Annotated in this window: 49 protein-coding genes and 1 pseudogene (1 of these 50 running past the window's edge); 24 read left to right on the top strand and 26 right to left on the bottom strand. The window is 60.3% G+C overall.

The genetic code is table 11. The annotated features are described in order from the left end of the window. Positions 1–3 precede the first annotated feature (3 nt). The 4 genes and pseudogenes from AC3ISG_RS20840 to AC3ISG_RS20825 form a co-directional block, all read right to left on the bottom strand. Entirely contained in the window at positions 4–795 is a 792-nt protein-coding gene (locus AC3ISG_RS20840; RefSeq protein WP_272632605.1) for a substrate-binding domain-containing protein, read from the bottom strand. A gap of 173 nt (positions 796–968) precedes the next feature. Beyond that, positions 969–1,682 (bottom strand): methyl-accepting chemotaxis protein, encoded by a 714-nt coding sequence (locus AC3ISG_RS20835; protein ID WP_489299566.1) that lies wholly within the window; start codon positions 1,680–1,682, stop codon positions 969–971. Between the two features lie 141 nt (positions 1,683–1,823). Next, positions 1,824–2,858, bottom strand: a pseudogene (locus AC3ISG_RS20830) (methyl-accepting chemotaxis protein); the annotation flags it as partial. 268 nt (positions 2,859–3,126) lie between these two features. Further along, positions 3,127–3,552: a hypothetical protein gene (locus AC3ISG_RS20825; protein ID WP_122536662.1), complete on the bottom strand. Its 426-nt coding sequence runs from the start codon at positions 3,550–3,552 to the stop codon at positions 3,127–3,129. A 406-nt stretch (positions 3,553–3,958) separates the two neighbouring features. Here AC3ISG_RS20825 and AC3ISG_RS20820 point away from each other — a divergent pair, with 406 nt between their 5' ends. Then, positions 3,959–5,134: an acyltransferase family protein gene (locus tag AC3ISG_RS20820; RefSeq protein WP_272632602.1), complete on the top strand. Its 1,176-nt coding sequence runs from the start codon at positions 3,959–3,961 to the stop codon at positions 5,132–5,134. A 23-nt stretch (positions 5,135–5,157) separates the two neighbouring features. On the opposite strand, the gene AC3ISG_RS20815 is transcribed toward AC3ISG_RS20820, so the two are convergent. Together AC3ISG_RS20815 and AC3ISG_RS20810 are read right to left on the bottom strand one after the other, a co-directional pair. Then, positions 5,158–6,396, bottom strand: coding sequence for a TIGR03862 family flavoprotein (locus tag AC3ISG_RS20815; protein ID WP_489297857.1), 1,239 nt, complete (start codon positions 6,394–6,396; stop codon positions 5,158–5,160). 226 nt (positions 6,397–6,622) lie between these two features. After that, positions 6,623–7,540, bottom strand: coding sequence for a histone deacetylase family protein (locus AC3ISG_RS20810; protein ID WP_489297856.1), 918 nt, complete (start codon positions 7,538–7,540; stop codon positions 6,623–6,625). 128 nt (positions 7,541–7,668) lie between these two features. Here AC3ISG_RS20810 and AC3ISG_RS20805 point away from each other — a divergent pair, with 128 nt between their 5' ends. The 3 genes from AC3ISG_RS20805 (at position 7,669) to AC3ISG_RS20795 (ending at position 9,826) form a co-directional block, all read left to right on the top strand. Next, on the top strand, positions 7,669–8,232 hold the full coding sequence (locus AC3ISG_RS20805) for a GNAT family N-acetyltransferase (protein WP_122536666.1): 564 nt from the start codon (positions 7,669–7,671) through the stop codon (positions 8,230–8,232). Positions 8,233–8,360: 128 nt separating this feature from the next. Next, entirely contained in the window at positions 8,361–9,230 is an 870-nt protein-coding gene (tesB, locus tag AC3ISG_RS20800) for an acyl-CoA thioesterase II (protein WP_122536667.1), read from the top strand. Beyond that, on the top strand, positions 9,227–9,826 hold the full coding sequence (locus tag AC3ISG_RS20795; protein ID WP_489297855.1) for an HAD family hydrolase: 600 nt from the start codon (positions 9,227–9,229) through the stop codon (positions 9,824–9,826). Before tesB ends, AC3ISG_RS20795 begins: the two co-directional genes overlap by 4 nt. Before the next feature lie 257 nt (positions 9,827–10,083). Here AC3ISG_RS20795 and AC3ISG_RS20790 read toward each other — a convergent pair whose 3' ends face one another. The 5 genes from AC3ISG_RS20790 to AC3ISG_RS20770 form a co-directional block, all read right to left on the bottom strand. Continuing rightward, a complete protein-coding gene (locus tag AC3ISG_RS20790) occupies positions 10,084–11,073 on the bottom strand; it encodes an alpha/beta hydrolase (RefSeq protein ID WP_489297854.1) in 990 nt (329 codons plus the stop codon). Positions 11,074–11,077: 4 nt separating this feature from the next. Further along, positions 11,078–11,971 (bottom strand): KPN_02809 family neutral zinc metallopeptidase, encoded by an 894-nt coding sequence (gene ypfJ, locus AC3ISG_RS20785; RefSeq protein WP_122536670.1) that lies wholly within the window; start codon positions 11,969–11,971, stop codon positions 11,078–11,080. Between the two features lie 219 nt (positions 11,972–12,190). Continuing rightward, the gene (locus AC3ISG_RS20780) at positions 12,191–13,483 is read right to left on the bottom strand and encodes an MFS transporter (protein ID WP_122622817.1); all 1,293 of its coding nucleotides are present in this window, start codon (positions 13,481–13,483) and stop codon (positions 12,191–12,193) included. A 377-nt stretch (positions 13,484–13,860) separates the two neighbouring features. Beyond that, positions 13,861–14,946, bottom strand: a complete 1,086-nt coding sequence (gene trmA, locus AC3ISG_RS20775; protein ID WP_489297853.1) for a tRNA (uridine(54)-C5)-methyltransferase TrmA — start codon at positions 14,944–14,946, stop codon at positions 13,861–13,863. After that, positions 14,943–16,235 carry an NCS2 family permease gene (locus AC3ISG_RS20770; RefSeq protein ID WP_122622819.1) on the bottom strand — a complete coding sequence of 431 codons (1,293 nt, stop codon included), beginning with the start codon at positions 16,233–16,235 and terminating at the stop codon, positions 14,943–14,945. The genes trmA and AC3ISG_RS20770 overlap by 4 nt, the downstream gene beginning before the upstream one ends. 307 nt (positions 16,236–16,542) lie before the next feature. Here AC3ISG_RS20770 and AC3ISG_RS20765 point away from each other — a divergent pair, with 307 nt between their 5' ends. The 8 genes from AC3ISG_RS20765 (at position 16,543) to AC3ISG_RS20730 (ending at position 25,580) form a co-directional block, all read left to right on the top strand. Then, positions 16,543–17,067 (top strand): (2Fe-2S)-binding protein, encoded by a 525-nt coding sequence (locus tag AC3ISG_RS20765; RefSeq protein WP_489297852.1) that lies wholly within the window; start codon positions 16,543–16,545, stop codon positions 17,065–17,067. After that, on the top strand, positions 17,064–18,050 hold the full coding sequence (locus AC3ISG_RS20760; protein WP_122622823.1) for an FAD binding domain-containing protein: 987 nt from the start codon (positions 17,064–17,066) through the stop codon (positions 18,048–18,050). Before AC3ISG_RS20765 ends, AC3ISG_RS20760 begins: the two co-directional genes overlap by 4 nt. After that, complete coding sequence (locus AC3ISG_RS20755; protein WP_489297851.1) at positions 18,050–20,266, top strand: xanthine dehydrogenase family protein molybdopterin-binding subunit; 2,217 nt, start codon at positions 18,050–18,052, stop codon at positions 20,264–20,266. The genes AC3ISG_RS20760 and AC3ISG_RS20755 overlap by 1 nt, the downstream gene beginning before the upstream one ends. Before the next feature lie 389 nt (positions 20,267–20,655). Next, on the top strand, positions 20,656–21,558 hold the full coding sequence (gene choX / locus AC3ISG_RS20750; RefSeq protein WP_489299565.1) for a choline ABC transporter substrate-binding protein: 903 nt from the start codon (positions 20,656–20,658) through the stop codon (positions 21,556–21,558). A gap of 39 nt (positions 21,559–21,597) precedes the next feature. Further along, entirely contained in the window at positions 21,598–22,533 is a 936-nt protein-coding gene (locus tag AC3ISG_RS20745) for an alpha/beta hydrolase (protein WP_489297850.1), read from the top strand. A gap of 338 nt (positions 22,534–22,871) precedes the next feature. Further along, the gene (locus AC3ISG_RS20740) at positions 22,872–24,311 is read left to right on the top strand and encodes a cytochrome ubiquinol oxidase subunit I (protein ID WP_489297849.1); all 1,440 of its coding nucleotides are present in this window, start codon (positions 22,872–22,874) and stop codon (positions 24,309–24,311) included. 3 nt (positions 24,312–24,314) lie between these two features. Further along, positions 24,315–25,322 (top strand): cytochrome d ubiquinol oxidase subunit II, encoded by a 1,008-nt coding sequence (cydB, locus tag AC3ISG_RS20735; RefSeq protein WP_122536680.1) that lies wholly within the window; start codon positions 24,315–24,317, stop codon positions 25,320–25,322. 57 nt (positions 25,323–25,379) lie between these two features. Further along, complete coding sequence (locus AC3ISG_RS20730; protein ID WP_122536681.1) at positions 25,380–25,580, top strand: DUF2474 domain-containing protein; 201 nt, start codon at positions 25,380–25,382, stop codon at positions 25,578–25,580. Positions 25,581–25,661: 81 nt separating this feature from the next. Here the strand turns inward: AC3ISG_RS20730 and AC3ISG_RS20725 are convergent, their stop codons facing one another. Both AC3ISG_RS20725 and AC3ISG_RS20720 read right to left on the bottom strand, forming a co-directional pair. After that, positions 25,662–26,786, bottom strand: a complete 1,125-nt coding sequence (locus tag AC3ISG_RS20725) for a methyltransferase (protein ID WP_489297848.1) — start codon at positions 26,784–26,786, stop codon at positions 25,662–25,664. Positions 26,787–26,932: 146 nt separating this feature from the next. Continuing rightward, positions 26,933–27,181 carry a helix-turn-helix transcriptional regulator gene (locus AC3ISG_RS20720; RefSeq protein WP_489297847.1) on the bottom strand — a complete coding sequence of 83 codons (249 nt, stop codon included), beginning with the start codon at positions 27,179–27,181 and terminating at the stop codon, positions 26,933–26,935. A gap of 319 nt (positions 27,182–27,500) precedes the next feature. Between AC3ISG_RS20720 and AC3ISG_RS20715 the strand changes: the two genes are divergently transcribed. Beyond that, positions 27,501–28,277 carry a ferredoxin--NADP reductase gene (locus AC3ISG_RS20715; RefSeq protein ID WP_122536684.1) on the top strand — a complete coding sequence of 259 codons (777 nt, stop codon included), beginning with the start codon at positions 27,501–27,503 and terminating at the stop codon, positions 28,275–28,277. Positions 28,278–28,418: 141 nt separating this feature from the next. On the opposite strand, the gene mscL is transcribed toward AC3ISG_RS20715, so the two are convergent. Beyond that, the gene (gene mscL / locus AC3ISG_RS20710; protein ID WP_122536685.1) at positions 28,419–28,868 is read right to left on the bottom strand and encodes a large-conductance mechanosensitive channel protein MscL; all 450 of its coding nucleotides are present in this window, start codon (positions 28,866–28,868) and stop codon (positions 28,419–28,421) included. Positions 28,869–29,067: 199 nt separating this feature from the next. On the opposite strand from mscL, the gene radA reads away from it, so the two are divergent. From radA to AC3ISG_RS20695, 3 genes are all read left to right on the top strand, one after another. Further along, positions 29,068–30,438: a DNA repair protein RadA gene (gene radA, locus AC3ISG_RS20705; RefSeq protein WP_122536686.1), complete on the top strand. Its 1,371-nt coding sequence runs from the start codon at positions 29,068–29,070 to the stop codon at positions 30,436–30,438. Between the two features lie 208 nt (positions 30,439–30,646). Then, positions 30,647–31,255 (top strand): hypothetical protein, encoded by a 609-nt coding sequence (locus AC3ISG_RS20700; protein WP_122536687.1) that lies wholly within the window; start codon positions 30,647–30,649, stop codon positions 31,253–31,255. Positions 31,256–31,271: 16 nt separating this feature from the next. Then, a complete protein-coding gene (locus AC3ISG_RS20695; RefSeq protein WP_489297846.1) occupies positions 31,272–31,853 on the top strand; it encodes a hypothetical protein in 582 nt (193 codons plus the stop codon). Positions 31,854–31,893: 40 nt separating this feature from the next. Here the strand turns inward: AC3ISG_RS20695 and AC3ISG_RS20690 are convergent, their stop codons facing one another. Beyond that, on the bottom strand, positions 31,894–32,262 hold the full coding sequence (locus AC3ISG_RS20690; RefSeq protein ID WP_122622830.1) for a PilZ domain-containing protein: 369 nt from the start codon (positions 32,260–32,262) through the stop codon (positions 31,894–31,896). Positions 32,263–32,415: 153 nt separating this feature from the next. Here AC3ISG_RS20690 and AC3ISG_RS20685 point away from each other — a divergent pair, with 153 nt between their 5' ends. The 3 genes from AC3ISG_RS20685 (at position 32,416) to yjiA (ending at position 35,814) form a co-directional block, all read left to right on the top strand. After that, positions 32,416–34,485 (top strand): carbon starvation CstA family protein, encoded by a 2,070-nt coding sequence (locus AC3ISG_RS20685; protein WP_122536690.1) that lies wholly within the window; start codon positions 32,416–32,418, stop codon positions 34,483–34,485. 26 nt (positions 34,486–34,511) lie between these two features. Beyond that, complete coding sequence (locus tag AC3ISG_RS20680; RefSeq protein ID WP_065987541.1) at positions 34,512–34,709, top strand: YbdD/YjiX family protein; 198 nt, start codon at positions 34,512–34,514, stop codon at positions 34,707–34,709. Between the two features lie 133 nt (positions 34,710–34,842). After that, on the top strand, positions 34,843–35,814 hold the full coding sequence (gene yjiA, locus AC3ISG_RS20675) for a GTPase (protein ID WP_122536691.1): 972 nt from the start codon (positions 34,843–34,845) through the stop codon (positions 35,812–35,814). Between the two features lie 487 nt (positions 35,815–36,301). Here the strand turns inward: yjiA and glyA are convergent, their stop codons facing one another. Together glyA and AC3ISG_RS20665 are read right to left on the bottom strand one after the other, a co-directional pair. Continuing rightward, positions 36,302–37,555, bottom strand: coding sequence for a serine hydroxymethyltransferase (gene glyA, locus AC3ISG_RS20670; protein WP_133776882.1), 1,254 nt, complete (start codon positions 37,553–37,555; stop codon positions 36,302–36,304). Positions 37,556–37,768: 213 nt separating this feature from the next. Further along, complete coding sequence (locus AC3ISG_RS20665; protein WP_489299564.1) at positions 37,769–41,590, bottom strand: sensor domain-containing protein; 3,822 nt, start codon at positions 41,588–41,590, stop codon at positions 37,769–37,771. Between the two features lie 414 nt (positions 41,591–42,004). Between AC3ISG_RS20665 and ettA the strand changes: the two genes are divergently transcribed. Continuing rightward, positions 42,005–43,669, top strand: coding sequence for an energy-dependent translational throttle protein EttA (gene ettA / locus AC3ISG_RS20660; RefSeq protein WP_065987538.1), 1,665 nt, complete (start codon positions 42,005–42,007; stop codon positions 43,667–43,669). 74 nt (positions 43,670–43,743) lie between these two features. Here ettA and AC3ISG_RS20655 read toward each other — a convergent pair whose 3' ends face one another. Continuing rightward, a complete protein-coding gene (locus AC3ISG_RS20655; protein WP_122536694.1) occupies positions 43,744–44,238 on the bottom strand; it encodes a GreA/GreB family elongation factor in 495 nt (164 codons plus the stop codon). Between the two features lie 85 nt (positions 44,239–44,323). Next, the gene (locus tag AC3ISG_RS20650; RefSeq protein WP_122536695.1) at positions 44,324–44,683 is read right to left on the bottom strand and encodes a hypothetical protein; all 360 of its coding nucleotides are present in this window, start codon (positions 44,681–44,683) and stop codon (positions 44,324–44,326) included. A gap of 225 nt (positions 44,684–44,908) precedes the next feature. On the opposite strand from AC3ISG_RS20650, the gene AC3ISG_RS20645 reads away from it, so the two are divergent. Both AC3ISG_RS20645 and AC3ISG_RS20640 read left to right on the top strand, forming a co-directional pair. Then, entirely contained in the window at positions 44,909–46,117 is a 1,209-nt protein-coding gene (locus AC3ISG_RS20645) for a multidrug effflux MFS transporter (protein WP_122622874.1), read from the top strand. Positions 46,118–46,825: 708 nt separating this feature from the next. After that, the gene (locus tag AC3ISG_RS20640; RefSeq protein WP_122536697.1) at positions 46,826–47,518 is read left to right on the top strand and encodes an ArsR/SmtB family transcription factor; all 693 of its coding nucleotides are present in this window, start codon (positions 46,826–46,828) and stop codon (positions 47,516–47,518) included. A 55-nt stretch (positions 47,519–47,573) separates the two neighbouring features. Here the strand turns inward: AC3ISG_RS20640 and AC3ISG_RS20635 are convergent, their stop codons facing one another. Continuing rightward, a complete protein-coding gene (locus AC3ISG_RS20635) occupies positions 47,574–48,527 on the bottom strand; it encodes an adenosine deaminase (RefSeq protein ID WP_122536698.1) in 954 nt (317 codons plus the stop codon). A gap of 328 nt (positions 48,528–48,855) precedes the next feature. Between AC3ISG_RS20635 and AC3ISG_RS20630 the strand changes: the two genes are divergently transcribed. Next, positions 48,856–49,947, top strand: a complete 1,092-nt coding sequence (locus AC3ISG_RS20630) for a calcium:cation antiporter (RefSeq protein ID WP_122536699.1) — start codon at positions 48,856–48,858, stop codon at positions 49,945–49,947. A 73-nt stretch (positions 49,948–50,020) separates the two neighbouring features. Here the strand turns inward: AC3ISG_RS20630 and AC3ISG_RS20625 are convergent, their stop codons facing one another. From AC3ISG_RS20625 to AC3ISG_RS20600, 6 genes are all read right to left on the bottom strand, one after another. Beyond that, positions 50,021–51,376 (bottom strand): 8-oxoguanine deaminase, encoded by a 1,356-nt coding sequence (locus tag AC3ISG_RS20625; protein WP_489297845.1) that lies wholly within the window; start codon positions 51,374–51,376, stop codon positions 50,021–50,023. Positions 51,377–51,546: 170 nt separating this feature from the next. Beyond that, entirely contained in the window at positions 51,547–52,233 is a 687-nt protein-coding gene (locus tag AC3ISG_RS20620) for an SDR family oxidoreductase (RefSeq protein ID WP_489297844.1), read from the bottom strand. 602 nt (positions 52,234–52,835) lie between these two features. Continuing rightward, positions 52,836–53,423, bottom strand: a complete 588-nt coding sequence (locus AC3ISG_RS20615) for an IMPACT family protein (protein ID WP_272632553.1) — start codon at positions 53,421–53,423, stop codon at positions 52,836–52,838. A 33-nt stretch (positions 53,424–53,456) separates the two neighbouring features. Next, complete coding sequence (locus AC3ISG_RS20610; protein ID WP_122536703.1) at positions 53,457–54,116, bottom strand: TetR/AcrR family transcriptional regulator; 660 nt, start codon at positions 54,114–54,116, stop codon at positions 53,457–53,459. Positions 54,117–54,200: 84 nt separating this feature from the next. Further along, the gene (locus tag AC3ISG_RS20605; protein ID WP_489297843.1) at positions 54,201–55,595 is read right to left on the bottom strand and encodes a uracil-xanthine permease family protein; all 1,395 of its coding nucleotides are present in this window, start codon (positions 55,593–55,595) and stop codon (positions 54,201–54,203) included. Positions 55,596–55,769: 174 nt separating this feature from the next. Further along, a complete protein-coding gene (locus tag AC3ISG_RS20600) occupies positions 55,770–56,690 on the bottom strand; it encodes a LysR family transcriptional regulator (protein WP_122536705.1) in 921 nt (306 codons plus the stop codon). A gap of 142 nt (positions 56,691–56,832) precedes the next feature. Between AC3ISG_RS20600 and aptA the strand changes: the two genes are divergently transcribed. Next, positions 56,833–57,671 carry the 5' portion of an omega-aminotransferase AptA gene (gene aptA, locus AC3ISG_RS20595; RefSeq protein ID WP_489297842.1) on the top strand. 508 nt of this gene lie beyond the right edge of the window, so the window shows 839 of its 1,347 coding nt (coding positions 1–839); its start codon is at positions 56,833–56,835; its stop codon lies off the right edge, out of view.

Below are 57,671 nucleotides of genomic sequence, written 5' to 3'. Positions count from 1 at the left end.
CAGTTACTTCGCGATCGGGTCCAGGCCGCTGGCTTTGATCGCCGGGGCGGCTGCCGATGAACTCAGAAACTCCAGAAACTGTTTGGCCTGTTCAGGGTGTTTGCTCTGGGTTACGACGCCCGCCGAGTAAAGCGTCATCTGCTGTGCCTGGTCGGGGATCAGGCCGATGATGTCGATGCCGTCCACCGGCTTTAGCTCGCTCAACTGCTGAAAGCCGATCTCGGCGTCTCCGCCTGCGACGACCTCACCGACGGGCTGGGCGGGGATCATGCGGCTTTTGCTCTGAATCCGGTCGGCGATGTGCATCTGGCTGAACAGCACGCGAGACAGGTACACGCCGCTGGCGCTGTCCGAATAGGCGATGCTTTTGGCGTCCAGCAGGGTCTGCTTGAAGGCTTCCATGGTGCTGATGTCAGGGTGCGGCGCGCCATGGCGCACGGCCATGGCGATGTAGGATTTGCCCAGATCGACGCGGGTTTTCGGATCGACCTTGCCGTCCTTGATCAACTTGTCCAGCGCTGCACCCACCATCAGCACCACGTCGGCCGGCTCGTGGCGGGCCAGTCGGTTGGGAATCGCCTGGGGCGTCGCGCCCATCGATGGCGCCACCTCGCCTTGCAGCTTTACGCCGGCCCTCTGTTCGTAATCGGGCGCAACAGCCTTGAACGCACCCATGATCCCGCCGGAACTCAGGACGATCAGTTGGACAGGTGCAGGGGCAGTAGCAGCGTGGGAAAAAGCGACTGGAACGAGGGAAAGGGCGGCACTGAGGAGGTAAGGCAACATTCTTTTCATGGAGATAAACCCGGCGTTGGAGATGAATATGACGAAATAAAACAGCGCGGGCAGTATGTGGCAATTGTGGGATCAGTAAATCCCTTTCTTGCCGATGCGCTTGCTCTTTTCGTCTTCAAACCCATGCACCGCCTGCGCCGAGCGGCTTTTCGCCCGACGCAGATAAAGCGGGTTTACACCTTGAAGTGACTGACCAGCATTTGCAGCTGATTGCCCAGCCGTGCGAGTTCGACGCTGGACGCGGCGGTTTCTTCGCTGGCGGAGGCCGTCTGTTCAGACACGTCGCGCACGTTCACGATGCTGCGGCTGATCTCTTCGGCCACCGAGCTCTGCTGCTCCGCGGCAGCGGCGATCTGCTGGTTCATGGCCTGAATGTTCGACACTGTCTGGGTAATGCTTTCCAGCGAAGTACCGGCCTTGCGAGTCAGGGCAACGGAGCTGTCCGTCAGGTTGCGGCTGCTGAGCATGATCTCCGAAACCTGGCGTGTGCCGTTCTGCAGCGCGGCGACCAGTCCTTCGATCTCCTCGGTCGATTGCTGAGTGCGTTGCGCCAGGCCACGCACTTCATCGGCGACCACGGCAAAACCGCGACCGGCTTCACCCGCACGCGCGGCTTCGATGGCAGCGTTGAGTGCCAACAGGTTGGTCTGCTCGGCGACGGCCTTGATCACGTCCATGACCTTGCCGATCTTGTCGCTTTCCTGTTCCAGCACGGACATCGCGTCAGTGGAACGAACCACTTCGCTGGCCAGCTTCTCGATCTGAGTGATCGCTTCGCCCACCACTTTGTCGCCTTCCCGTGCCTGCTTGTCCGCGGCAGAGGCGGCGACCGAGGCCTGCTCGGCGTTGCGCGCCACCTCGTGAACGGTGGCTGACATTTCGTGCATCGCAGTGGCGACCTGGTCAGTTTCCACTTTCTGGCTGTTGACCCCGGCGCTGGTCTGTTCGGTCACGGCCGACAGTTCTTCAGCGGCACTTGCGATCTGCGTGACGCTGTCACGGATGCCGCCGATCAGTTCGCGCAGCGTGGCGCCCATGCGCTGGATACCCATTTGCAAGACACCCAGTTCATCTTTGCGAGTCACGACCATGTCGTGGGACAAATCGCCAGAGGCAATTCGATCAACGACGGCCAGGGTCTGCTGAAGCGGACGGGTGATCTGGCGGGTGATGATGATCGCCGCCAGCGTGCCGAGAATCAGCGCAAGCAGCGTGCCGGCCAACTGCAGCGTACGGGCTTGCTGGCTGTCGGCCTGCCCCAGTGTGATCTGCAAGTCATTCAGTTGCTGGGCCAATTTGACAATGGCGCTTCCTTCCTCGGTCATCTCGGCGCGCGTCGTGTTGATCGTGTCCGTGGCGACCTTGAATCCCTGCACCGATTGGCGATAGCCGTTCAGCGCCGCTTCCAGCTGCTTCAGGCGTTCGCCCTGAGTGCCGCCAAACATGGCGTTGAGCGGAGCGAGGCCGTCAATGGCGCTGGTCAGTTGGCGCATGGCCGTGTCTTCGGTTTTGGCCGAGACGCTGGCGGTGTAGCCGCGCACTTCATAGCGCACCAGCATCACGTCTTCGCGGGCTTTGATGACGGCCTGGTACTGCTCGAAACGGCGTTCGTCCGTCGGGTCGAGTTTCATTACATCGTCGTTGATCGCGGCGATCAGGTCGGCCGCCTTCATGGCGTCAACGCCCATGTCGGCGCGAACCTTGGCGCTCGCCTGATAAGCGTTGCGCATCTTGCTCAATGAGGTCTCATAAGCGGCGATCTGCTCGCCCAACGCCTTGATGGGCGCGACGTTCAGTGGATTGGTGAAGGTTTTCTGCAGATATTGCTGCTGCGCCTTGAAGCCTTCGAGCGCAGTCTGCACGGTCTGCGCGGCGGCTTCGTCGCCATTGCTGAGCATGTACTGCAGCCGCGTAATCCGCAGGTCGGTCAGCTTCTGGCTGAGGTTTGTGATGTCGGCAACGCGGTCGCTGCGGTAGGTCATATTGCCTAGGCTGTTCCAGCCCACCAGGGCCAGCAGGGCAGTCAATACAAGCACGACGCCGAAACCGAGGGCCAGCTTCATGTTGACGCTGATGTTCGCAAACCAGCTGTTCATTCCATTTCTCCAGAATCCGTAAATATTTGAAATCGTCAGCTGGAGGGTTTTTGTTATGAAAACCAGCACAACATTCATGTGTACGAATGCATCGGCAGGCTGGGGAGAATCTGAAACCGATATCAGAATTGTCCGACAGTCGTGTGAGAAGAGAGGTACAGGCAGTAAAAAAACGCGTGGCCCAGAAACAATCAAGCCCGGCAATGGCCGGGCTGGGGAAGGAGCGGGGTGTCGATCAGCTCAGGCGGCTGGCACCTACATGGTCTGCACCGTCAGCGGCAATACGACCCAGTCGGGTGTGCGACGAACCGTTTTCAGCAACACGGTTAGCACCGACGCGATCAGCACCATCAGCAGCAACACGGTTTGCACCGACGCGGTCAGCACCATCAGCAGCAACACGGTTTGCACCGACGCGGTCAGCACCATCAGCAGCAACACGGTTTGCACCGACGCGATCAGCACCGTCGGCAGCGACACGGTTTGCACCCACGCGATCAGCACCATCAGCAGCAACGCGATTGACGTTGGTGTGGGAAGCACCGTTCTCAGCCACGATCGGCGCGTTTGCAATTGGGCTTGAGTCAGCAGCGGGCAGGGCGAAAGCGCTGGTTGCCAGTACAGAGAAGGCCAGGCCAAGGATCAGTGTGTTGGTTTTCATGAGGGTTGCTCCAGTACGTTTGATGAGTGGGTAACTCGGTATGGAGCTGATGTTACTCGCCGCAAAATTAATCAGAACTCAATACGAGTGGTAGCGAACATCGTCGCCGTTGATAGTTGACCCGCGGGTGGCTTACCCCGCTGCCAGGGCTGTTGACCGCCAGTAGCCCGCTGGCAAAAGCTGGCAGCAAAACATTGACGGGCGTCGCTCATGCAGCGACCTCTCATCCTCAACGTGACTCATGGGTCACCTACGTCAAACGCTGGCGTCAAACTTTACGCCAGCGTTTGTATCGGACATGAAATATTTCAACTGTCGATAACTCGGCCCACCCCCTACCGTGTAAAGGCGGCGAGACTTCGCTGCCGCCAAGGGCGTTTTCTCAATCAGGACGGGACGTTGGGCCATGGGATCAGTTCAGCGATTCACCACGCTAGACAGCTTCAGAGGCGTGTTTGCGCTGCTGGTGGTGTTCTATCACCTGCATGTCGTGGGCGCGTTCATCGAGCTGCCTTTTTTTCGCAGAGCGGAGATCCTGCTCAACTTCTTTTTTGTGCTCAGCGGTTTTGTCCTCGCCCACTCTTATGGCATGAAGGCGGGATTCGGCTTCAAGCGCTTTATCGTCTCCCGCGTGTTTCGTCTTTACCCGCTGCACGTCGTGATGCTGCTGGTGTTCATCCTCTTTGAACTGGTGCGCTGGGCCGCTTACAAAAAGGGATTTTCCCTGAACAATGTGCCGTTCACAGGGCTGTTCGACCCTTCAGAGATCCTGCCCAATCTGCTGCTGGTGCAAGCCTGGACCACGCTCACCGAAACCATGTCGTTTAACTACCCGTCCTGGAGCATCAGCATCGAGTTCTACATCTACATGCTGTTCGGCGCCCTGTGCCTGCTTTCGTTGAGAAGCCGCTTTCTGATGTTTGCCTGCGTGGCCGTCGTCGCATTCACGATGATCTTCACCGAGAACGAACCGCTGGTCTGGCGCGCGATGCTAGGGCTGTCCTGCTTCTTCGCTGGCAACATTACGTACCTGGCTTACCTGCTGGTTCGCGGCAGATTCGTGCCGGTGCGCTGGTTGATGACGGTGTTCGAAGTGGCGCTGACGTACGCCACGTACTGGATGGTGATGAACGACTTCAGTGATCGCTCGCCCATCGCCAGTCTGACGTTCTGCGTACTGGTGCTGGTGTTCGCGTTCGAGGCCGGGCTGGTATCGACTTTCCTGAAAACCGCCGTGTTCAGGCTGCTGGGTAAATTGTCGTACTCCATCTACATGACCCATGCCGCGCTGCTGTTTTGCCTGTCGACGGTGTTCATCGTGGCGCAGAAGCTCACCGGCCGCGATCTGTCGCCGATGATCAACGGCCAGCGTTTCATGGACACCGGGTCGGAGCTGGGCAACAACGCGCTGGTGGTCGCAGTGACTCTCGTGGCGATTGGCCTGGCTGCCCTGGCTCATAAGTACATCGAGCTGAAGGGCGTCGAGCTGGGCAAGTGGGTTACCGGGGCATCGAACGGAAAGGCGCCGGTCAATCAAACGATCACCGGTGGCCTGAAGCCGCAGATTGACCGTGCAGCCTGAGTGTCCAAGCATTGCGTCGAGCTTTACTTGCGCCGCAACCAGTCCACCATCCCCAGCCCTGCGGCGCGGCCGCTGGCGAAGCAGGCGGTGAGCAAATAGCCGCCGGTGGGCGCTTCCCAGTCGAGCATCTCGCCGGCGCAGAAGACGCCGGACAGCGCTCGGATCATCAACTGCTCGTTCAGTGCTTCAAACGTCACCCCGCCCGCCGTGCTGATGGCTTCATCCAGCGGGCGCGGCGTGATCAGCGTCAGCGGCAAGGCCTTGATCGCACGCGCAAGCAGGGCGGGATCAGCGAATGTCGCAGCGGGGGTAAGCTCACGTAACAGTGCCGCTTTCACCCCGTCGAGGCCCAGCTGGCTGTGCAGATGCTTGGACATCGAGCGTGAACCGCGGGGTTTCCTCAGGGCCTTTTGTACCTCGGCGACGGTTTTGCCGGGCAGCAGATCAATCTCGACCGTGGCCGACCCCGACTGATTGATCGCCTCACGGATCTGCGCGGACAAGGCGTAAACGAGGCTGCCCTCGACACCGGCCTGCGTGACCACGCATTCGCCCAACCGCAGGGATTGCCCCTGCAGCCCCATCGCGATGTTCTTCAGCGGCGCGCCGGCGAACTTGCTGCGCAGCAGTTCGCTCCAGGAAGAGACCTCAAATCCGCAATTGGCCGCTTGCAGCGGCGCGACGTTGACCCCGCGTTGTTCAAGCAGCGGTACCCACGCACCGTCCGAGCCCAGCCGCGACCAGCTTGCTCCGCCCAACGCCAGCAGCGTGGCGGCAGGATTCAGGGCGACTTCACCTTCGGGACCGTCGACTCGCAACGTGTTGTCGGCATTCCAGCCCAGCCACCGATGACGGGTGTGGATAACCACGCCGGACTCGCGCAGGCGCTTGAGCCAGGCGCGCAGCAGCGGCGCGGCCTTCATATCGGTGGGAAACACGCGTCCTGAACTGCCGACGAATGTCTGGATGCCCAAACCGTGAATCCAATCGCACAGCGCCTGCGCGCCGAAGCTGCGCAACAACGGAGCGATCAGCGTGGCGCGTTCGGCGTAGCGGGAAACGAACGCAGGCGACGGCTCGGAGTGGGTGATGTTCATGCCGCCCACGCCGGCCAGCAGAAACTTGCGCCCGACCGAGGGCATGGCGTCGTAGAGGTCCACCTTGAAGCCCGCCTGACTCAGCACTTCGGCGGCCATCAGGCCGGCAGGGCCGCCGCCGATGATGGCGACTGTCTGGGTGCTTGAGGCGGCGGATGACGTCATGGCTAAGCGGACACCGGTTGGGTAGGGGGCGCGCATTCTACGCGAGCTTCGTGAAACGCGGCCAGCCTGTGGAAAACTTGTCGATCAAAAAACGTACAGTGCGCGCCGGACCCAGCGTTGTAAGGGGAATGTAGCCTTGCACTCAGGTTATCCACAGGCAGTTCCACAGAGGATGTGAGTAAGTCTGTGGGAGCGAGCACGCTCGCGGATGAGTTTCAGCGGCCATTCAAAGTCCGCGCTCTACCCATACCCGCTGAGCGCTGTGGTGCAGAATCCCGTGCCGCCGGGCGAGCGCTTCTCGATCCTTGCTGTAGCCACCGCCAATCACCCCCATCACCGGGATGTCCCGGCCCAGACAGTGGCGCATCACCGCTTCGTCACGGCGGGCAACCCCTGCATCGGTCAGCTGCAAATACCCCAACGCGTCGTCCTTGTGCACATCCACGCCGGCGTCGTACAGCACCAGATCGGGCTGGTACAGCGGCAGGAGGTAATTGAGCGTGTCGTCGACCACCTTCAGGTAATCGTCATCGCCCATGCCCATCGGCAGCGGTATATCCCAGTCGCTTTGCGCCTTGCGCGCGGGGAAGTTCTTTTCGCAGTGCAGCGAGACCGTGATCGCGTCATCGGTGTGTTCGAGGATCCGTGCGGTGCCGTCGCCCTGATGCACGTCGCAATCGAAAATCAGCACCCGGTCGACGCGCCCGCTTTGCAGCAGGTACTGACTGATGATCGCCAGGTCGTTGAAGATGCAAAACCCGGCCGGATAATCGAAGTGTGCATGGTGGGTGCCGCCGGCGAGGTGACAGGCCAGTCCGTGTTGCAGCGCGAGTTCCGCTGTCAGCAAAGAGCCACCTACCGCGCGTACCGTACGTCGGGCCAGATCTTCGGTCCAGGGCAGCCCAAGGCGACGTTGATCTTCCCGCGACAGAGCGCCTTCCATGTAGCGGCTGATGTAACCGGGGTCATGGGCCAGCGCGAGGATGTCCGTTGGGCAGACATGCGGGCGAAACAATTGAGCATCTGTGGTCAGGCCGGTGTCGATAAGGTGGTCGCGCAGAAGCCGGAACTTGTCCATCGGGAAACGATGGTCGGGCGGAAAGTCCGGGCTGTAGTCTTCGTGATAAATGAGGGGCAGGGGCATGGTGGGCACGCGTCTGGTTCGAAGGGGAATCTTGCCAGTTCTGACGATCACCGCACAGCGATTTGCCTGGGCGGGGAGATCGCCAGTCGGCGGGCAATGTGAAAGGCCAGGCACAAGGGAGACGATCGATGGAGCCGATTCTTGAGCTCAACAGCGCACGCTTGTTGATGCGTCAATGGCGAGATGATGATTTGCCAGCCTTCGCGCAGATGTGCGCCGATCCACACGTAATGCGCTACTTTCCGCAGCCCTTGAGCCGCTTGGAGAGCGCCAAACTGATCGGCCGAGTGCGTGGGCATTTTGCCGAGTATGGTTTCGGCTTCTGGGCGCTTGAGCGTAAGGATACCGGTGAATTCATCGGCTTCACCGGCCTGGCCGTTGTGGGCTTCGAGGCAGGATTTACGCCTGCGGTGGAGATCGGCTGGCGCCTGGCCCGCGAGCATTGGGGCTTGGGTTATGCCAGCGAAGCTGCCTGGACCGTCCTCGGCTGCGGTTTCGAGCACCTGGACATGGACGAAATCGTGGCGTTTGCGGCGGTCAACAATCTGCCCTCGCAGAAGGTCATGCAGGCCATCGGCATGCGCAACGATCCGGCTGACAACTTCGACCATCCGAAACTACCCAACGGCCATCCGCTCAGGCCCCACGTGCTGTATCGAATCAACCGGGCGGGCTGGCTGGCGACGCTGTGATTCGCTGCGGGAATCGGGCTACAAACCTCTGTATCATTTCGTCCCACTTCCATCTGCGCCGACCTTCGGCGCCCATGGCCTGATTGATGTAATAACGGTCGGCGAGACGACCGTGAAAGGAACCCCGAATGAGCCACGTGCTGGATGATCTGGTGTCGCTGTTGAGCCTGGAGCCCATCGAAGAAAACCTCTTCCGCGGACGCAGCCAGGACCTTGGTTTTCGCCAGCTGTTTGGCGGTCAGGTACTAGGTCAGTCGCTGTCGGCGGCGAGCAAAACGGTCGAGGACGCGCGCCATGTGCATTCGCTCCATGGTTATTTTTTGCGCCCCGGCGACGCCCACCTCCCCGTGGTGTACCAGGTCGACCGGGTCCGCGACGGCGGCAGTTTCAGCACGCGCCGGGTGACGGCGATCCAGAAAGGTCATCCGATTTTCACCTGCAGCGCCTCGTTTCAGTACGACGAAGAGGGCTTCGAACACCAGACCCAAATGCCGCACGTGGTCGGCCCGGAAAACCTGCCGTCCGAGCTTGAGCTGATGCGCCAGCGCGAGCAGCTGATTCCGGAGCACATGAAGGACAAACTGCTGTGCCCCAAGCCGATCGAGTTCAGGCCGGTGACCGAGTCCGACCCCTATAACCCGAAGCCTGCCGACCCGGTTAAATACATCTGGTTTCGCGCCGACGGCACGCTGCCCGATATCCCAGCGTTGCACCGCTACATGCTTGCCTACGCCTCGGACTTCAATCTGTTGACCACCTCGCTGCTGCCCCATGGCAAGACGGTTTGGCAAAAAGACATGCAGATCGCCAGCCTTGACCATTCGCTGTGGTTCCACGGTGAACTGCGCGCTGATGACTGGCTGCTATACGCCATGGACAGCCCATGGGCCGGTAATTCGCGCGGGTTCTCCCGAGGCAGCGTGTTCAACCGCGAGGGCAAGCTTGTGGCGTCGGTCAGTCAGGAAGGTTTGATTCGCCATCGTAAGGATTGGTCATGAGCCTCAATCAAGTACGCCACTGGGTATTCGATATGGATGGCACGCTGACCGTGGCCGCCCATGATTTTCCAGCGATCAAGCGTGCGCTGGATATCCCCCAGGAGGATGACATCCTCGGGCATCTCGCGGCCTTGCCGGCGGATGTTGCGGCGGCCAAACATGCCTGGCTGCTGGAGCACGAGCGCGCGTTGGCGATCGAATCCAAACCCGCGACAGGTGCTGTCGAGTTGGTGCGGGAGCTGGCAGGGCGGGGTTATCGCCTCGGCATTCTGACCCGTAACGCCCGCGAGCTTGCCCACGTGACGGTGAAGGCTATCGGCATTGCCGACTGCTTTGCGGTGGACGACGTGCTCGGTCGTGACGAAGCGGCGCCGAAGCCCGATCCGGGAGGCCTGCTGAAACTTGCGCACGCGTGGAATGTGCAGCCTTCGGACATGGTGATGGTGGGTGACTATCAGTTCGACCTGGCCTGTGGTCGAGCGGCCGGCGCCCGGACGGTGCTGGTTAATCTCCCGGAAAACCCGTGGCCGGAACTGACTGACTGGCATGCAGCGGATTGCGTGGCGTTAAAGAAGATGATTGGCGCGAAGAGCTGATTCCACCCTTCTGGTAGGACCGGCTTCAGCCGGGAAGGCGTCTGGCGCTACACCGCCAAATTGATGGTGTGAAAACCGGCCTCTTCCCGGCTAAAGCCGGTCCTGCATAATGTCGCGTCTAGACAGTGGGACCGGCGGCTGCGTTCATTTGTAGGACCGGCTTCAGCCGGGAAGGCGTCCTGCAATTCACCGCAAAATTGATGGTGTACGCGTTAGCCTCTTCCCGGCCGAAACCAGTCCTACCAAACGCGCGGATATCAATTCGCCTTGAACAACGCAGTCTGCCCTTCAGGCGAGGTGAAGATCGCGTCGCCGTTGTGCCCGACGTTTTTCACTTCTACCAACCGCTGATTCAAACCTTCCGGATGACGCTTGGTCAGGTAATCGAAATAGTTGTGACCCCGGGCCAGGCGCTGCGGGCCCTGCGCTTCGGCACCGCAATCCTTGTCCAGGGCCGGGTGCTCAGGATCGGTGTCCAGTTCGCCCAACAGATACGTAATGTCCCGCTTCACGTACGCGGCCTCAAGCTCGGCCGGTGTTTCCTTGCCGGCATAGGCGGGCAGCTTGTTCAGCCCGTACTTCCAGGTGTCGAAGGTCGGGCAGCTCGCCGCATCAACCGCCACAGGCCGCGTTGCGTCGAAATAGGCGTAGGAGGACGGGTTAGCGATCACATAACGCAGCTTGATGCCTTCCTTCTTCAGCAACGCATCTTCCTTGCCACCAATCATCGCGTAACGCTGCACCACTTGAGCACCGCCGGAATGGCCGGCGATGACGATCTCCTTCAGGTTGGGGAACAGCTTACTGTCGCTCAGACGCTTGAGGATGTGATCGATCACCACGAACGAGCTGACCGGCTTGGCCCCCAGTGACTTCTCGCCCGCCATCCAGTCATTGGCGTGCCAGCGCAGCACGGAATCGGGCAGACGGTGTGCTGCGATGTCTTTTTCGTCAAGAAACTGAGGGGCGATCAGCAGGGTTTTCGCGCGCTGCCGTGACTGGTTGGCGGCGCGCTCGACACTGCGCAGGTAGGTTTGCGCGTTGCGCAACCGACCGTGAAACACAATGACCACCCGCTGGACCTGCGGGCTGGGACGAACCCAGTTCTGACTCAGACCGAGGGTGGCCTGGGTCGTCCCGTTGATCTGCAGCCGGTCGGGGCTGATGGACTTGACCGCTTGATCCGCTGCATGAGCATTGAGGCTCATCAGGGTGCCCAACAACAGGATCGAAAGCGGTTTCATCATGTGATCAGAGGCTCTTGGCGGCGAACGTGTCGCATTGGTTGATTTGTCCCTGGGCAAAACCTGTCTTGAACCAGCGGACCCGCTGGGCAGAGGTGCCGTGGGTAAACGAGTCTGGCACGACCCGGCCCTGACCCTGTTGCTGCAAGCGGTCGTCGCCAATGGCGTTGGCGGCGTTCAGCGCCTCTTCAATATCACCCGGCTCCAGCCAGTTCAAACGCTTTTGTGCGTTGTTGGCCCAAACACCTGCGAAGCAGTCAGCTTGCAGCTCCTGACGCACCAGCAAACCGTTGTCGCCTTCCATTTTCATGCCGCGCTGGCGGGCGGCGTCAACTTTAGCCGAAACCCCCAGCAAGGTCTGCACATGATGGCCGACTTCGTGAGCAATCACGTACGCCTGAGCGAAATCGCCCGCCGCTTTGAAGCGCTGGCTCATTTCACGGAAAAACTCCATGTCCAGGTACACGCGCTGGTCAGCCGGGCAGTAGAACGGGCCGCTCGCTGAAGACGCCGAGCCGCATGCCGACTGTACCCGTCCGCTGAACAGAATCAGCGTCGGCGCCTTGTACTGACTCCCCATTTGCTGGAACACCTGCTGCCACGTGTCCTCGGTATCGCCCAGGACGGCGCGGACGAAATCGGCTTGCTCGTCATTGGCCGGCGGCGCCTGGCGCGTCTGCGGATTGACCGCTGCGGTCTGCTCCGAACCCATCTGCCCGGTGATCTCACCCAGAATCCGCATCGGGTCCTGCCCGGTCAGCAGGCCGATCGCGACGATGATCACGATCCCGCCAAGCCCCAGCCCCTTGCCGCCAATGCGCATCCCGCCGCCACCGCCACCCCCGGTATCGCCGCGTGCGTCCACGACGTTGTCACTGCGACGTCCTTTTTTCCATAGCATGGGGGAATCCTCTTTTGGTCATGTGGGAAGTGTAGACGGCGGGCGTGCGCCGTCTGGTCTGCTGGACTAAGAGAGGAGAGGAGGGGGAATGGTTCAGGCGATGAGATACCGGGAACCTCCGTTTAGACGTCTAGCCACCGTCCATTGTTTTTGTAAGGGTGACGAAGCTGCGAAGGGGACGAGCGAATTGGAGCTCACCCCTGAGATTCAGCGGCTGGTTCAAACCCGGGCAGTCTGCTTTTCCGTCATTTCGACCGGCGAAGCGTCGGCGAAGTGGTTGACCTGGCGCAGGGCCTTGAAGCCCACCATCCAGGCGCCGACGACACCCAGTGTGCAAAGGCCGCCGATGATCGCGGCGGGCACGGCGCCCCAGAGCGCTGCGCTGCTGCCGGCGCGGAATTCGCCCAGTTCATTGGACGAGCCGATAAACAGCATATTCACCGCGTTGACCCGCCCGCGCATGTCGTCCGGCGTCGAAAACTGCACCAGTGTGGAGCGGATGTAGACGCTGACCATGTCCGCCGCACCGGCAATCATCAAGGCCAGCAGCGACAGCCAGAACAGCGTCGACAGCGCGAACACCAGATTGGCGACACCGAACACCGCGACGGCGATGAACATGACCAGTCCGACGTGTCGATCAAAAGGCCGGAAGCTCAGGTACAGACCGGTGCCGACCTCGCCCAGGCTCATCGCACTGCGCAGCGCGCCCAAGCCTTGCGGCCCCAGGTGCAGCACTTCGTGGGCATAAATCGGCAGCAGCGCCACGACGCCACCGAGCAGCACGGCAAACAGGTCCAGGGAAATGGTGCCGAGAATAATCGGCCGCGATCGAATGAACGCGATGCCGGCGGTGAAGCGCTTCCAGGCCGTGGACTCGAGGACCTGCTTCTTCCCGGCATAGAGCACCGGCACGCGGATCAGCAACAGCACGCCAGCGATGAAGCTGGCCATGCACACCGAGTAGGTCAGCCCACCGCCGCCTGCCGCATACAGGCCGCCGCCGACCAGAGGTCCGGCGATGGTGGCGATGCGCATGATCATGCTGTTCGTCGCGATGGCCGAGGCGAGTTTTTCACGCGGCACGACTTGTGGCAGAAGGCTCTGCAACGCCGGCCCGGTGAACGCCCGCGCGCAACCGAACAGCGCCAGGGTGGCGTAAATCAGCCGCGTATCCTGATGGTGCGTGACCGAGAACAGCATCAGCATCAGGCTGCACACCGCTTGCACCGACCAACTGATGGTCAGGATCATCTTGCGATCGTAGCGGTCGATCAGGTCGCCGGCCGGCATCAACAGCAGCAACATGGGAATGAACTGCGCCAGGCCCACATAGGCCAGGGAGATCGGGCTGCGGGTCATGTCGTAGACCTGCCAGGCGACAACCACTGCCTGAATCTGCATGGCAAAGACGGCAGCGAGGCGTGCCGTCAGGAAGGCGAAAAAGCCGGGCAGCCGCAGGGCGCTTTTAGCGGAGGATTCAGAGGACGGGGCGGGCGATTCGGAACTCAAGGCAAGGCATCCATCGAAGCGAAAGACGGCCGAGAGTTATACACCGGTCTGGCGCCGTTCGCCGCTAGCTGTCAGGAATTTAATGATGGATGGCGCCGGATATGCTGCGTGCGCATGAGAAAGCGGCGGCGGATCGAGTAGGAGTGCGCTGGGTCCAAGCCCCATTGGGAAGATCACTTTTGTTCATCCGGCCCATTCTTAACCACTGCCAAACGAACTGTGGGAGCGAGCTTGCTCGCGATTAGGTGGGTACATCCGCCAAATCTTCAGCGGACCGCACGCCGTCTTCGTGAGCAAGCTCACTCCCACAGGGACTTTATTAAATGCCCGACATCGCGGGATCTGGACGACCGGGGATATCCTAAAGTACCTAAGGTTTACCGGCGAACCAGCAAAACCCCCGACTCCATGTGATGGGTGTACGGAAACTGATCAAACAGTGCGCAGCGCTCGACCCGGTGGGTATCGTGCAGCTGTGCGATGTTCGCGGCGAGGGTTTCCGGGTTGCACGAGATGTACAGAATGCGCTCGAAACGCCGCGTTAGCTCGCAGGTGTCCGGGTCCATGCCGGCGCGGGGTGGATCGACGAACACGCTGCCGAAGTCGTAGCTTTTCAGATCGACACCGGCCAGACGACGGAACGGGCGCACGTCATTCAGGGCTTCAGTCAGCTCTTCAGCCGACAGGCGCACCAGCGACACGTTATCCACACCGTTGTCCGCCAGGTTGCTCAGTGCTGCATTGACCGACGTCTTGCTGATCTCGGTCGCCAGCACCTTGCGCACGCGGGTCGCCAACGGCAGCGTGAAGTTGCCGTTGCCGCAATACAGCTCCAGCAAATCATCGTCGCGGTCGCCCAGCGCGTCATACGCCCAGCTCAGCATTTTCTGGTTCACCGTGCCGTTAGGCTGGGTGAACGCGCCCTCCGGCTGGCGATAGCTGAAGGTCCGCCCGGCGACTTCCAGCTGTTCGGTCACGTAATCGCGACCGATCACCAGACGCTGCCCTTTCGAACGGCCGATCACGCTGACCTTCAAATCAGCCGCCAGTTGCTCAGCCTCGACTTGCCAGGCGTCGTCTAGCGGGCGGTGATAGCACAGGGTGATCATGCCGTCGCCGGCCAGCGTGGTCAGAAAATCCACTTGGAACAGTTTGTGATTGAGCGTCTTGCTCGCCTCCCAGCGATCCCGCAGCACTGGCATCAGCGCGTTGATCTGCTGGCTGGCGATGGGAAAATCGTTGATCAGGATCGGCGTGTGCTTGTCGCCCGGCGCGAACATCGCGTAGTGACGCTTGCCGTCGTCGCGCCACAGGCGAAACTCGGCGCGCAGGCGGTAATGCTCACGCGGCGAGTCGAAGACCTGAGGCTCGGGCGCCTCGAAAGGCGCCAGCAACTCGCGCAGGCGCGCGGCCTTCTCATCGAGCTGAACGCTGTAGTTTGCAGGGTCGAACGTAGAACTCATGGATAAAAGCCCAGCTTGATCACGAACAGAATCGACAGCACTACCAGCGCCGAATTCAGCTCGCGGCCCCGGCCCGACAACAACTTGATCACGGTCCAGGAAATGAAGCCAAAGGCGATGCCGTTGGCGATCGAATAGGTGAACGGCATGGCCAGCGCGGTGATCACCACTGGTGCCGCTTCAGTGATGTCATCCCAGTTGATTTCGGCAAGGCCCGAGGTCATCAGCACGGCCACGAACAGCAGGGCAGGGGCGGTGGCGAATGCCGGAACGCTGCCGGCCAGCGGTGCGAAAAACAGCGCCAAGAGAAACAGCACGGCAACCACAATGGCCGTCAGACCGGTTCGGCCACCAGCACTCACGCCCGCAGCCGATTCGATGTAACTGGTGGTGGTCGAGGTGCCCAGCAGAGAGCCGGCCATTGCAGCGGTGCTGTCGGCGATCAGCGCACGGCCCATCTTCGGCATGTGGCCGTCCTTGCCCATCAGGCCCGCACGCTTGGCGACGCCGATCAGGGTGCCGGAGTTGTCGAACAGATCAACAAACAGGAAAGAGAAAATCACGCTGACCAGACCGATGTTCAGTGCGCCGGGAATGTCCAGCTGCAGGAAGGTCGGCGCCAGCGAAGGCGGCATCGACACCACGCCGCCAAACGGCGAGAAGCCCATGACAATAGAGACGATGGTGACGGCCAGAATGCCGATCAGCACGGCGCCGCGCACTTTCAGCGCTTCCAGCGCGACGATCAGGGCGAAACCCAGCGCCGCAAGAATCGGTGCCGGTTTGGCCAGATCGCCCAGGCCGATCATCGTGGCGGGGTTGCTGACCACGATACCGGCGTTGTGCAGCGCAATCAGCGCCAGGAACAGGCCGATACCGGCAGCGATGGCCGAGCGCAACGGCAGCGGGATGCTGTTGATGATCCACTCGCGGATGCGGAAGATCGACAGCAGGAAAAACATCACCGCCGAAATGAACACCGCGCCCAGCGCCACTTGCCAGGTGTGGCCCATGTGCAGGACGACGGTGTAGGTGAAGAAAGCGTTCAGGCCCATGCCCGGCGCGAGGGCGATCGGGTAGTTGGCGATCAGGCCCATCACGGTCGAACCAATGGCCGCAGCCAGGCAGGTGGCGACGAAGATCGCGCCCTTGTCCATGCCGGTCTCGCCAAGGATGCTCGGGTTCACGAACAGAATGTAGGCCATGGCCAGAAAGGTCGTGACCCCGGCCAGAATTTCGGTGCGCACATTGGTGTTATGTGCCCTGAGTTGAAACAACCGCTCCAGCATTTAAGGCTCCCCGGTGACGCTCCGCGTCATTTATGTAGTCGACTGAAACAGCAAAGCACAGCTCACCGAAACGGCTTGCACAAATTCTGCCAGTTGCAAAAAGCCGCGCATCATACCAGCAGCTCCGGGCGATGGGGCCTGGCGCTTGTCGTCGGATTGCAAATGTCTGGATCGGCTTGCCCCATGCGGGCGCGCCAACTGCGGCAAAACGCCCGTCACAAACCCTGAACGTTTCCGAAACCGCACAAGTCGTACCCCTTAAGACGCAGATCACTGCGCTGATCGAGTACCTACCGTGAGGCTTCCCATGAGTGCAACCAATGAACAGGCGTTCGCAGGGCATTCCATCGCTCTGACGTTGAATGGCCAGACCCGACAAGTCGACGTACAGCCCTGGACCACCCTGCTGGATCTGCTGCGCGAGCAGTTGGATCTGGTCGGCACCAAAAAAGGCTGCGACCACGGCCAATGCGGTGCATGCACCGTGCTGCGCGACGGCAAACGCATCAATGCGTGCCTGACCCTGGCGATCATGTGTGACGGCGCCGAGCTGACCACGATCGAAGGGCTCGCCAATGGCGACACGCTGCACCCGATGCAGCAAGCGTTCATCAAGCATGATGCACTTCAGTGCGGATACTGCACGCCCGGGCAGATCTGCTCGGCGGTGGGCCTGGCCAACGAAGGCCGCGCCAGCACCGATGACGAAGTGAAAGAGCTGATGAGCGGCAACCTCTGCCGTTGCGGCGCCTACAGCAATATCCGCGCGGCGGTGGTGGAAGTCTTGCCATCGATGAATGCTGCACCGGATCAGGGAGGGCGCGGCCAATGAATCCCTTCAGCTATAGCAAGCCATCGGACATCGCTCAGGCTGTCAATCTCGCAGGGCCTGCCAGCCGTTTCATTGCTGGCGGTACGAACCTGCTGGATTTGATGAAGGAAAACATCGCCCGCCCCGAGCACCTGATCGACATCACCGGGCTGCCGCTCAAGGACGTCCGCGGCACTGACAGCGGTGGCGTGATGATTGGCGCGTTGGTGAGCAACGCTGATCTGGCGTGGCACCCGTTGATCGAACGTGACTACCCATTGTTGTCCCAAGCCATTCTGGCGGGCGCATCGCCGCAGTTGCGCAACATGGCGAGCACCGGAGGCAATCTGTTGCAGCGCACCCGCTGCTACTACTTCTACGACTCTACCGTGCCGTGCAACAAGCGCGAGCCAGGCACCGGCTGCCCGGCAAAAGAGGGCCTGAACCGCATCCATGCGATTCTCGGTGCCAGCGATGCCTGTGTCGCGACGCACCCGTCGGACATGTGTGTCGCGCTGGCTGCACTGGAAGCTCGCGTCCATGTTCAGGGGCGTGCCGGTGCCCGGGTCATCGAGTTTGCTGATTTCCACCGACTGCCCGGCGATGCCCCGCAGCGCGACAACCAGCTCGCCGACGATGAGCTGATCACCGCCGTCGAACTGCCTGCGCCACGTTTCCAGCAGCACAGCCACTACCTGAAAATCCGTGACCGAGCGTCTTACGCCTTTGCCCTGATCTCGGTAGCCGCTGCCGTCGAGCTCGATGGCGACGTCATTCGTGATGTGCGCATCGCCTTGGGTGGTGTTGCCCACAAGCCTTGGCGTGACACGGCGGTGGAGCAGTCACTCAAGGGTCTGCCGGTCTCGCGGGAAAACTTTGTTGCCGCAGCCGACGCGATGCTGCGCGATGCTCAGCCGCTGGCGCACAACGCTTTCAAGATCAAGCTGGCCCGCCGCGCGATCGTTCGCGCCTTGAGCGATGCCACCTTGGGAGGAACTGTTTAATGAATGCGAACACACCAATCCCGGGAAGCTCCGCGCTGGGCCAACCGATGGATCGCGTCGATGGACGCCTGAAAGTCACCGGCCAGGCCCGCTACGCTGGCGAGTACCCGGAGGCAGGCCTGCTGCACGCCAGCGTGGTCTCCAGCAGCATCGCCTCAGGCCGCGTCGTGCACATCGATACCTCACAGGCGCTGGCGGTGCCCGGCGTGGTGGCGGTCATCGACCACACCAACCGTCCGCATATCGCCAGTTATGACGAGGATTATCAGGACGCGGATTCTGCTGAAGGCTCGCCGTTCCGCCCGTTCTACAACGACCGCGTGCTCTACAGCGGTCAGCCTCTGGCATTGGTGGTGGCTGACACCCTTGAACTGGCGCGGCACGCCGGCTCCCTGGTGCGTATCGAGTACGAAACCGAATCGCACCAGACCGACCTCAGCGTCGGCCAGAGCGACGCCCACACTGCGCCAGCGGAAACACCAAAGCCGCGCGGGGATTTCCCGGGCGCCTTCGCCCAGTCAGCGGTCACTGTCGACACTCACTACAGCACCCCCAACGAGCACCACAACCCGATGGAGCCCCACGCCTCCACGGTGTTTTACAAGGCCGACGGCAGCCTGGAGATCCACGATAAAACCCAAGGCACGCAGAACTGCCAGGATTATCTGCACGGCGTGTTTGGCCTGGACAAAGAGAAGATCCGCGTCCTCGCCGCCTTTGTCGGTGGCGCGTTCGGCTCCGGCCTGCGCCCGCAATATCAGCTTCCCCTGGCCGTCATGGCATCGCTGAAACTCCAGCGGTCGGTGCGACTGACGCTGACCCGCCAGCAGATGTTCACCTTCGGCTACCGTCCACAGACGCTGCAGCACATGCGCCTGGGTGCTTCCAAAGACGGCAAGCTGACGGCGATTGCCCACGACGCCATCGGCCAGACCTCACGTTTCGAAGACTTTGCCGAGCACGTCGTTGAATGGAGCGGCATGCTCTATCAGTGCGACAACGTGCAGTTGAGCTACAAGCTGGCGCCGCTGGACGTGTACACGCCGCTGGACATGCGCGCTCCGGGCGCCGCGTCCGGCATGGTCGCGCTGGAATGTGCGATGGACGAGCTGGCAATTGCCGCCGGCGTCGATCCCGTGCAGCTGCGGATCGTCAACTTCGCCGACAGCAACGGTAACGAAGGCAAGCCTTATTCCAGCAAAGAACTGCTGGCCTGTTATGAGCAAGGCGCCGAGCGCTTCGGCTGGAGCAAGCGCAATCCTGAACCACGCAGCATGCGCCAGGGCCGGCAACTGGTGGGTTGGGGCATGGCCGGCGGTGTGTGGGAAGCCATGCAGATGCCGGCCAGCGCCAAAGCGAGTATCGACAGCAGCGGCAAGATCACCGTCAGCAGTGCCACCACTGACATCGGCACCGGTACCTACACGGTCATGACCCAGATCGCCGCCGAGGCTGCTGGCGTAAATCCGGAAGACGTCACGTTCGTGCTGGGTGATTCGTCGCTGCCGACGTCGCCGTTGCAGGGCGGCTCGTTCACCGTGTCGTCCGTGGGCACCGCAGTGCAGCAGGCCTGCCGCGCATTGCGCGCCAAGTTGCTCGACGCCGTGCGCATGGCGCATCCGCAATACGCGGTGGTGGACATGGCCGATGTTGGTTATGGCGACGGTTATCTGCTCATCGATGATCAGCGTTTTGCGTACGCCGACATCGTCCGCGAATCGTCCCACGACACGCTGGAGGTGCAGATCGACGCCAAGCCTGACGACAAGCGCGAAGGTTATTCGACGGCGACCCACTCGGCGGTATTCGTCGAAGTGCTGGTGGACGAAGACCTGGGCACTGTTCGTGTGAATCGGGTGGTGGACGCCGTTGCGGCGGGCCGTGTAGTCAATCCGAAGACGGCGCGCAGCCAGATTCTCGGCGGCGTGGTCTGGGGGATTGGTCAGGCGTTGCAGGAAGAGAGCCAGACGGACCACACCCTCGGGCGCTTCATGAACCACAGCCTGGCCGAGTACCACATCCCGGTGAACGCAGACATCGGCGAGATCGACGTGTTGTTCGTGGAAGAGAACGACAGCATCGTCAACGACCTGGGTTCCAAGGGTGTGGGCGAGATCGGCATCGTCGGCGTGGCGTCGGCCATCGCCAATGCCATCTATCACGCCACGGGCAAGCGCGTTCGGGAATTCCCGATTACGCTGGATAAAGTGCTTTAACCCGCGCCGTACCTGATCGTTCCCACGCCCTGCGTGGGAACGCCTCCCCGGACGCTGCGTGTACCTAATGACGCAGAGCGTCGTGAACTGCATTACCACGCGGAGCGTGGGAACGATCAGACCGTCATCATCTGCATTACCACGCAGAGCGTGGGAACGATCATCTGCTGAACCCTTCCTCATTCAATGTCGCCCCAGTGCAAGCACAGGTCGCGCTGGTGCGCTTGATGCTCAGGCCTGCTGCGTACTTTGCATCAACGCGGCAGCCACCGAATTGCCGTGGGTCTTCAAGCCTTGAAAAACTGCCGAAAAGAGCTGAATAAAATAACGCGCTGACCCGAGGAGCATCCATGAACTCATTTATTCGTCATATCAGTTGCGCTGCGTTGATGCTGAGCAGCAGCGTCCTGCTGGCTGCGGAACCTGCCAAGTGCCAGAACGTGCGCATGGGCGTGGTCAACTGGACTGACGTCGTTGCCACCAGCGCAGTCGCCGAAGTGCTGTTGCAAAACATGGGATACGAGGTCAAACAGACCAGCGCCGCCCAGCAAATCATTTTTGGCGGCCTGCGTGACGATCGGCTCGACGTGTTCATGGGTTACTGGAAACCGGCCATGGACAAGAACATAGCGCCCTTTGTCGCAGCCAACCAGGTCAAGGTGCTCGACGTGCCCAGCATGAGTGACGCCCAGGCGACGCTCGCGGTGCCGGATTACGTGGCGTCGGGCGGGCTGAAAACCTTCGGCGATATTGCCAAATTCAAGGACAAACTCGGTGGCAAGATTTACGGCATCGAGCCTGGCACCGGTGCCAACGCCAACATCAAGGGCATGATCGAGAAAAACCAGTTTGGGCTCGGCGGTTTCCAGCTGGTCGAGTCCGGCGAGGCGGGCATGCTCGCAGCGGTGCAGCGTGCGATCAAGCGTAATGAATGGGTGGTATTCGTCGGCTGGACCCCGCACCCGATGAACATCAACATGAAGATCGCCTACCTGACCGGCAGTGAAGACGTGTTCGGCCCGAGTGAAGGCGCGGCGACCGTTTCCGTGGTGACAGCGCCGGATTACGCATCTCGATGCCCGAACGTCAGCAAACTGATGAGCAACCTGAAGTTCACCGCCGCTCAGGAAAGCCAGATGATGGTGCCGATCATGGACCGCGAGGTGCCGAACGACGTTGCTCGCCAGTGGCTCAAGGATCATCCTGAAGACATGAAGCGCTGGCTGGATGGCGTGACGACCTTCGATGGCAAAGATGCAGCGACTGCCGTGCAAGTGGCGGTGAACAAATAAGCAAGCGGGCCTGGCCAAGGGCTCGGGCTGGAGCAGCCAATGCCTACGTCTTACCCGCTGTCCCCCGAGATGTCGGCGTTTGTGACCAAAACGCTGAGTTTCAGCAGCGCCTCCGAGGACATCGACGAGCAGCGTCACGCGTATTCCCGGATGAGTGAAGCGTTCACGCCCACCCGTCCTGCGTACCTTGATGTACGGGATTTCGCCCTCGGCGGCGTGGCGGTGCGCAGTTACCGGCCTCAGCGGCTATCCCTCGAACATCCGGCGCCGTGTGTCATGTACATCCACGGCGGCGGCTGGGTCGTGGGCGATCTCGACTCCCATGATTTCCTGACCGCAGCATTGGCGGCCGACCTCAATGCCGTGGTCGTCGCCGTGAATTACCGACTGGCGCCCGAACACCCCTTTCCCGCCGGCTTCGGCGATTGTCTGGCGGTCTGGCACGCCCTGCAGATCCAGGCGCAACGGCTGGACATCGACCCGCACCGCATCGCCATCGCCGGGGACAGCGCCGGTGGCAATCTCGCTGCGGCCGTGTGTCTGGTGCTGCGCGATGCCGGTGAGCGTCAGCCGGTCGGGCAGGCGCTGATTTACCCGGAACTGGGCGGGGCCAGTGATCTGCCTTCCCGGCGTGAATATGCCGACGCACCGCTTCTTTCTGCCGATGAGCTCGGGTATTACCGGCAGCTGTACATGATGGCGGACGAACAGTCGGCATATGCCCGGCCACTCAACGCCGGGGCGTTCCACAATCTGGCGCCTGCGTTCATCGCCGTCGCGCAGTTTGACCCATTGCGCGATGACGGCGTCTGCTACGAGCGCGCGCTGCGTGACTCGGGCGTGCGCACTGAGTTCGAGCCCGGCCTTGGGCTGCTCCACGGCAGTCTCAGGGCTAAAGGCCAGGTACCGGAAGTGGATGCGCTTTATCAGCGACTGGTCTCTGCACTGTTGGGCTTTATTCGCGACCCTTTGTAGGTCGGTGTATGCCATCGTTGTAAGTGCCGTGCTGCTACTCCGCGCACTCTGTTCTGCTTCCCGCCCACTGCACCGCCCTGAAAGGTGAGTCAACTCGCCACGCGACAAAAGACCACGCAGAGCAAGTGCCGAAATGGGACTACTCTTTCCACGTCAGCTGACCTGGATCAATGCTCTGGCCTGTATTGATCGAACTGGCCCCCTGACGCATCCCCCCGGTCGCCGACCTGAGCACGAATCAAAGAGAACAAACGCCATACCTCGTACTCAATACACCGTGGGGGCAGTCGCTGCAGGCCCCGAGTCTGAAGCCAGTTCCACCTGATAGAGGAAGACCTATGTTCGGCTTAGAGGCGCTCGATCTCGCCCGAATCCAGTTTGCGTTCACCGTTTCATTTCACATTCTTTTCCCTGCCATCACCATTGGTCTGGCGAGCTTCCTTGCGGTGCTCGAAGGCTTGTGGCTGAAAACCCACGACAACACTTACCGCGACCTTTATCACTTCTGGTCGAAGATCTTTGCCGTCAACTTCGGCATGGGTGTGGTTTCGGGTCTGGTCATGGCGTACGAGTTCGGCACTAACTGGAGCCGCTTCTCCGACTTCGCCGGCGCGGTGACCGGGCCTTTGCTGACCTATGAGGTCCTGACGGCGTTCTTCCTGGAAGCGGGCTTCCTTGGCGTCATGCTGTTCGGCTGGAACCGTGTCGGCCGCGGCCTGCACTTCTTCGCCACATCGATGGTGGCGGTCGGCACACTGATTTCGACCTTCTGGATTCTGGCTTCCAACAGCTGGATGCAAACCCCACAGGGCTTCGAGATCGTCGATGGCCGGGTGATTCCGGTGGACTGGTTCGCGGTGATCTTCAACCCATCGTTCCCGTACCGTCTGACGCACATGGCTATCGCCGCCTTTGTGGCTACGGCTTTCTTCGTCGGCGCTTCGGCGGCCTGGCACCTGTTGCGTGGTCGCGATAACCCGGCGATTCGCAGAATGCTGTCCATGGCCATGTGGATGGCGCTGATCGTTGCGCCGATTCAGGCGATGGTGGGCGATGCCCACGGCTTGAACACCCTCGAGCACCAGCCGGCCAAGATCGCAGCCATTGAAGGTCACTGGGAAAACGTCGGCGACGAGCCGACCCCGCTGATCCTGTTCGGCATCCCGGACATGAAAGAAGAGCGCACCAAGTACGCGGTCGAGATTCCGTATCTGGGCAGCCTGATCCTCACACACAGCCTGGACAAGCAAATCCCGGCGCTGAAGTCCTTCCCACCGGAAGACCGTCCGAATTCGCTCATCGTGTTCTGGTCATTCCGCGTGATGGTGGCCTTGGGCATGCTGATGATCGCGGTGGGTCTGTGGAGCGCGTGGCTGCGCTTGCGCGGCGGGCTGTACACCAATCGCTGGTTCTTGCGTCTGGTCATGTGCATGGGGCCGGCGGGTCTGATTGCGATGCTCGCGGGCTGGTTTACCACTGAAATCGGACGTCAGCCGTGGGTGGTCTATGGCTTGATGCGCACCGCGAATGCGGCGTCCCGCCACAGCGTTGAACAGCTGAGCATTACCCTGGTGTTGTTCGTCGTGGTGTATTTCCTGCTGTTCGGTACCGGCTTTGGCTACATGATGCGTCTGGTACGCAAAGGGCCTAAAACCCACGAAGGTGATAACGCGACCTACGGCGGACCAGGGCAGAAACGCACCCCGGCGCGTCCTCTCTCTGCTGCTGATGAAAGCAGCACGGACCACCGCAAAGACAGCCTGACTGAGGGGAACTGAGCCATGGGTATCGATCTTCCACTGATCTGGGCCGTGATCATCATCTTCGGCGTCATGATGTACGTCATCATGGACGGCTTCGATCTGGGCATCGGGATACTGTTCCCGTTCATGAAGGACAAGACCGACCGCGACGTGATGATGAACACCGTCGCGCCGGTCTGGGACGGCAACGAGACCTGGCTGGTACTGGGCGGGGCCGGCTTGTTCGGCGCCTTCCCGCTGGCCTACTCGGTTGTGCTTGAAGCGCTGTACCTGCCGCTGATTTTCATGCTGTTCGGGCTGATTTTCCGTGGTGTGGCGTTCGAATTCCGCTTCAAGGCCACCGACGTCAAGCGGCACCTGTGGGACAAGGCATTCATCGGTGGTTCGCTGGTGGCGACGTTCTTCCAGGGCGTGGCACTGGGCGCGTACATCGACGGCATTCCCGTGGTCGACCGTGCCTATGCCGGCGGTGGACTGGACTGGCTGACGCCGTTCTCGGTCTTCTGCGGTCTGGCGCTGATCGTGGCCTATGCCTTGCTCGGCTGCACCTGGCTGATCATGAAGACCGAAGGGCCGCTGCAGAAAGCCATGCATGATCTGGCACGACCCTTGGCCCTCGCCACATTGGTGGTCATGGCGATCGTCAGTCTGTGGACACCGCTGGCCCATCAGGCCATCGCTGATCGCTGGTTCAGCCTGCCCAACCTGCTCTGGTTCATGCCAGTGCCGGCGCTGGTCATGCTGACCATGTACGGCCTGTTCAAAGCAGTGGCGCGCAATGCCAACTACGCACCGTTCCTGTTGACGCTGGTGCTGATCTTCCTCGGCTACAGCGGGCTGGGCATCAGCCTGTGGCCGAACATCATCCCGCCGACCGTGTCGATCTGGGCCGCCGCGTCGCCGCCACAGAGTCAGGGGTTCATGCTGGTCGGTACGCTGTTCATCATTCCGCTGATCCTGGGTTACACGTTCTGGAGCTACTACGTATTCCGCGGCAAAGTCACCCACGAACACGGCTATCACTAGCAGGTCGCGGCCCCGGTGTATCGCCGGGGCCTGACTGCGGGAGAGGAGGGTTTAGCGATGTCGGTTAAAGAATCTGTTCAGCACGACGCCCGGAACCAGGATGAGCACAGGCGTGAGGTTGATCCAGCGCAGGGCAAGCCACTGTGGCAGCGCATCGGCTGGCTGGTGGTCATCTGGACTGGTAGCGTGCTGGCGCTGTTCGTGGTCGCCATGCTGCTGCGCATGTTCATGACAGCGGCAGGCATGAAGTCGCACTGAGTGATGCTCGCTCAATAAAAAACCCGCTTCGGCGGGTTTTTTTTGCTTCACCTGTGGAGGCTACACGACGAGCCCAGCGAGCTATTTACGCGCCTTGAGAATCACGAACTTCGGCGTCGCTGCCACTTGTTCCACGCCCCTGAACAAACGCGCCAATTTGCTGTGGTAGCCCAGATGACGGTTGCCCACGATGTACAGCGCGCCGCCGGTGACCAGCGCCGAGCGCGCCTGCTGGAACATTCGCCAGGCGAGGAAATCGCCGACCACTTGCTGCTGGTGAAACGGCGGATTGCACAGAACCACGTCCAGCGAGTCAGGCTCCTGCGCCGCCAGCCCGTCACCAGCGTGAATCACCGCCGGCCGCTCGCCGAGGGCCAGTCTCCAGTTTTCCTGAGCCGATTGCACCGCCATGAACGACTCGTCCACCAGCGTGTAGTGCGCGTCGGGGTTGTTCAGCGCGCTGGCGATGGCGAGCACGCCATTGCCGCACCCCAGATCGGCGACCCGTGCCGAGCCCAGACCCTTGGGCAAGTACGGCAGGAAGGCCCGCGTGCCGATGTCCAGACCGTCGCGGCAGAACACGTTGGCGTGGTTGATCAACTCGATCTTCGGCTCGTCCAGCGTGTAACGGGTGGGGTAGGGCGAGGGTTGAACGGTTTTGGCTTCAGGGGTGCATAACAGCAGTCGGGCCTTCTTTACGGCAAGCGATGCCTGCACGGGGCCGATGTACTCCTCCATCAGCTCGCCTGCCGAGCGGGGCAGGTGTTTGATCATGCCGGCAGCGACGACTTTGGCGTTCGGGGCCAGTTGGGCCTGTAAACGAATCAGCTGTTCTTCCAGCAAGGCGAGGGTTTTCGGGACGCGAATCAGCACCCAGTCGAAGGGGCCGGTCAGTGGCTCACTGGCGGGGATCACCGGGACGGCATCATAGGTCAGGCCGTTGCGCACCAGGTTTTTTCCCAGTGCTTGAGCACCGAGAAACGAATCCGTGCTGCTGACCACCGTGGCATGGGGGGCGAGGCTGGCGGCGAGCGCGCCGAAACTGTCGTTGAGCACCAGCACCCGTGTTTGCAGCGTCACCCCCTGCTCGGCAACGTGATTGAGCAGGTACTCGTCGGCAGCATCGAAGGCCTGCAAGGGCTCATCCGGCTGCTCCGGTTGGCGGATCAGGTCGAGCTGGGCAAACGGGGTGGTAAGCAGGGGCATGGGCGGAGCGGTTCCAGTCGTAGATGGCGCTACCGGCATGTCGGCGGAAATTACACGTGCGCCGGCGTATCCAGGTTCGCGAAGCCGGCGATTTTACGTGTTTTTGCCCGTACGCACCGGGCTTTTCACCCTTGCTTTGCCCGTGCCTAGATCACCCCGTCTTTCGTCGCCTGGACCACGGCCGACATCTTGTTGCAAGCGCCGATTTTATGAATGGCTTTGCCAATGTGGAAATTAACGGTGCGCGCTGTCACATCAAGGATCAACGCGACCTCTGCAGCCGTCTTGCCTGTAGCGCACCACTTCAACACCTCCACCTCTCGGATCGTCAGGCCTTTGTAGCCCAGACCCTCCCCGCAGGCGCTGCAGTCTTCGCCCAGCTTCCGAATATCCATCGTGTGCCTCCATGCTCGGTGTTGATCGTCCTGATCGAAGTCTAGGAAATAATCGCCGCCCTGAACGCGGCAAGCCTCACGGTCGCGCTGCAGTGACACCGAAGTCACTGGGCGGGTAGCTCTGTAAAACTCAGCGAAATCAGCAGCTTAAGATCCGCTGGCGTCCTGTTTCGGACCGCTTTGCGATAACGCTGATAGCCAAATACTCTAAAAATCGGCAAGACCGCTGTACATGTCACTACAAACCGGCGGTGTTTATCGCAGCGTGTTTGCGGGACACTGATCACCCTTTTTGTGAGACAGGAGCCAGGAGCGCCCCATGACTGCCAGTGCAGAAAAATTCACCCGGCAAACGCTGCTGGACGTTACGCCGCTGACTCCCAGTCTCTTTACCTTTCGCACAACCCGCGACCCCGGCTTCCGTTTTACGGCAGGGCAATTCGCACGACTGGGCGTGACTAAGCCTGACGGAACGACGGTGTGGCGGGCCTATTCAGTGGTGTCCTCGCCCTTCGATGAGTTTCTAGAGTTCTTCTCCATCGTCGTACCCAATGGCGAATTCACCAGCGAGTTGAGCCGGCTTCGTCAGGGCGACACGCTGATGGTGGAAAAACAGGCGGTGGGTTACTTGACCCTCGATCGCTTCACTGACGGTCGCGACCTCTGGATGTTGTCCACAGGCACCGGCGTGGCGCCGTTCCTGTCGATCCTGCAGGACTTCGAGGTCTGGGAGAAATTCGAGCGCATCATTTTGGTGTACAGCGTCCGCGAGTCCCGGGAACTGGCCTATCAGCAGCTGATCGCCGAGCTGACCCGGCGCGAGTATCTGGCCGAGTACGCGCACAAGTTCACGTTCATCGCCACCGTCACGCGGGAGCCGCATCCGGGTGCGCTTAACGGGCGCATTACCACGCTGATCGAGAACGGTGAATTGGAGAAAGCGGCCGGCGTCGAGCTGACGCCTGAACATTCACGGGTGATGATCTGCGGTAATCCGCAAATGATCGAGGACACGCGTGCCGTGCTGAAAACCCGCGACATGCGCCTGGCGTTGACGCGCAAGCCGGGACAGATCGCGGTGGAGAATTATTGGTAGGTGTACGCTGCGGTAGCTGCTGAAAAACCTTTGTGGGAGCGAGCTTGCTCGCGAAGGCTTACTTTCATTCACTAGAGAAAGTGGCTGAATGCCCCGGCCCCTTCCTGAGCAAGCTCACTCCCACATGAACTGTGCTAGCTGTTAGACGAACCGATCTGGCGTCACTTGCAGTGGCGCAGCCGGCTTGGTGTTCTGCTCTTTCAACAGGTCGCGGATTTCGCCCAGCAGCACTTCTTCCTTCGATGGCGTTGGCGGCAGCGTCGGCGCCTTGGCCTCTTCGCGCTTCAGGCGGTTGATCGCCTTGACGCCCATGAAGATGGCGAACGCGACGATGATGAAGTCAATCACGGTCTGGATGAATTTCCCGTAGGCCAGCACCACCGCAGGTGCAGTCCCTTCGGCAGGCCGCAGCATGATGGCCAGATCACTGAAGTCCACGCCGCCGATCAGCAACCCGAGGGGCGGCATGATTACATCGCCGACGAACGACGAAACGATCTTGCCGAATGCCGCGCCGATGATGATACCGACGGCCATGTCGACGACGTTTCCTTTTACGGCAAAGGCTTTGAACTCGCTTAGTACGCTCATGGGTGTATTCCTTTGTTACAGATGAGAGTGGTCAATGCAGTGTAAGTCAGCTAGCTGCATCTCGCTTAATCCATGCAATCGACCGGGTACGTCCTTGTAAGTTTTATTCAATCGTCCAAAAACATGGGTGGCTGGTAGCGCTGCGCCCGACGGTTTGACGCATCGGGTATGATTGCCCCCTTTTTACATCGGGGGTGTCATGGCCAAGGCCAAACGCATGTACGGCTGCACCGAGTGCGGTTCGACGTTTCCCAAGTGGGCCGGCCAGTGCAGCGAATGCGGCGCCTGGAATACCCTCGTTGAAACCGTGATCGACAACAGCACGGCGGCGGCGCCCAGCGGTCGTTCCGGCTGGACCGGCCAACAGGCCCAGATCAAAACCCTGGCCGAAGTCAGTGTCGAAGAAATCCCGCGCTTTTCCACCAACTCCACTGAGCTGGACCGGGTTCTCGGCGGCGGCCTGGTGGATGGCTCGGTGGTGTTGATCGGCGGCGACCCCGGCATCGGCAAATCGACCATTCTGTTGCAGACCCTCTGCGCCATCGCCGAGCGCATGCCGGCGCTGTATGTCACCGGCGAAGAATCGCAACAGCAGGTCGCGATGCGTGCCCGTCGGCTTGGCTTGCCCCAGGACAAACTGCGGGTCATGACCGAGACCTGCATCGAAACCATCATCGCCACGGCGCGCATCGAGCAGCCGAAAGTCATGGTGATCGATTCGATCCAGACCATCTTCACCGAACAGCTGCAGTCAGCACCTGGCGGTGTGTCCCAGGTTCGCGAAAGCGCGGCGTTGCTGGTGCGCTACGCCAAGCAGAGCGGCACCGCGATCTTTCTCGTCGGCCACGTCACCAAAGAAGGCGCGCTGGCCGGGCCTCGCGTGCTGGAGCACATGGTCGACACCGTGTTGTATTTCGAAGGCGAATCCGATGGCCGCCTGCGCCTGCTGCGTGCGGTCAAAAACCGTTTTGGTGCCGTTAACGAACTGGGCGTGTTCGGCATGACCGACAAAGGCCTGAAAGAAGTCTCGAATCCCTCGGCGATCTTTCTCACACGCGCGCAGGAAGAGGTCGCGGGCAGTGTGGTCATGGCCACGTGGGAAGGCACCCGACCGATGCTGGTCGAAGTGCAGGCGCTGGTCGATGACAGCCACCTCTCCAATCCGCGACGCGTGACGTTAGGTCTGGATCAAAACCGGCTGGCCATGTTGCTCGCGGTACTGCACCGCCACGGCGGTATCCCTACCCATGACCAGGATGTGTTTCTCAACGTCGTGGGCGGGGTGAAAGTGCTGGAAACCGCGTCTGACCTGGCCTTGATGGCCGCGGTCATGTCCAGCCTGCGTAACCGCGCGCTGCCGGGCGACTTGCTGGTGTTTGGCGAGGTGGGCTTGTCCGGCGAAGTGCGCCCTGTGCCGAGCGGTCAGGAGCGACTCAAGGAAGCGGCCAAGCACGGATTCAAACGCGCCATCGTGCCCAAGGGCAACGCCCCGAAAGAGTCGCCGCCGGGCCTGACGGTGATTGGCGTGACTCGCCTGGATCAAGCTCTGGATGCGTTATTCGAGGAGTAAGAAGAGCCGGCGCTAGAGCGCCGGCCCTTAAAAATATCGGAAACGGAAATTGACGTCATAATGATGGCGCATTAGTATCGCCGCCTCGTTTCCGCTTGCTCACCCTTGATGTGCGGCTGCGGCGACGTTTCCCTGAAAATTCGAATGATCCTGCTGCGGTTCACCTGGACCGGAGTGCGGCCGTTCGCCCGAAATTAAGGATGTTGGTTTGAAACGGATTGCACATGTGCTTTTGCTTGGCGCGTTGTTGTCGCTGACCGGTTGTTTTTCTTTCAATACCTACGGCCCGATCGGCGAGCCGGACAGGGCAGCAGTGGTCACCAGTCCGCGGGTTGCGCAGATGGCGGACGTCGTCGTATCGGTGCCGAAGATCAACGATGAACTGCGCAAGAACGTCAGCCGGCAATTGACGGCGCAAATCAACCACTACATCGAAAGTGCCGGCTACTTCAAAGATGTCTCGGTATTCCCTGCCAGGCTGGGCGATCAGGACGTGATGTTGAAATTCAACCTGACCTCGTTGCACGGCAAGCGCTCGACTCACCCTGCGTACTTCCCCGGTGCATTGCTGACCCTGACGATCTACATCTGGGTCAATGGGCCGATTTACGTCGACACCTACGATCTTGCAGGTGAGCTGACCATTGAAGACCGCACTGGCAAGACGCTGGCCAAATCCATGGAGAAAGTCGACGAGCCCCACAATGTAGGCCTGTATGACGCCGACTACGCCGCGCCCGGCCTGGGCAGTCGACAGCTCCGTGACCTGATCGCCAAGCTGACCGATGCCGCCGTCACACAATTGAATGCCCGTTGAAAGGAATCAGAACACCATGAAATCCATGATTAAAGCGCTGGTGTTGATACTCGGCGTATCGCTGGGCGGCTGCGTGTCCTACTCGCAACATGATTTGCCGGCCGTGGAAAACTGGCCGCTGGCGAGCCAGCAAAAATCGACCAAGCCTACGGCGTATGTGCGCTTTACGGCGCTCCACACATTTAACGGCGAGCAGAGAGCCGGCGGCACCAATGTCAGTGCCTGGGAGAAGGTGTTAGTCGACAACTTCAACCAGTCGGGGCGTTTTCAGCGTGTCACGACTGACAAGGTAGAGTCCGACGTTTACGTGTATGCCAGCTTACGCAATGAAGAAACCGGCAACACGGGCAGTGCCATTCTGTCCGGGATCACGTTATTGGTGATCCCGACCGTTGCCCACAATCGGCTGGTGCTGGAAACGGTCTACAAAGACCGCGATGGGAAAGTATTGGGGCGGATCGAGAAAAGCGAAACCGTGACGACCTGGATGCAACTGCTGCTGGTGTTCGCGCTGCCGTTCAACCCGTCGGCCGAGGGCATCATTCAGCACCTGACGCAGAGCACGCTTGAGGAAGCCGTCAGGCAAAAGCTGATTTAACCCATCAGGTGCCGGCACCCGCCCGGCGCCTCTCTCAGAATCAGTCCCCCATCAGCGCGCCCAGTTCGCGCTCCAGTTCATCGTGATCGGCAATATTGAGCTCGATCAGTCGACGCAGGTGCGTCACTGAATCGAGCTCAATGTGCTTGCAGACAAACCCCAGGTGATTGTGGTCATCGTGGGTGAGCTGCACTTCCATCACGACATCAATACCGTCCTGCAACTCGATGTCGACCATGAACCGCTCGTCGGGATCGCCTTCCCAGGGCGAGGGCTTCTCGATCAACAGCCCCTTGAGCGACAGGTCGATCAACTGAACCGCCCAGGTTTTCCCGGCCTGGTGGAGTTTTGTTTTCGCGTCGAATGCAACGCGCTTGAAACGACGACGTTCTGTGTGGTTATCGGTCATTACGCAACTACTCCTTCAGCGCCTGAAGCGCCCACTTCGTTGACTATAGGACAAATATCGCGCTAGACCATCGTGGGGGTAGCCTTTCGCTCGGGCGACGCTAAACTCCGCTTGCTGAACAACAATAAGTCCACTCAGTTGGAAACAAAAAAAATGAAAAACAATAATGGTCTGCTGCGCCACGTGCCCTGGCTGATTGTTGCGATCCTTGGGGCCTGGGCTCTGGGAGTGGTTGCATTGCGTCGCGGGGAGGCGATCAACGCACTCTGGATTGTGGTGGCCGCAGTGGCCATTTATCTGGTCGCTTATCGCTACTACAGCCTGTTCATCGCTACCAAGGTCATGCAACTCGACCCGACCCGTGCCACCCCCGCGGTGCTCAAGAACGACGGGCTCGACTACGTTCCTACCAATAAACACATTCTCTTCGGTCACCACTTCGCTGCCATCGCCGGCGCAGGTCCGCTGGTCGGTCCGGTGCTCGCCGCGCAAATGGGCTACCTGCCCGGTACGCTGTGGCTGATTGCCGGTGTCGTGCTGGCGGGTGCGGTGCAGGACTTCATGATCCTGTTCCTTTCCACGCGCCGTAACGGTCGCTCACTGGGCGACATGGTTCGCGAAGAAATGGGCCGCATTCCCGGCACCATCGCGTTGTTCGGCTGTTTCCTGATCATGATCATCATCCTTGCGGTGCTGGCGTTGATTGTGGTCAAGGCACTGGCCGAGAGCCCATGGGGCATGTTCACGGTCATGGCGACGATTCCGATCGCGATGTTCATGGGCATCTACATGCGCTTCATCCGCCCGGGCCGCATCGGTGAGATTTCGGTGGTGGGCGTCGTGCTGTTGCTGCTGTCGATCTGGGTCGGCGGTCTGGTCGCAGCGAGTCCTGAGTGGGCGCCGATGTTCACGTTCACCGGCGTGCAGATCACCTGGATGCTGGTTGGTTACGGGTTTGTCGCGGCCATGCTGCCGGTCTGGCTGGTACTGGCGCCTCGCGACTACCTGTCCACATTCCTGAAAATCGGCACCATCATCGCGCTGGCGATCGGCATTCTGATTCTTGCGCCTGAGCTGAAAATGCCTGCGCTGACACAGTTCACCGACGGCACCGGTCCGGTCTGGAAAGGCACCCTGTTTCCGTTCCTGTTCATCACCATTGCCTGTGGCGCTGTCTCCGGTTTCCACGCGCTGATTTCCTCGGGCACCACGCCGAAACTGCTGGATAACGAAGTCAACGCCCGTTACATCGGTTACGGCGGCATGCTGATGGAGTCGTTCGTGGCGATCATGGCCATGGTCGCGGCTTCGGTCATCGAGCCAGGCGTGTACTTCGCGATGAACAGTCCGGCGGCCATCGTTGGCTCCGACGTCAACTCGGTCGCGCAGATGGTCAGCAGTTGGGGCTTCCTCATCACGCCGGATCAACTGACCGCTGTGGCGAAAGACATCGGCGAAAACACCGTGCTGGCCCGTGCCGGCGGCGCGCCTACCCTGGCCGTGGGTATCGCGCAGATCCTGCACCAGGCGTTCCCGGGTCAGAACACCATGGCGTTCTGGTACCACTTCGCGATTCTGTTCGAAGCGCTGTTCATCCTGACCGCAGTGGATGCCGGTACCCGTGCCGGCCGCTTCATGCTGCAGGACCTGCTGGGCAGCTTCGTGCCCGCGCTGAAACGCACCGAGTCCTGGACCGCCAACGCCATCGGCACCGGTGGTTGCGTCGCGCTGTGGGGGTATCTGCTGTATCAGGGCGTGATCGATCCGCTGGGCGGGATCAACACGTTGTGGCCACTGTTTGGTATCTCCAACCAGATGCTCGCGGGTATCGCGTTGATGCTGGCGACGGTCGTGCTGATCAAGATGAAGCGTCAACAGTACGTCTGGGTCACCATCCTACCGGCTTCATGGCTGCTGATCTGCACCGTGACCGCAGGCTTCATCAAGCTGTTCGACCCGAGCCCTGCGGTGGGCTTCCTGGCCCTGGCGAAGAAATACAGCGCCGCCGCAGATGCCGGTCAGATATTGGCACCGGCCAAGACCATGGACCAGATGCAGCACGTGATCTTCAACGCCTACACCAACGCCACCCTGACCACGCTGTTCCTGTTCGTGGTCCTGAGCATTCTGTTCTATGCGCTGAAGGTGGGTCGTGCGGCGTGGGTCAAGAAAGAGCGTACCGACAAGGAATCGCCGTTCCAGGCCTTTCCGGAATCCCACTGAGTGCGCTGTAACGCGAGGAACTGTTTATGTTCAACGATCTGAGTCGCCTGGGTAAGTATCTCGGTCAGGCCGCCCGCCTTATGGTGGGCATGCCGGATTACGACAATTACGTTGAGCATATGCAGAAGACCCACCCGGACAAGCCGGTGATGTCCTACGAAGCGTTCTTCCGGGAACGCCAGGACGCCCGTTACGGCGGGAAGGGCGGGCCCAAGTGTTGCTAATGAAGTGACCCTTGGTCATGCAGGAGTGAGCTTGCTCGCGATGCGTTAATTCAGTCGCCGCTGTACTGACTGACATTTCGAATTGCCCGCAACCTCACTCCTGTTTTTTTTATCAGCGAATCGAGGTCTTTTTTTGTTCACACCTATCCCCGTCACCATCCTCAGCGGTTTTCTCGGCGCCGGCAAAACCACCTTGCTGCGCCACTTGCTCAAGGAAGAGCACGGCCTGAAGATCGCCGTGATCGAGAACGAATTCAGCGACGCCGGCGTTGACACCCAATTGCTGGGCGACGAGCCGGTGCAGGTGATGACGCTGTCCAACGGCTGCGTCTGCTGCACCATTCACACCGACCTGACCAAAGCGCTGTATCTGCTGCTGGAGCGCCTCGACAGTGGCGAGATCGCGTTTGATCGGCTGGTCATCGAATGCACCGGCCTGGCAGACCCCGCACCGGTTGCGCAGACCTTCTTCATCGACGAGGAGCTGCGCGAGCGCTACATCCTCGACGGCATCATTACGTTGGTCGACGCCGCCCATGCCGACACGCACCTGGAGCAGACCATCGCCCAGGCGCAGATCGGCTTCGCGGATCGTCTGCTGGTCAGCAAGACCGATCTGGTGGATGAAGCAACCTTCAATGCATTAAGCGAGCGCTTGACCCGCATCAACCGTCGCGCGCCGATCCGGGTGGTCGAGCACGGCAAGATCGATCTGGCCGAGCTGCTGGATGTGCGCGGCTTCAACTTGAACGCTGACATCGGCGGCATGACACTGCGCCCGGCAGCCCCGACAGGCCGCTCCATCGACCGGATCAGCAGCCTCGTCCTGCGCAGTGATCAGCCGCTGGACATCGACAAGCTCAGCACCTTCATGAACGACCTGCTGGAAGAGCACGGCAAACAACTGCTGCGTTACAAAGGCGTGCTGAACATCGCTGGCGAAGACCGCAAGCTGGTGTTTCAGGGGGTGCTGAAGCTGTACGGATTTGATTTCGATGTGGAGTGGGCAGAAGGCGAGAAACGCGAGAGCGTGATCGTGTTTATTGCTGATGAGCTGCCGGAGGAGAAGATCCGATCGGGGTTTTCGAAGGTGGCGGCGGACTGACATTTTCGGATGCACACAATCCCCTGTGGGCGCGAGCTTGCTCGCGAAAGTGCCAGGTCAGACGAATTCGATGGGACTGAACCGACGCCTTCGCGAGCAAGCTCCCACAGGCAGTGTGGCTGATCCGCAATACTGTCGGCGCCTGAACTGACCTCTTCCCGGCTAAAGCCGGTCCCACTAAAAGCAGCGCGTGCATTCTGTGGGACCGGCTTTAGCCGGGAAGCTTTTGATCTTGATCGTTCCCCCGCTCTGCGTGGGAATGCATCCCGTGACGCTCCGCGTCACCTCCCCCAGCCTGAATGCGCGTCGTCTGCGGGACGCGGAGCGTCCGAGGCGGCGTTACCACGCGGAGCGTGGGAACGATCAAAAGGGGGATTTGGCTTGATGACAACCATAGAATCTCCCACAGGTTTGATCTTCACTCGTCAGCTACAAAAAAGCCCGGCTCAAGAGCCGGGCTTTTTTATGCAACTGCTACTGCTTCAGATCAAGCGCCGTAAACCGGCAGCTTGGCGCAGATGGCCTGGACCTTCTCACGTACGGCGTTGATCACCGCTTCGTTGTTCAGGTCTGCCAGGATGTCGCAGATCCAGCCGGCCAGTTCCTTGCACTCTGCTTCCTTGAAGCCGCGAGTGGTCACGGCCGGGGTGCCGAAGCGCAGACCGGAGGTGACGAACGGGGAGCGCGGATCGTTGGGTACCGAGTTCTTGTTCACGGTGATGAAGGCTTTGCCCAGTGCGGCGTCGGCGTCTTTACCGGAGATGTCCTGCTTGATCAGCGACAGCAGGAACAGGTGGTTTTCAGTACCGCCGGACACCACGTCGAACCCGCGCTCGATGAACACGCCGGCCATGGCCTTGGCGTTTTTCACCACTTGTTCCTGATAGGTCTTGAACTCAGGCTGCAGTGCTTCCTTGAAGCAGATCGCTTTGGCCGCGATGACGTGCTCCAGAGGACCGCCCTGGCCACCCGGGAAAACAGCGGAGTTCAGCTTCTTCTCGATCTCGGCGTTGGCGCGGGCCAGGATCAAGCCACCGCGCGGGCCGCGCAGGGTTTTGTGAGTAGTGGTGGTGACGACGTCAGCGAATGGAACCGGGTTCGGGTAAACGCCTGCAGCGACCAGACCGGCTACGTGAGCCATGTCGACGAACAGGTAAGCGCCAACCTTGTCAGCGATGGCGCGGAAGCGCGGGAAGTCGAGGATCTGAGAGTAGGCGGAGAAACCGGCGACGATCATCTTCGGCTTGTGCTCGACCGCCAGTCGCTCGACTTCGTCGTAATCGATCAGGCCGTTGCCGTCGATGCCGTACTGAACGGCGTTGTACAGCTTGCCCGAGGAAGAAACGCTGGCACCGTGGGTCAAGTGGCCGCCGTGGGCCAGGCTCATGCCCAGGATGGTGTCGCCTGCATTGAGCAGCGCCAGGTACACCGCGCTGTTGGCCTGGGAGCCTGCGTGTGGCTGGACGTTGGCGTAATCGGCGCCGAACAGTTGCTTGGCGCGGTCGATGGCCAGTTGCTCAACGATGTCGACGTATTCGCAGCCACCGTAGTAACGCTTGCCTGGGTAGCCTTCGGCGTATTTGTTGGTGAGGACCGAGCCCTGGGCTTCCATGACCGCCGGGCTGGTGTAGTTCTCCGAGGCGATCAGCTCGATGTGATCTTCCTGACGCTTGGCTTCCTGTTCCATGGCGGCGTACAGGTCGGCGTCGTACTTGGCGATGGTCAAATTGCGGCTGAACATGGCGGTCCTCGGGGATCGGGCAGTAGAAAAGGGGGGCATTCTAACCCATCGGGTTTTATCTGGCATATGAAAGCGGGTCATGTGCGTGATGAGCGCGATGCAAGGCTAAAGCCTGGCTGCAAGCTGCAAGCTTCAAGCTTCAAGCTTCAAGCTTCAAGCTGAATGCGGCGTGGCTACTGCTTGTAGCTTGCCGCTTGAAGCTTGCAACTCGCGTCAATCGAGCATAAACAGCGCATCGTTGCTGAACTGGGCCTCGAACCGCGCCGCTGGCATGGGGCGGCCGAACAGGTAACCCTGAACTTCGTCGCAGCCATGTTCGCGCAGGAACTCCAACTGCTCGTGGGTTTCCACGCCCTCGGCGATCACCGACAGATTGAGGCTATGGGCCATGGCGATGATTGCACGGGCGATCTGCGCGTCCTGCTCGCCGGACGGCAGGCCATCGACGAAGGTGCGGTCGATCTTCAGTACGTCGATGGGGAACTGCTTCAGGTAGTTCAGCGACGAGTAGCCGGTGCCGAAGTCATCGACCGCGATGCTCAGGCCCAGCCGCTTGAGTCCTGCCAGGATCTGCATGGCTTCGCTCACCTCACGCATCAGGATGCTTTCAGTCAGTTCAAGTTCGAGGCAGGCGGGCGGCAGGCCGATTTCCTGCAGAATACCGGCGATGCGTGTGCCCAACTGACCGTCCGAGAACTGCCGTGCGGAAATATTCACCGACACCTTTGGCACGCGAACCCGCGCCAGATGCCACGCGCGCAACTGGCGGCAAGCCTCCTTGAGCACCCATTCGCCGACTTCGACCACCAGCCCGAGCTCTTCCAACACCGGGATGAAGTCTACCGGCGGCACCAGGCCACGACGCGGGTGACGCCAGCGCAGCAAAGCCTCGGCGCCGGTCAGGCGCTTGCCGTCGCCACTGAACTGCGGCTGGTAATACAGCGCGAATTCGCCCTGCTCCAGGGCATGGCGCAGGTCGCTTTCCAGCTCCAGACGCTCCAGGGCGCTGGCATTCATGTCAGCTTGATAAAACTGGAAGTTGTTCTTGCCGCGTTCTTTAGCGTGGTACATCGCCGTGTCGGCGTTCTTCATCAGCTGGCTCAGTTCACTACCGTCCTGAGGGCTGAGCGCGATACCGATACTGGCTGTGACGAAAAACTCGCGGCCTTCCAGCACGAAGGGCTTCACCAGGCTGGCGAGAATCTGCTCGGCCACATGAATCGCCCGATTCAGGGCCGCCTGCTGGGTGGGGCGGGGTTGCAGCAGCAGCGTGAATTCGTCGCCGCCCATGCGCGCAACGGTGTCGTCTTCGTCGACGCATGCAAGCAGGCGCAAAGCCATTTCCTTCAGCATGCGGTCACCGGCGGCATGGCCCAGTGAATCGTTGATCGGCTTGAAGCGATCCAGGTCGAGGAACATCAACACCACCCAGGTGTGTTGACGCTCGGCGTGTTGCAACGCGCTGTGCAGGCGATCCTGAAACAGCGTGCGGTTGGGAAGATGGGTCAGTGCGTCGTAATAGGCCAGCCGATGAATGCGCTGCTCGCTGGCCTTGCGCTCGCTGATGTCGCTGAAAAAGCACACATAGCTGGCCAGGTCGCCCTCATCATCGAGCACCGCGGTAATCCCGACCCAAGCCGGGTAGTGCTCGCCGTCGCGGCGCTTGAGCCACAACTCACCCTCCCAACTGCCGCGCTGGCTCAACTGCTTGAGGATGTACCCCAGGTGCGCTGCCTGCTGATTCTCGACGGTCAGCATCATCGGCAGCTGATCCAGCACCTGGGACACGGCGTAGCCACTCACCCGGGTGAAGGCGTCGTTGGCCTGCACGATGTAGCCCGCAGGGTCGGTGATCAGAATGGCCGAGGTCGAGTGTTCAAAGACCGTGGCCGCCATGCGCAGGTCTTTCTCGGCGCGCCGCTGCTGACTGACATCGCGTCCAACGCCGAGAACCCCTTCAAACGTTCCGGAGTCATCCCACACCAGCACCACACGAAGTTCCACGGGAATCTTGCGACCATCAGCGCGCAAGCAATCGAACAGGAACAATTGGGTGGTGATCTCCCTGCGCAAGTCCGCCAGCGCCACGGGCTTGTTCGACGCTTTACTGATGCGCTGCAGCAGCGCATAAAAGCCGCTGAGCTGCTGAGGATTGGCGATGATCGCCCTCCAGCCGTTCTGCAGAATCCACTCGGCGCTATAACCCAGCACGGTATTGACCGAGGGACTGAAGTAATTGGCGTGCAACTGGCGATCGGTGGAGAAAATCACGTCGCTGATGCTTTCCGCCAGCATCCGGTACCGCTGCTCGCTTTCGCGCAGGGACTGGCTGGCTTCCACTTGGTCGGTGATGTCCTTGGCGACGCCCACGATGCGCCGGATCTGCCCGTCAGTGTCCGCCGCAAGCGCCTGTTCGCAGATATCGAAGCGACGCCAGTTGCCCTGTCGCGCGCGGAAACGCAACTGGCACTGGATCAGGTCGCTGCGGCCGTGCTCGGTGCGTGCAAGGCGCAACTGCTCATAAGCACCGATATCGTCCGGATGCAGCAGCGTTTCCCAGAAATGCTCGCCCATCTCGTCCAGCTCGGCCGTCTCATAGCCAAGGGCCAGGCCCAGATTATGGTTGCTGTAAATGATCCGACGCGTGGCCGCATCCAGAACGCAGAGATAGTCCGGCACGGTACGCACGACATCCGACCAGAACTGTTCCCGCTCCTGCAGCGACAGCTCGGCCTGTTTGCGGTTGGTGAAATCGCTGATTCTGAGAATGACGGCGTTGAAATCTTCAGGTTGCTCAGGCAGGCGCATGACCAACCACAGGTGTTGGTCACCGCTTTGCGCGTCAGGGATCAGAATTTCGAGTTCCAGCTGGCGTTGACCCTCGAGGACGGCCTGGAGTATCTGCAAGCCGATGCCGTTTCCGGCGCGAGGGCAGCCTTCGATCAACTGTTGCCAGACATATTGTGCCGAATCGGCGCGCAACAGTTGAGCGGCGACCTGATTGACCTCAGTGATGCGCAATTGCTGAAGCAGGCCGTTGATCTGCTCGGGTTGGCTGCTCAGGCGTGCGCTCAGTTCCTCGCCGCTGTTCACTTGCAACTGCTTGAGGTAAGCCGGCAGGCCGGAGAGGTCCAGTACGCAGAGCGCGACCCCGGAGCCTTCAAAAATGTCTTTATAGCGGCGACGGCTTTGATGCAGCTGCAGTTGGCGGCGGCGCAGGCTGCGCAGGGCGAACAACGGAATAATGGAACAGAGCAGGGCGAGCAGGCATTCACCGATGAGCGGCAAGAGCTGCGCCTGCCGGGCTTTCTGCGGATCGAACAGTCCACGCACTTGCCAGTCGCTGTGGGGCAGTGGTTGCAGATGGACGGTCTGCAACTCGTTGTCAGCTGACTGGCCGGCGCCTGGCAGGTTTTTGTAGAGGGGGCGTTGACTGCTGATATCTTCCAGCAGCCAGACGGGCTGGTAATCCAGATCGCTCTGGCGGGTCAGGGACTTCAGGATGTCGGGCTTGAGCCGCAGCCCCCAGTAGCGTTCATTGCCGGTGCCCGGCTGACGGATGAACAGATAAAACGTGGAGGCGCCTGGGTCGCTGGCGTAGAAGTACGGATGGCCCTGGATGACCGAATGCATCTGGGTCAGAAAGCCGACATCACGGGTGTCACCCTCGCTGTCGGCAATGATATTTCCGTCAATGTCGAGCCAGACCAGACTTTTAACCGCCGGCATCGATTGACCAAGGTTCGCCAGCACGGCCTCTGGATCGTCAACGGGTTGCGAATTGTCCTGGGTTTCGTCAAGCACATTCAGCGCCACCTGAGCGTCCAGCGCCATGTTCAGGCTCAGCCGATCGGCGAGCTGCACGCTGTAGTCGATGCTGCGCTTGTGCTGGCGTTCCTGAGACTGCTGGAACTGCTCGATCATCTGCCATAACAACAGCATCAACATCATCAGAACCAGGACCGCGAGCGCACCCCTGAGCACGCCCCTTAAAGGCACGGTCGTTGCGCTATCGGATGGGCGCAGGGGTGAGATGGGGGTCGGTTTGAGCAAACTGTGATCCTGACTACTGGACTGAATCAGCATGTGCGATACGCACTATAAGCCCGGTGCGCAAAAGGCGGGTAGCATGCCACCGAGCTGTGGCTAAGTGCCAGCGTTAATGGGCCGGGCGGTTTGCCCTGTTGCGTGCATTCGGGTAGCTTTGCGCCACACGCGACGCGCCCGGTTTCTGCACGACTCGCTTGCAGCCTCAAAGGGCTTGCAAGCATTGCTCCAGCTTTAATACCGGTCCTCGGAAGTTTGTCCCTGCCGCGCGGGTTCGGCTTTGATCAATTCAAGGCCCGGAATCGCGCTAAGGCAAGTTGCGGCGCGAAGATAAACGCATTTTTTGCGACGCAGCACTAAGCTCGCGCCTTAATTCACAGTCCCATTCCAGGTTTTCATTCCATGGCTCAATACGTCTTTACCATGCATCGGCTGAGCAAAGTTGTTCCGCCGAAGCGGGAAATCCTGAAAAACATCTCCCTCTCGTTTTTCCCCGGCGCCAAGATCGGCGTCCTCGGCCTCAACGGCTCGGGTAAATCCACGCTGCTGAAAATCATGGCCGGTGTCGACACCGAATTTGACGGTGAAGCGCGCCCGATGCCCGAGCTGAATATCGGCTACCTGCCGCAAGAGCCGCAGCTCGATCCGACCAAGACCGTACGTGAAGTGGTCGAAGAAGCTGTCAGCGTGATCAAGGACGCTCAAGCACGTCTGGACGAAGTCTATGCCGCTTACGCGGAGCCGGACGCCGATTTCGACAAGCTGGCGGCCGAACAGGCCAAGCTCGAGTCGATCCTGCAAGCCAGCGATGGCCACAACCTGGAGCGCCAGCTCGAAGTGGCCGCCGATGCGCTGCGCCTGCCGGCCTGGGACGCCAAGGTTGAACACCTGTCCGGTGGTGAGAAACGTCGCGTGGCCCTGTGCCGTCTGCTGCTGTCCGCCCCTGACATGCTGCTGCTCGACGAACCGACCAACCACCTGGATGCCGATTCCGTCGCCTGGCTCGAGCATTTCCTGCACGATTTCCCGGGCACCGTGGTTGCGATCACCCACGACCGGTACTTCCTCGACAACGTCGCTGGCTGGATTCTGGAACTCGACCGCGGCGCGGGCATTCCGTACGAAGGCAACTATTCCGGCTGGCTTGAAGCCAAGTCTGATCGTCTGGCGGCCGAGTCCAAGCAGCAGTCGGCCCATGAAAAGGCCATGAAAGAAGAGCTCGAGTGGGTCCGTAAAGGTGCCAAGGCGCGCCAGTCGAAATCCAAGGCCCGTCTGCAACGCTTCGAAGAGCTTCAGTCCCAGGAATTCCAGAAGCGCAGCGAGACCAACGAGATCTACATCCCGGCCGGTCCGCGTCTGGGCGACAAGGTCATCGAATTCAAGAACGTCACCAAGGGCTACGGTGATCGCGTGCTGATCGACAACCTGTCGTTCTCCATGCCTAAAGGCGCCATCGTTGGCGTGATCGGCGGTAACGGTGCCGGTAAATCGACGCTGTTCCGCATGCTCATGGGCAAGGAGCAACCGGACTCCGGCTCCATTGAAGTCGGCGAAACCGTGCAGCTGGCGTGTGTCGATCAGAGCCGCGACGACCTGGATGGCAGCAAAACCGTGTTCGCACAGATTTCCGACGGCTCCGATCAAATCAAGATCGGCAACTACGAAATCCCGTCGCGCACCTATGTCGGCCGTTTCAACTTCAAGGGCGGCGATCAGCAGAAGTTCGTGAAGGACCTGTCTGGCGGTGAGCGCGGTCGTCTGCACCTGGCGCTGACGTTGAAGGAGGGTGGCAACGTCCTGCTGCTCGACGAACCGTCAAACGACCTCGACGTTGAAACCCTGCGTTCCCTTGAAGAAGCCCTGCTGGACTTCCCTGGCGCTGCCATTGTGATCTCTCACGATCGGTGGTTCCTTGACCGCGTTGCCACTCACATCCTCGCGTACGAAGACGATTCGCAAGCGGTGTTCTTCGAAGGCAACTACACCGAGTACGAGGCAGATCGCAAGAAACGCCTTGGCGATGCCGCCGCTCAGCCGCACCGCGTGCGTCACAAGAAGCTCGCCTGATACGGTTGGCGTTACGAAAAAACGGAGCCGTTGGGCTCCGTTTTTTGTGTCTGGCCGATTGTTGGTCGACGACCTCAGTCGCCGGCTTCAATACGCACCACCTCGATCACGGCATCGCCTACCGGCCGCTGCCAAGTGACTTCATCCCCAACTTTGGCGCCCAGTAGTGCCTTGCCCAGCGGTGACGCCCAGTTGATCAACTGACTGCCTGCATCGGCCTGATCCTCGCCGACCAATTGCATGCGCTGTTCAACGTTTTCCTCGTCGGCAAAGGTCACCCAACTGCCGATCTGAACCTTGTCATCCGACGTGCTGCTGACCACTTGTGCGCTTTGCAGGCGCTGGTTGAAGTAACGCAGGTCCCGTTCGATTTCGGCCATGCGCTGTTTGTCGCCTTCATCGCCTTGGGCGTTCTGTTCGCTGTATTGGGCTTGCAGTTGCTCGACCTGATCGTGCAATTGATCAAGGCCGCGCTGGGTGACGTAGTTGGTCTGCACGCTGATCTGCCGTTCAACCGGCGGGTCGATTTGCGCGGCGGCGTTGTCTTCGTTGACGAAGGCGCGACTCATGGCGGGGCTCCTGTTCGTGGCTTAGTCATATTGGGCCATGTGCGGTCCCCGATAGTTTCACCCGTCATGCAGCCGCGACCGGCGTTTAATGAGATCGGTAGGCTTTAGCGGCGTCCTGGGTTCTCTGGCGGTCCCAGTCGCGGTCGCGGTCATTCCAGATACTGTCCCGGCCTTGATCCTGAACATTGCTGTTGGCCAGTTGCGCCTGGCACTGGCGAAACCCGTCCGACCAACCTTGCGCATACAGCGTGTCACGCAAATAGCGTGGCACGTCCTTTTTGAATTGACCTTTGATGACATCAATCGATTGCCGCCCGCTCCCGCAGCCATCCTGAAAACCATCAGCGAATGCCGGTGGGTAACCTTCGGCCAGTAACTGGTCGTGGGTAGACTGACATCCGGCGACAACGACAACGCACCACAGTACAGCCCATCGCGCATTCATTTTGATTTCCTCACTGCTTGAGAAAAGCTTAGAAGCGCTTCTGTGAGTTATTGGTAAAAACGTTGTAGGAAATCCATTAACCGATGCTCGGTCGTGCGTAATAAGTTCCACCTTTTTTTGCTCAGCGACGTCTTGAAAAAACTTCTGGTAATTTTCCCGTGACCGGGCCGCGCAGATCCAAGGTTGTTAAACTGTCGCGCTGCGCAAAACCGTTTAGGAAGATTGATGAACCTCAGAACGATTCTGATCCTCGGCGCACTCAGCGCCTTTGGCCCGTTGGCCATCGACTTTTACCTGCCAGGTTTCCCGGCCATCGCTTTGGCGTTCGGCACCGACGAGAAACACGTTCAGCTGACCCTGGCCTCTTATTTCCTCGGCCTGAGCATCGGCCAGCTCGCCTACGGCCCGATCGCCGATCGCTTCGGTCGCCGGATCCCGCTGTTATTTGGCGTCGGCTTGTTCACCCTTGCATCGCTGGCGTGCGCCCTGGCGCCTTCCCTCGAATGGCTGATTGCGGCCCGCTTTGTACAAGCGTTGGGCGGATGTGCCGGCATGGTGCTGTCACGGGCGATCGTCAGCGACAAGTGTTCGCCGGTTGACTCGGCCAAGGTGTTCTCGCAATTGATGCTTGTCATGGGCCTGGCACCGATTCTGGCCCCGATGCTGGGCGGGCTGTTGGTCAACGTTGTGGGTTGGCAGGCCATCTTCCTGTCCTTGACGGTGTTCAGCGCACTCACGGCAGTGGCGGTTTTCAGGGGCTTGCCGGAAAGCATGCCGGCCGGCCACCCGCGACTGCCGCTCTCGGGCGCGCTCGGGTCGTACTGGAATCTGCTGGGCGACCGGATCTTCCTGGGCCATGCGCTCACCGGCGGGATCGCCATGGCCGGGATGTTCTCCTACATCGCGGGTTCACCTTTCGTTTTCATCAAGCTCTACGGCGTCCCGGCGGAACACTACGGATGGCTGTTCGGCATCAATGCTGCCGGCTTCATCCTCATCGCCCAGGTGAACGCCCGCCTTGTTGGCCGCTATGGGCCGGCGTGGTTGCTGTCGCGGACTGTCTGGATCTATCTCGCTGCTGCCGTCGTGCTGCTGACCGTCGCATCCCTGCACACCGAAAAACTGTGGCCGCTGCTGATTCCGCTGTTTATCTATATCGCCAGCCTGGGCTGCATCATCCCCAACGCTTCCGCGTGCGCGATGGGCGGGCAGGGTAAACGTGCAGGCAGCGCGTCGGCGTTGTTGGGGTGCCTGCAGTTCAGTGTCGCAGCGGGTGCGGCGGCATTGGTCGGCGTGCTGCATGACGGAACGGCGGTGCCGATGGCGACCGTCATTACGCTGTGCGGCGTGCTGGCCGTGACCCTGGCGGTGATCACTCGCCGCGCGCAACTGAAACGAGATGCGCTGACGCCCCACGCGGATGTGCGTATCTGATCGACGTCGGCAACGCGCAGGCGTTGCCGATTTTTCTCATGTTTAACGTGCACCTGTCTAAGCATGTTTAGTCTGTCGAAAATGAGCGGTTTATATACGGCTTTTTACTACTTCCTAATTGGAAACTTCTTACAGCACTAAAAGGGACCGATCCTGACTGCCGTGCTTGATCGCGACAAGTTCACTCTTGATACGCCTTTGGCACAGATTATTTTCTTGAAGGTTTTCTGAGTTTTCGATGTAGGCAATCGCCACGACCTCAGACCCGCGAGCCGCCATCCTCCGCGCAAGCCCCCGTGATTAAAGGGGGTTCGAGCTATCCGATCGCAATCACGCCATGTATGGGCATACCGATTGTGCTGAACATTTGCCAATACGGCCCACAAACAAAGGGTGAGTCGATGGACAAGTTGATCCACCGACCGAATCCAGGTCTTATACTAAGCGCCGTCATGGATCCGATTTAATTTTCTTTTCTAACTGTATGGCTCAGGCGCAATTATCTGTATGGCGTGCAAGTTCCAGGGATCAGAGTTCGCGTGATGTGATTTAAATCAAAGTCTGTGTCCGGCTTAAACAACGATGATGCTGACCGCAGCAACGGCCTTGCGCTTTACCGGATTACGCCCGTGATTCCACGCAAAGGCATGCCTTGATCTGCGCACCGGCACCGGTCCGCTTAGACAATGTTCAACAGGGAGTGAAGACATGGAATATGTACCTTGCATCAGCCAGATCGCTGCGTTGCTCGCCGACCCCAAACGCAGCGCGATCGTGTGGGCGTTGATGGACGGAACATCCCGGGCTGCTGATGAAGTGGCTTTGCTGGTAGGTCTCTCCACTTCTTCCGCCGGTGCGCATCTGGCGCGTCTCGCCGCAGGCGGGTTGCTGCGCCACGAAGTCCGCGCCCGCAAGCGCTACTTCAGACTCGCTGCGCCGGAGGTCCGGACCGCCGTCCAGGCGTTGGTCAGTGCATCCATGGTCAGCGCGGAACTGATCAGTCGCAGCATGGCGCAGCCATTGCCGCCCCTGCCGTTATGCAGAGCCAGTGTGTGTGCGGATCATCTGGGTGGCGAGATGGGCGCTGAGCTGTATTTGCGGATGTTGGGGGCAGGGTGGATTGAACAGTCCGAACACCGGCTTGAAGTCACCAGTGTCGGCATCTCCCGCTTTGCCGAACGTGGCATTTTTATTCCCGCGCTGGCCCACAGACGACGCGAAGCTGTGTGCGCCTGCGTTGATCGCCATGAACGCCGACCCCATCTGGGGGGCGCCTTAGGGGCGGGGCTTTTGCAACTGTTCATGCAGTTGGGTTGGCTGCGCACGACGGAAGAGGCCTGCACGTTGCAGGTCTCATCCAACGGCCAGCGGGAAATCAGCAAGATCGCCTCGGCGGCGTGACGGCGCGAAATGGACGCGCGGCGTGTGGAACAGAACGTCCACACGCTGCTGCTGATCAGGGCTTGATCAGACGGGCGTCGAGGCTGTTTTGCGCGAGGCGACTGGCCTGATCCTGGGTCATGCCCAAGTGGGTGTGCAGCGCGTGGAAGTTCTCGGTCACATAGCCACCGAAGTACGCAGGGTCATCGGAGTTGACGGTCACTTTTACGCCGCGCTCGAGCATATCGAGAATGTTGTGCTGACCCATGTGGTCGAAAACGCAAAGCTTGGTGTTGGACAGCGGGCAGACCGTCAGCGGGATCTGCTCATCAATGATGCGCTGCATCAGGCGCTCGTCCTCGATGGCGCGAACGCCGTGATCGATACGCTGGATTTTCAACAAATCCAGTGCCTCCCAGATGTACTCCGGCGGACCTTCTTCACCGGCGTGGGCAACGGTCAGGAAGCCTTCACCGCGAGCCCGGTCAAAGACGCGCTTGAACTTGCTCGGTGGGTGGCCCATTTCCGAGCTGTCCAGGCCGACGGCCACGAAGGTGTCGCGATAGGGCAGGGCCATGTCGAGGGTCTTCTGCGCTTCGTCCTCACTCAAGTGGCGCAGGAAGCTCAGGATCAGGCCGCTGCCGATCCCGAGTTTTTCCTTGCCGTCTTTCAAGGCGCCGGCTATGCCGTTAAGCACGACTTCAAAGGGAATGCCGCGGTCGGTGTGGGTCTGAGGATCGAAGAACGGTTCGGTGTGAATAACGTTCTGCGCCTTGCAGCGCTCCAGGTATGCCCAGGTCAGGTCGTAGAAATCCTGCTCGGTTCGCAGCACGTCGGCGCCGCGGTAATACAGGTCGAGAAACTCCTGAAGATTATTGAAGGCGTAGGCCTTGCGCAGGGTTTCGACATCCGCCCAAGGCAGAGCGATCTTGTTGCGCTCAGCCAGAGCGAACAAGAGTTCCGGCTCAAGTGAGCCCTCCAGATGCAGGTGCAGTTCTGCCTTGGGCAGGGCGTTCAACCAGTCGTACATGGGCTTTGTCTCGTAAGGTGCAATGGCGGGCATTCTACAGAGTCAGGCGCGCGGGCCGAATAAAACCTGACCGGACGGTTCACACGCTGCGTGGCTCTCATCTCCATGGGTATCGGCGATCCGGGCCCGCAGTTGTAGGCGTTCCCGGCGTCTGGATGTACGGATCAGCGTCAGGATGAATGGCAATTTGATGCGGCGGCGCGACGATCTGTCGCGACCGCCTGCTAGGCTGTCTTGAAACCTTTGTTTACATCAACACTCTCAAGCGCTTCAGTAAACTTCACTTCATGGATGTGCGGCCAGGGTCGCAAAGGGCTAAAAGGCAGCGATGGGCACGATTCTCAAGCAGGAAAAGTTTCTTCTACTGGCGGTCATTGCGACCTTTTTCGCCTACTTCTACGAACACCAACTGCTCAGCCACGGTCATACCGTCGCGCTGATCGCGGGCATCGCCCTGGTGGGGTTCATCATCTGCGCGTCGTTGCGGGTGGCTCACCACGCCGAGCTGTTGGCGGAAAAGGTCGGCGATCCGTACGGCACCATGATCCTCACCTTGTCGGCGGTGCTGGTTGAGGTCGTGATTCTGGCGATCATGATGAGCAACGAGCCTTCACCAACGCTGGTGCGCGACACCATCTACTCGGCCGTGATGCTCGACATCAACGGGATCCTGGGTCTTGCCGCGTTGATGGGCGGGCTCAAGCACGGTGAGCAGTCCTACAACGATGACTCCGCGCGGTCTTATAGCGTGATGATTTTGACTGCCATGGCAGTGTCGATGGTGGTGCCCGAATTCATTCCCGAAGGGAAATGGAAACTGTATTCGGCCTTCACCATTGGCGCGATGATCCTGCTGTATGCGCTGTTCCTGCGTATGCAGGTCGGACCCCACAGCTACTTCTTCAGCTACAGCTACCCGGACAAGAAGCGCCGCAAGGGTGAGGCCGAAGAAGCACACGAGCCAGTCAACCTGACGCGCTCGATCGCCACGCTGGTTTTCGGCGTAGTGGTGATCGGCGCGTTGGCCGAGGTTATGTCGAAGACCGTGGATCTGGGCCTGGAAGGTAGCGGGGCGCCTCCCGTGATGACGGCGATCCTGGTGGCCGCCATTTCGGCAGCGCCGGAGATCCTGACCGCATTGCGAGCCGCGCTGGCCAACCGCATGCAGTCGGTGGTCAATATCGCCCTCGGTGCTTCGCTGTCGACGGTGATTCTGACCGTGCCGGTCATGGAAGGCATGGCGCTTTACAGCGGCCAGGCCTTCCAGATGGCGATGACGCCGGTGCAGACCGTCATGATCTTTGTCACCTTGCTGGTCTGCGCCATCAACCTCAACGACGGCGAGACCAACGCCATCGAAGGCATGACGCATTTTGTGCTGTTTGCCACGTTCATCATGCTGTCGCTGATGGGGCTATAACTTGGCTTTCGCCTGAACCAGCAGTGGGGGAGTCAGCCGTTTCACTCCCCCGCGGCGCCAGCCAAACCGCGTGTCAGCCCCTGATTAATGCCGCCGCTGCCTGGCGATGGTCTGCAATTAATCCCTTCAGATCGAGCCCTTCGACCTGACCTTCAATCACCCGCCATGTGCCGCCGATCATCACCCGGTCTGCGCGATCAGCGCCGCACAGCAGCAGCGCCGAAATCGGATCGTGGCTGCCGGAGAAGCGCAACTCGTCCAGCTTGAACAAGGCCAGATCAGCCTGTTTCCCCACCGCCAACTCGCCGATGTCACGTCGGCCCAGCAATTGCGCCGAGCCCTTGGTCGCCCAGCCCAATGCCAACTCGGGCGTGATTTTTTCCGCCCCGTAACGCAAGCGCTGCAGGTAAAGCGCCTGCTTGGCTTCAAGCATCATGTTCGAGGCGTCATTTGACGCAGAACCGTCAACGCCCAGACCGATCGGGGCGCCTGCGGCAAGCAGCTCCAGCGTGGGGCAGATGCCTGACGCAAGGCGCATGTTCGAACTCGGGCAATGACAGACCCCGGTGCCGGCCTGGCCGAGGCGAGTGATCTCTTCGCTGTTGAAATGAATACCGTGGGCCAGCCAGGTGCGAGGGCCGAGCCAGCCGACGCTGTCCAGATAGTCGACTGTCCTCAGGCCGAAGCGCTGCAGGCAGAAGTCCTCTTCGTCCAGGGTTTCGGCCAGATGCGTGTGCAGGCGCACATCGTGTTTTTCGGCGAGGGCTGCGCTTTCCGCCATGATCTCGGTCGTCACCGAAAACGGTGAGCACGGCGCCAGCGCAATCTGGATCTGCGCGCCGTCACCTCGCTCGTGGTAGGTCTCGATCAAGCGCACGCTGTCGTCGAGAATCACCTGCCCCTGCTGGACGGTTTGCTGGGGTGGCAGGCCGCCGTCTGCCTCGCCCAAGGTCATCGAACCCCGCGTCAGCATCGCGCGCATACCCAGTTCGCGGACGCTTTTAACTTGAACATCGATGGCGTCTTCCAGACCTTGCGGGAACAGATAATGATGGTCGGCAGCGGTGGTGCAGCCTGACAGCAGCAACTCGGTCAGGGCGACCTTGCTGGCCAGTGCAAGTTTTTCCGGGGTCAGCCGCGCCCACACTGGGTAAAGCGTTTTCAGCCAGGGGAATAACGGCTGATTGACCACCGGGCCCCAGGCGCGGGTAAGGGTTTGATAAAAGTGGTGGTGAGTGTTGATCAGGCCGGGCAACAAGACATGCTCGCGTGCATCGAACACGTGTTCGCAAGGTTGTGCGGGCAGTTGGCCTGGCGAGAGCATCTCAACAATAACCCCGTCCTCGACCACCAGACCGCCTCGAGCATCGAGATCATTGGCCGTGAAAACGGCAAGGGGATTTTTCAACCAGGTACGGATCGCGGGCATTGGCCGGCTCCTCTGAAAGTGGGTTCAGGTCGCCAGCTCAGTGTTGCCCTGTCTGCTGATCCAGGGTCGCCGCAGCAACGAACGCGCTGCGAGGCGAGGGCGGATTCTAGAGGGTTGTGGCGGGCGTCGGCAAGTCGCGACGGCTCAGGCTGCCGCGACGTGCATTTCGATCACCAGGGAATCGTCTCACCCTTGTAGTTCACGAAGTGATGACCGCCTTTGCCCGCAAAGCGCTCAAGCTGCTCGACAATCCCGCGTACGCTGGTTTCGACGTCGATATCGGCGCCTTCACCGCCCATCGCCGTGCGCACCCAACCGGGGTGCATTGACAGCACTGTCGGTTTGTTCTCGCCCATCTGCGTCACGAAGGTGTTGGTCATTGAGTTCAGCGCGGCTTTGCTGGCTTTGTACAGCGCCATCTCTGGGGCGTCGGGCATGGTGACGCTGCCGAGCACTGAGCTCATGAACGCAACCACACCGGTCTCGGGACGGATCTGGTCGACGAAGCGTTTGGCCAGGCGGATGGGCGCGACGGCGTTGGTGAGAAATAGCTGACCCAGTTCGCCGGACGTCGCGTCGGTCGGGTTGGGATGCATCGGGCCCATTACGCCGGCGTTGACGAACAGCAGGTCATACGTCTGGCCTTTGAGGTTATGAGTCAGCACTTCGAGGGAAGACGGCTCGTCGATGTCCAGTGTCTGTAACTGCACATTCTGCAGTGCTTTCAGCTCGTCGGCCTTCTGAGCGTCGCGGACGGTGGCGGTGACTTCCCAGCCCAGTTCCGTCAGACGTTTCACCAATCCGAGGCCAAGGCCGCGTGACGCTCCGATGATCAGAGCTGTTTTAGGGGTGGACATTGGAATGACTCCTGTACAGACAAACGAAAAATTTCACTCAAACGATGGACATCGCGACGCGGTGAGAATTTGGTTTCTTGAGGCGCTGAGTTGCCGCGAGGCGCATAAGTTAGCGGCAGAGGATGACAGAGGCTTACGACATATGTGAGTGAACGTTTCCGATATGAATGTCAGGCGATCAGGATGGCGCACGATCGACCACCGCCTGATGGTGTGTCTGTATAAAAAACATCCAGCTATGCCCAATGCGTGTCGTACAAGGCACTCTGCGGAGGCTTGCACGGGTTATCCACAGATTGCTCCACAGGTAATGTGGGTAGTTGCGGATTGGGGGTATGACGCGCCTGAAACGAGCGCCGCATCGGGATAAAGGGCGCTAACGTCCTGTTTTTCCGCTCCTTTTATTCACAGCGAACGCTTTTGGATAAAAAATGATCAAGCAGCGCAAAGCCTTATGCATCAAGGCCTGCGGCGATGTGCGCTCAGCTTGTCCACAGGCAGGTGCACAGTAGATGTGAGCAAATGCCACTGCGATTACATCCATTGCGTTTCCGTGCAGCGCCAGTTTTAACCGGGAAGGCGTCGATGTGGCCGTGGATCGACTACTGCGCCTGCTGCAACACGATCCGCCCGCGACTGATGTCGGACAATTGGCGCTGAAGGGTCTCAACCTGATCAGGCCCTAGCGCGATTGAGAGCGTGACGCCGTTTGCGTTGAAGCGCTCATCCTCCACAAGCCCGTTGAGTTCAGCCACTCGCAGCTTTATCAGCACCAGTTCGCTGAAGCTGCAATCGAATTGCAACGGCACTCGGTTGACCAACGGCATCCGATCCGCCTGCTGCAGGCATTTGTTCGCCCCCCCACCATAGGCCCTCGCGAGCCCGCCGGTGCCCAGTTGAATCCCGCCGTACCAGCGAATGACCAGCACAACGACCCGATCAAAATCCTGAGCATCAATGGCCGCGAGTATCGGCCGCCCGGCCGTGCCACCTGGTTCGCCATCGTCGTTGCTGCGGTACTGCGCGCCCAGTTTCCAGGCCCAGCAATTGTGAGTGGCGTCGAGGTCACTGTGCTGCTCGATGAACGCTTGAGCATCGGCAGCAGTGTCGATGGGGGCCGCGAGGGTAATGAATCGGCTCTTGCGAATCTCTTCGCGAAACTCGCAGGGGCCGGTGAGCGTAAAAGGCATTGAGTTTCCAGACTGCGCTTGGGTTTTCAGGCGTTATACAGCAGGCGTGAGTCCGCAGCCCTTGAGAATGATGCGGATCAGGTTATCCCCAGCAGCCTCCATGTCCTGCTTGGTCAGCTTCGAACGGCCGGTGACCTGGCAAATCTGGGTGGCGAAGTCAGCGTAATGCTGGGTGCTGCCCCACAGCAGGAAAATCAAATGCACCGGATCGACCGGGTCCATTTTCCCGGCGTCGATCCAGGCCTGGAAAACGGCGGCACGCCCCTGAAACCATTCGCGGTAGTCCTGGCTGAAATACTGATTCAGGCACTCGCCGCCACTGATGATCTCCATCGCGAAAATGCGCGAGGCCTGTGGCTGGCGTCGTGAGAACTCCATCTTGGCGCGGATGTAGTGCGTCAGCGCCTGTGCCGGATCGTCGTCTGCGCTCAGGTTGTTAAACGTGCTGTCCCATAACTCGATGATGTTGCTCAGTACCGCGATATAGAGACCCAGCTTATTGGTGAAGTAGTAATGCAGGTTGGCTTTGGGCAGGCCGGCATTCTGCGCGATCGTGTTCATGCTGGTGCCCTTGAAACCATGACGAGCGAATTCGTCCTCAGCCGCCTTCAAGATCGCTTCTTCGTTTTTCTGGCGAATGCGGCTGGCCGGTTTGGTGGCGCTGGGGCTGTGAGCGGGGACTTCAAGGGTCATGTGCGGTTCCAGACGGATCATTGGGTGCGACGCAGTGAACACATAGCGCACCCGCGAGGATCCGACAAGCGTTGCCCTCGTAAATCAGTGCTCAAAGGATTCCGTTGTGTGTTTTTTGGCTTCGCCCGTTTCATTTGTTTCTTTGGCTTCCGGAAGCATCAGGCTCATCACGATGGCCGTGAGCCCGCCGCTGGTGATCGCCGAGTCGAACAGGCTTTGCACCCATTGCGGCAGATGATGCAGCAGCGTCGGTTGCGCCGCGATGCCCAGTCCTACTCCGAACGAGGTGGCGATGATCAACATGCTGCGGCGATCCAGCGGCGCTTGCGCGAGGATCCGCACGCCTGCCGCTGCAACGCTGCCGAACATCACCAATGTCGCGCCGCCAAGCACCGGCTTAGGAATCTGCTGAAGCATCGCACCGATCACCGGGAACAGCCCGAGTAGAAACAGGATTGCTCCGATGTACAGACCCACATACCGACTGGCCACGCCGGTGAGCTGAATCACGCCGTTGTTCTGGGCGAAGGTCGTGTTGGGGAAGGCGCTGAATGTCGCCGCGATCATGCAGCTGACGCCGTCGCCCAGCACACCGCCCTTCAGCCGGGCAATGTAGCCTGGGCCCTTGATGGGCTCGCGGGAGAGCATGCAGTTGGCGGTAAGGTCGCCGACGGTTTCGATGCTGCTGATCAGATAAATCAGCGCCACCGGTAGGAATGCTGCCCAGTCGAAGCTGAATCCGAACCGAAAGGGCACGGGAATGCTGACCAGCGCAACATCGGCGATTGAGTGAGGCACGAGCTTGCCGCTGAACCAGGCTGCAAGGCTGCCAATCGCGAGCCCGATGATAATGGCCGATAGCCTCAACCAGGGCGCGCTTGAGCGGTTGAGCACGACGATCACTGCCAGCACGAAAACGCCAAGGGCCAGATTGACCGGCTCGCCGAAGTCCGGGGCATTGAAGCCGCCTCCCAGATCAGTCACGCCGACCTTGATCAAGCTGACGCCGATTAGCGTGATGACGATGCCGGTCACCAGTGGCGTGATCACTCGACGCAGCTGTCCGATGAAACGGCTGAGCACAATCTGCACGATGGCGCCGAAGAAACATACTCCGAACACCATGGCCATGATGTCTTCCGGGCTGCCACCGCGCTGCTTGACGATGAAGCCTGCCGACAGCACCGCGCCGAGAAACGCAAAACTGGTGCCTTGCAGGCAAATCATGCCGGCGCCGATACCGAATGGTCGGCGCGCTTGAATGAACGTGCCCACACCCGACACCATCAACGCCATGCTGATCAGATAAGGCATGTATGCGCCAAGCCCGAGCGCCGATCCGATAATCAGCGGCGGCGTAATGATGCCCACGAATGCAGCAAGCACATGCTGGACAGCAGCCAAGGTTGCCGGCCCGATGCCCGGCCGGTCATTGAGGCCGTAAATGAGGTCGTTATTGTCTGGCGCTTCAGGCTGCATGCTGGCTCTCGATTCTGTGTGGACTTCGACATTCAGCCCTACTGCAAAAACCTGTCCAACTGATCAGTTACGTGCTTACCGATTCGCTGTACATGCCCGTCTATCAAGGGGTTGTTCGGATATCTCGGCCGTTTGATTGCGCGTCATTGGGAAGCTGACTGAGTAGGGTCGGCTTCATCGTGTAGCGGCCAGACTCTCCAGAAAGCTTTCCAGCACCAAATGAGGGCGGCGGCCTTTACGCGTGACGGTCACCAGGCTCACATCGTAGAACCGCGACTTGGGCTTCAGCGCACGCAGTCGACCCTGCTGCACCCAAAGACTGGCGTAATGATCGGGCAGATAGCCGATGTAACGCCCGGTCAGAATCAGAAACGCCATGCCTTCCCGGTCCGATGCGCTCGCGGTGCATTTCAGCGCCTGATAATGGGCCTGGATCTCACTCGGCAGGCGAAACGTCGGCGCTATGGTCTCCTGCGCGGACAGTCGAGCGTCATCAAGCTGCGCATCGTCGGCGTAAAACAGCGGGTGGCCCACCGCGCAGTACAGCAGCGAACGTTCGCTATACAGCGGCTGATATTCCAGTCCCGACAGCGCGCTGGCCTGGGGTACGACGCCAACGTGCAAACTGCCGTCGAGCACACCCTGCTCGACTTCATTGGGCGCGATCATGCGGATATTGATGTGCACGTCCGGGCCACGTTCTTTCAGTTGGGAAAGCGCGTGGGTGATGCGCATATGGGGGAGTGTGACCAGATTGTCCGTCAGCCCGATGTTCAGCTCGCCGCGCAGATGTCGGTGAAGACCGTTCACCTCCGTACGAAAACTTTCGAGGGCGCTCAATAACTGCAGCGATGACTGATAGACCTCGCGGCCTTCCTCCGTCAGGGAAAACCCCGCACGGCCCCGTTGGCAAAGACGCAGTCCCAGGCGCTGCTCCAGATCGCTCATCTGCTGACTGATGGCGGAGCGACCAATGCCCAGCGCGCTTTCTGCTGCCGAAAATCCACCGGACTCGACCACGCTACGAAAAATGCGCAACAGACGGATATCAAAGTCGCTGACTTGTGCCAGCGGATCATTACGGCGTGTGCTCATAGTTTAGTGGCCGGTCAACTGAAGATCGTAAAAGCAGCATTTTCCAGACTTTATGCCCGTGGCACTTTAGCTGCAACCGGCCCGCACCCGCCCGCACTTCAATAGGGAAGTCAGGCCCCCACGACCAGTGAGGTTAATTCCAATGAATATGCCCGAATCGTCCGACATGTCTCTGGCGAGCCAGCTCAAACTTGATGCCCACTGGATGCCTTACACGGCGAACCGAAACTTTCACCGCGATCCACGGCTGATCGTCGCCGCCGAAGGCAGCTATCTCACGGACGACAAAGGGCGCAAAATTTATGACGGTCTGTCGGGGCTGTGGACGTGTGGGGCAGGGCATACGCGCAAGGAGATTCAGGAGGCGGTTTCCCGCCAGTTGGGCACGCTGGACTACTCGCCAGGATTCCAGTTCGGACACCCGCTGTCGTTCCAGCTGGCTGAAAAGATCACCGATCTGACACCCGGCAAGCTGAATCACGTCTTCTATACCGACTCTGGATCGGAGTGCGCTGATACTGCGGTCAAGATGGTGCGGGCTTACTGGCGTTTGAAAGGCCAGGCGACCAAAACCAAGATGATCGGCCGCGCCCGTGGCTATCACGGCGTGAATATCGCGGGCACCAGCCTCGGTGGCGTCAACGGCAACCGCAAGATGTTCGGGCAATTGATGGACGTCGATCATCTCCCTCACACCTTGCTTGCCAGCAACGCCTATTCACGGGGCATGCCGGAGCAGGGCGGCATTGCGCTGGCCGATGAGATGCTCAAGCTGATCGAACTGCACGACGCTTCGAACATTGCAGCGGTGATCGTTGAGCCCATGGCAGGCTCTGCAGGGGTGATCGTTCCGCCGCAGGGGTATCTCAAGCGGCTGCGTGAAATCTGTGATCAGCACAACATCCTGCTGATTTTCGATGAAGTGATCACGGGGTTCGGGCGTACCGGTTCTATGTTCGGCGCCGACAGCTTCGGCGTGAC

Source organism: Pseudomonas sp. GL_135 (assembly GCF_057834665.1).
This window is presented reverse-complemented; position numbering and strand designations above follow the sequence as displayed.

Coding starts and splice junctions, on each gene's coding strand:
- AC3ISG_RS20840 (WP_272632605.1), bottom strand. CDS start 795: ATGAAAAGAATGTTGCCTTACCTCCTCAGTGCCGCCCTTTCCCTCGTT.
- AC3ISG_RS20835 (WP_489299566.1), bottom strand. CDS start 1,682: ATGCACGAAATGTCAGCCACCGTTCACGAGGTGGCGCGCAACGCCGAG.
- AC3ISG_RS20825 (WP_122536662.1), bottom strand. CDS start 3,552: ATGAAAACCAACACACTGATCCTTGGCCTGGCCTTCTCTGTACTGGCA.
- AC3ISG_RS20820 (WP_272632602.1), top strand. CDS start 3,959: ATGGGATCAGTTCAGCGATTCACCACGCTAGACAGCTTCAGAGGCGTG.
- AC3ISG_RS20815 (WP_489297857.1), bottom strand. CDS start 6,396: ATGACGTCATCCGCCGCCTCAAGCACCCAGACAGTCGCCATCATCGGC.
- AC3ISG_RS20810 (WP_489297856.1), bottom strand. CDS start 7,540: ATGCCCCTGCCCCTCATTTATCACGAAGACTACAGCCCGGACTTTCCG.
- AC3ISG_RS20805 (WP_122536666.1), top strand. CDS start 7,669: ATGGAGCCGATTCTTGAGCTCAACAGCGCACGCTTGTTGATGCGTCAA.
- tesB (WP_122536667.1), top strand. CDS start 8,361: ATGAGCCACGTGCTGGATGATCTGGTGTCGCTGTTGAGCCTGGAGCCC.
- AC3ISG_RS20795 (WP_489297855.1), top strand. CDS start 9,227: ATGAGCCTCAATCAAGTACGCCACTGGGTATTCGATATGGATGGCACG.
- AC3ISG_RS20790 (WP_489297854.1), bottom strand. CDS start 11,073: ATGATGAAACCGCTTTCGATCCTGTTGTTGGGCACCCTGATGAGCCTC.
- ypfJ (WP_122536670.1), bottom strand. CDS start 11,971: ATGCTATGGAAAAAAGGACGTCGCAGTGACAACGTCGTGGACGCACGC.
- trmA (WP_489297853.1), bottom strand. CDS start 14,946: ATGAGTTCTACGTTCGACCCTGCAAACTACAGCGTTCAGCTCGATGAG.
- AC3ISG_RS20770 (WP_122622819.1), bottom strand. CDS start 16,235: ATGCTGGAGCGGTTGTTTCAACTCAGGGCACATAACACCAATGTGCGC.
- AC3ISG_RS20765 (WP_489297852.1), top strand. CDS start 16,543: ATGAGTGCAACCAATGAACAGGCGTTCGCAGGGCATTCCATCGCTCTG.
- AC3ISG_RS20760 (WP_122622823.1), top strand. CDS start 17,064: ATGAATCCCTTCAGCTATAGCAAGCCATCGGACATCGCTCAGGCTGTC.
- AC3ISG_RS20755 (WP_489297851.1), top strand. CDS start 18,050: ATGAATGCGAACACACCAATCCCGGGAAGCTCCGCGCTGGGCCAACCG.
- choX (WP_489299565.1), top strand. CDS start 20,656: ATGCTGAGCAGCAGCGTCCTGCTGGCTGCGGAACCTGCCAAGTGCCAG.
- AC3ISG_RS20745 (WP_489297850.1), top strand. CDS start 21,598: ATGCCTACGTCTTACCCGCTGTCCCCCGAGATGTCGGCGTTTGTGACC.
- AC3ISG_RS20740 (WP_489297849.1), top strand. CDS start 22,872: ATGTTCGGCTTAGAGGCGCTCGATCTCGCCCGAATCCAGTTTGCGTTC.
- cydB (WP_122536680.1), top strand. CDS start 24,315: ATGGGTATCGATCTTCCACTGATCTGGGCCGTGATCATCATCTTCGGC.
- AC3ISG_RS20730 (WP_122536681.1), top strand. CDS start 25,380: ATGTCGGTTAAAGAATCTGTTCAGCACGACGCCCGGAACCAGGATGAG.
- AC3ISG_RS20725 (WP_489297848.1), bottom strand. CDS start 26,786: ATGCCCCTGCTTACCACCCCGTTTGCCCAGCTCGACCTGATCCGCCAA.
- AC3ISG_RS20720 (WP_489297847.1), bottom strand. CDS start 27,181: ATGGATATTCGGAAGCTGGGCGAAGACTGCAGCGCCTGCGGGGAGGGT.
- AC3ISG_RS20715 (WP_122536684.1), top strand. CDS start 27,501: ATGACTGCCAGTGCAGAAAAATTCACCCGGCAAACGCTGCTGGACGTT.
- mscL (WP_122536685.1), bottom strand. CDS start 28,868: ATGAGCGTACTAAGCGAGTTCAAAGCCTTTGCCGTAAAAGGAAACGTC.
- radA (WP_122536686.1), top strand. CDS start 29,068: ATGGCCAAGGCCAAACGCATGTACGGCTGCACCGAGTGCGGTTCGACG.
- AC3ISG_RS20695 (WP_489297846.1), top strand. CDS start 31,272: ATGAAATCCATGATTAAAGCGCTGGTGTTGATACTCGGCGTATCGCTG.
- AC3ISG_RS20690 (WP_122622830.1), bottom strand. CDS start 32,262: ATGACCGATAACCACACAGAACGTCGTCGTTTCAAGCGCGTTGCATTC.
- AC3ISG_RS20685 (WP_122536690.1), top strand. CDS start 32,416: ATGAAAAACAATAATGGTCTGCTGCGCCACGTGCCCTGGCTGATTGTT.
- AC3ISG_RS20680 (WP_065987541.1), top strand. CDS start 34,512: ATGTTCAACGATCTGAGTCGCCTGGGTAAGTATCTCGGTCAGGCCGCC.
- glyA (WP_133776882.1), bottom strand. CDS start 37,555: ATGTTCAGCCGCAATTTGACCATCGCCAAGTACGACGCCGACCTGTAC.
- ettA (WP_065987538.1), top strand. CDS start 42,005: ATGGCTCAATACGTCTTTACCATGCATCGGCTGAGCAAAGTTGTTCCG.
- AC3ISG_RS20655 (WP_122536694.1), bottom strand. CDS start 44,238: ATGAGTCGCGCCTTCGTCAACGAAGACAACGCCGCCGCGCAAATCGAC.
- AC3ISG_RS20650 (WP_122536695.1), bottom strand. CDS start 44,683: ATGAATGCGCGATGGGCTGTACTGTGGTGCGTTGTCGTTGTCGCCGGA.
- AC3ISG_RS20645 (WP_122622874.1), top strand. CDS start 44,909: ATGAACCTCAGAACGATTCTGATCCTCGGCGCACTCAGCGCCTTTGGC.
- AC3ISG_RS20640 (WP_122536697.1), top strand. CDS start 46,826: ATGGAATATGTACCTTGCATCAGCCAGATCGCTGCGTTGCTCGCCGAC.
- AC3ISG_RS20635 (WP_122536698.1), bottom strand. CDS start 48,527: ATGTACGACTGGTTGAACGCCCTGCCCAAGGCAGAACTGCACCTGCAT.
- AC3ISG_RS20630 (WP_122536699.1), top strand. CDS start 48,856: ATGGGCACGATTCTCAAGCAGGAAAAGTTTCTTCTACTGGCGGTCATT.
- AC3ISG_RS20625 (WP_489297845.1), bottom strand. CDS start 51,376: ATGCCCGCGATCCGTACCTGGTTGAAAAATCCCCTTGCCGTTTTCACG.
- AC3ISG_RS20620 (WP_489297844.1), bottom strand. CDS start 52,233: ATGTCCACCCCTAAAACAGCTCTGATCATCGGAGCGTCACGCGGCCTT.
- AC3ISG_RS20615 (WP_272632553.1), bottom strand. CDS start 53,423: ATGCCTTTTACGCTCACCGGCCCCTGCGAGTTTCGCGAAGAGATTCGC.
- AC3ISG_RS20610 (WP_122536703.1), bottom strand. CDS start 54,116: ATGACCCTTGAAGTCCCCGCTCACAGCCCCAGCGCCACCAAACCGGCC.
- AC3ISG_RS20605 (WP_489297843.1), bottom strand. CDS start 55,595: ATGCAGCCTGAAGCGCCAGACAATAACGACCTCATTTACGGCCTCAAT.
- AC3ISG_RS20600 (WP_122536705.1), bottom strand. CDS start 56,690: ATGAGCACACGCCGTAATGATCCGCTGGCACAAGTCAGCGACTTTGAT.